The 57,671-nt window shown below is 60.7% G+C and carries 51 protein-coding genes and 1 tRNA gene (2 of these 52 running past the window's edge); 38 read left to right on the forward strand and 14 right to left on the reverse strand.

The window, feature by feature from the left end; all coding sequences use genetic code 11:
* The 11 genes from CJ178_RS27925 to CJ178_RS27975 all read left to right on the forward strand — a co-directional run.
* Positions 1-565: the 3' portion of a TetR/AcrR family transcriptional regulator gene (locus tag CJ178_RS27925; RefSeq protein WP_033234408.1), read on the forward strand. The gene continues 68 nt to the left of window position 1, outside the view; 565 of the gene's 633 nt are visible here — the last part of the coding sequence; the start codon falls outside the window, past its left edge; the stop codon is at positions 563-565.
* A gap of 188 nt (positions 566-753) precedes the next feature.
* Positions 754-1,395 (forward strand): ScbR family autoregulator-binding transcription factor, encoded by a 642-nt coding sequence (locus CJ178_RS27930; RefSeq protein ID WP_033234297.1) that lies wholly within the window; start codon positions 754-756, stop codon positions 1,393-1,395.
* A 335-nt stretch (positions 1,396-1,730) separates the two neighbouring features.
* On the forward strand, positions 1,731-2,204 hold the full coding sequence (locus tag CJ178_RS27935; RefSeq protein WP_095888469.1) for a holo-ACP synthase: 474 nt from the start codon (positions 1,731-1,733) through the stop codon (positions 2,202-2,204).
* A complete protein-coding gene (locus tag CJ178_RS27940; RefSeq protein WP_095888470.1) occupies positions 2,201-2,443 on the forward strand; it encodes an acyl carrier protein in 243 nt (80 codons plus the stop codon). Before CJ178_RS27935 ends, CJ178_RS27940 begins: the two co-directional genes overlap by 4 nt.
* Positions 2,440-3,630: an acyl-CoA dehydrogenase family protein gene (locus CJ178_RS27945; RefSeq protein ID WP_045069307.1), complete on the forward strand. Its 1,191-nt coding sequence runs from the start codon at positions 2,440-2,442 to the stop codon at positions 3,628-3,630. The genes CJ178_RS27940 and CJ178_RS27945 overlap by 4 nt, the downstream gene beginning before the upstream one ends.
* Entirely contained in the window at positions 3,627-4,583 is a 957-nt protein-coding gene (locus CJ178_RS27950; RefSeq protein WP_045069309.1) for an amino acid--[acyl-carrier-protein] ligase, read from the forward strand. The genes CJ178_RS27945 and CJ178_RS27950 overlap by 4 nt, the downstream gene beginning before the upstream one ends.
* A complete protein-coding gene (locus tag CJ178_RS27955; RefSeq protein WP_095888471.1) occupies positions 4,583-5,569 on the forward strand; it encodes a DUF1839 family protein in 987 nt (328 codons plus the stop codon). Before CJ178_RS27950 ends, CJ178_RS27955 begins: the two co-directional genes overlap by 1 nt.
* A complete protein-coding gene (locus CJ178_RS27960; protein WP_095888472.1) occupies positions 5,569-8,112 on the forward strand; it encodes a glycosyl hydrolase 2 galactose-binding domain-containing protein in 2,544 nt (847 codons plus the stop codon). Before CJ178_RS27955 ends, CJ178_RS27960 begins: the two co-directional genes overlap by 1 nt.
* Before the next feature lie 103 nt (positions 8,113-8,215).
* Complete coding sequence (gene mfd, locus CJ178_RS27965) at positions 8,216-11,842, forward strand: transcription-repair coupling factor (protein WP_095888473.1); 3,627 nt, start codon at positions 8,216-8,218, stop codon at positions 11,840-11,842.
* Positions 11,839-12,768, forward strand: coding sequence for a MazG family protein (locus tag CJ178_RS27970; RefSeq protein ID WP_095888474.1), 930 nt, complete (start codon positions 11,839-11,841; stop codon positions 12,766-12,768). The genes mfd and CJ178_RS27970 overlap by 4 nt, the downstream gene beginning before the upstream one ends.
* Positions 12,769-13,044: 276 nt before the next feature.
* Positions 13,045-13,827, forward strand: coding sequence for a glycosyltransferase family 2 protein (locus CJ178_RS27975; protein WP_095888475.1), 783 nt, complete (start codon positions 13,045-13,047; stop codon positions 13,825-13,827).
* 271 nt (positions 13,828-14,098) lie between these two features.
* On the opposite strand, the gene CJ178_RS27980 is transcribed toward CJ178_RS27975, so the two are convergent.
* The gene (locus CJ178_RS27980) at positions 14,099-15,892 is read right to left on the reverse strand and encodes an alpha/beta hydrolase (protein ID WP_143547543.1); all 1,794 of its coding nucleotides are present in this window, start codon (positions 15,890-15,892) and stop codon (positions 14,099-14,101) included.
* Between the two features lie 234 nt (positions 15,893-16,126).
* Entirely contained in the window at positions 16,127-17,062 is a 936-nt protein-coding gene (locus tag CJ178_RS27985; RefSeq protein WP_143547544.1) for an endonuclease/exonuclease/phosphatase family protein, read from the reverse strand.
* Between the two features lie 230 nt (positions 17,063-17,292).
* Here CJ178_RS27985 and CJ178_RS27990 point away from each other — a divergent pair, with 230 nt between their 5' ends.
* From CJ178_RS27990 to CJ178_RS28015, 6 genes are read left to right on the forward strand one after another with little or no spacing between them, the layout of a single operon-like run.
* Positions 17,293-18,288, forward strand: coding sequence for a glycosyltransferase family 2 protein (locus CJ178_RS27990; protein ID WP_143547545.1), 996 nt, complete (start codon positions 17,293-17,295; stop codon positions 18,286-18,288).
* Between the two features lie 38 nt (positions 18,289-18,326).
* On the forward strand, positions 18,327-19,559 hold the full coding sequence (locus CJ178_RS27995; RefSeq protein WP_143547546.1) for a lipopolysaccharide biosynthesis protein: 1,233 nt from the start codon (positions 18,327-18,329) through the stop codon (positions 19,557-19,559).
* A gap of 4 nt (positions 19,560-19,563) precedes the next feature.
* Positions 19,564-21,351 (forward strand): glycosyltransferase family 2 protein, encoded by a 1,788-nt coding sequence (locus CJ178_RS28000; protein WP_179300854.1) that lies wholly within the window; start codon positions 19,564-19,566, stop codon positions 21,349-21,351.
* Positions 21,348-23,123: a hypothetical protein gene (locus CJ178_RS28005; protein WP_141486311.1), complete on the forward strand. Its 1,776-nt coding sequence runs from the start codon at positions 21,348-21,350 to the stop codon at positions 23,121-23,123. The genes CJ178_RS28000 and CJ178_RS28005 overlap by 4 nt, the downstream gene beginning before the upstream one ends.
* Positions 23,116-24,273 carry a glycosyltransferase family 4 protein gene (locus CJ178_RS28010; RefSeq protein WP_179300855.1) on the forward strand — a complete coding sequence of 386 codons (1,158 nt, stop codon included), beginning with the start codon at positions 23,116-23,118 and terminating at the stop codon, positions 24,271-24,273. Before CJ178_RS28005 ends, CJ178_RS28010 begins: the two co-directional genes overlap by 8 nt.
* Positions 24,270-25,109, forward strand: coding sequence for a glycoside hydrolase family 16 protein (locus CJ178_RS28015; RefSeq protein WP_257013482.1), 840 nt, complete (start codon positions 24,270-24,272; stop codon positions 25,107-25,109). The genes CJ178_RS28010 and CJ178_RS28015 overlap by 4 nt, the downstream gene beginning before the upstream one ends.
* 166 nt (positions 25,110-25,275) lie before the next feature.
* Here the strand turns inward: CJ178_RS28015 and CJ178_RS28020 are convergent, their stop codons facing one another.
* From CJ178_RS28020 to efeU, 4 genes are all read right to left on the reverse strand, one after another.
* Positions 25,276-26,103: a glycoside hydrolase family 16 protein gene (locus tag CJ178_RS28020; RefSeq protein ID WP_233363443.1), complete on the reverse strand. Its 828-nt coding sequence runs from the start codon at positions 26,101-26,103 to the stop codon at positions 25,276-25,278.
* Between the two features lie 117 nt (positions 26,104-26,220).
* Complete coding sequence (gene efeB / locus CJ178_RS28025) at positions 26,221-27,507, reverse strand: iron uptake transporter deferrochelatase/peroxidase subunit (protein WP_095888484.1); 1,287 nt, start codon at positions 27,505-27,507, stop codon at positions 26,221-26,223.
* Entirely contained in the window at positions 27,507-28,637 is a 1,131-nt protein-coding gene (gene efeO / locus CJ178_RS28030; RefSeq protein ID WP_095888485.1) for an iron uptake system protein EfeO, read from the reverse strand. The genes efeB and efeO overlap by 1 nt, the downstream gene beginning before the upstream one ends.
* A 15-nt stretch (positions 28,638-28,652) precedes the next feature.
* Entirely contained in the window at positions 28,653-29,552 is a 900-nt protein-coding gene (gene efeU / locus CJ178_RS28035) for an iron uptake transporter permease EfeU (protein WP_045069322.1), read from the reverse strand.
* 244 nt (positions 29,553-29,796) lie between these two features.
* On the opposite strand from efeU, the gene CJ178_RS28040 reads away from it, so the two are divergent.
* The 7 genes from CJ178_RS28040 (at position 29,797) to CJ178_RS28070 (ending at position 34,840) form a co-directional block, all read left to right on the forward strand.
* On the forward strand, positions 29,797-30,507 hold the full coding sequence (locus tag CJ178_RS28040; protein WP_371851326.1) for a lytic transglycosylase domain-containing protein: 711 nt from the start codon (positions 29,797-29,799) through the stop codon (positions 30,505-30,507).
* Positions 30,508-30,703: 196 nt separating this feature from the next.
* On the forward strand, positions 30,704-31,990 hold the full coding sequence (gene eno / locus CJ178_RS28045; protein WP_033234550.1) for a phosphopyruvate hydratase: 1,287 nt from the start codon (positions 30,704-30,706) through the stop codon (positions 31,988-31,990).
* Positions 31,991-32,012: 22 nt separating this feature from the next.
* On the forward strand, positions 32,013-32,681 hold the full coding sequence (locus CJ178_RS28050; RefSeq protein WP_033234549.1) for an FtsB family cell division protein: 669 nt from the start codon (positions 32,013-32,015) through the stop codon (positions 32,679-32,681).
* The gene (locus CJ178_RS28055; protein WP_045069327.1) at positions 32,678-33,223 is read left to right on the forward strand and encodes a DUF501 domain-containing protein; all 546 of its coding nucleotides are present in this window, start codon (positions 32,678-32,680) and stop codon (positions 33,221-33,223) included. Before CJ178_RS28050 ends, CJ178_RS28055 begins: the two co-directional genes overlap by 4 nt.
* Complete coding sequence (locus CJ178_RS28060; protein WP_045069330.1) at positions 33,220-34,182, forward strand: Ppx/GppA phosphatase family protein; 963 nt, start codon at positions 33,220-33,222, stop codon at positions 34,180-34,182. Before CJ178_RS28055 ends, CJ178_RS28060 begins: the two co-directional genes overlap by 4 nt.
* 100 nt (positions 34,183-34,282) lie before the next feature.
* A tRNA-Leu gene (locus CJ178_RS28065) sits at positions 34,283-34,359 on the forward strand.
* Between the two features lie 136 nt (positions 34,360-34,495).
* Entirely contained in the window at positions 34,496-34,840 is a 345-nt protein-coding gene (locus CJ178_RS28070) for a TraR/DksA family transcriptional regulator (protein ID WP_092807355.1), read from the forward strand.
* A 154-nt stretch (positions 34,841-34,994) separates the two neighbouring features.
* On the opposite strand, the gene CJ178_RS28075 is transcribed toward CJ178_RS28070, so the two are convergent.
* Entirely contained in the window at positions 34,995-35,342 is a 348-nt protein-coding gene (locus CJ178_RS28075; RefSeq protein ID WP_045069332.1) for a DUF3703 domain-containing protein, read from the reverse strand.
* Between the two features lie 62 nt (positions 35,343-35,404).
* Positions 35,405-35,923: a hypothetical protein gene (locus tag CJ178_RS28080; protein ID WP_095888486.1), complete on the reverse strand. Its 519-nt coding sequence runs from the start codon at positions 35,921-35,923 to the stop codon at positions 35,405-35,407.
* A 137-nt stretch (positions 35,924-36,060) separates the two neighbouring features.
* Here CJ178_RS28080 and CJ178_RS28085 point away from each other — a divergent pair, with 137 nt between their 5' ends.
* Positions 36,061-37,467 (forward strand): sensor histidine kinase, encoded by a 1,407-nt coding sequence (locus tag CJ178_RS28085; protein ID WP_257013483.1) that lies wholly within the window; start codon positions 36,061-36,063, stop codon positions 37,465-37,467.
* Positions 37,468-37,523: 56 nt separating this feature from the next.
* On the opposite strand, the gene CJ178_RS28090 is transcribed toward CJ178_RS28085, so the two are convergent.
* On the reverse strand, positions 37,524-38,204 hold the full coding sequence (locus tag CJ178_RS28090) for a response regulator transcription factor (protein WP_045069336.1): 681 nt from the start codon (positions 38,202-38,204) through the stop codon (positions 37,524-37,526).
* A 104-nt stretch (positions 38,205-38,308) separates the two neighbouring features.
* Here CJ178_RS28090 and CJ178_RS28095 point away from each other — a divergent pair, with 104 nt between their 5' ends.
* Positions 38,309-39,016, forward strand: a complete 708-nt coding sequence (locus CJ178_RS28095; RefSeq protein ID WP_095888487.1) for a metal-dependent transcriptional regulator — start codon at positions 38,309-38,311, stop codon at positions 39,014-39,016.
* A 52-nt stretch (positions 39,017-39,068) separates the two neighbouring features.
* Here the strand turns inward: CJ178_RS28095 and CJ178_RS28100 are convergent, their stop codons facing one another.
* A complete protein-coding gene (locus CJ178_RS28100; protein WP_133637969.1) occupies positions 39,069-39,251 on the reverse strand; it encodes a hypothetical protein in 183 nt (60 codons plus the stop codon).
* Positions 39,252-39,557: 306 nt separating this feature from the next.
* Positions 39,558-40,235 carry a TerD family protein gene (locus tag CJ178_RS28105; RefSeq protein ID WP_033234542.1) on the reverse strand — a complete coding sequence of 226 codons (678 nt, stop codon included), beginning with the start codon at positions 40,233-40,235 and terminating at the stop codon, positions 39,558-39,560.
* Between the two features lie 393 nt (positions 40,236-40,628).
* Between CJ178_RS28105 and CJ178_RS28115 the strand changes: the two genes are divergently transcribed.
* From CJ178_RS28115 to CJ178_RS28145, 7 genes are all read left to right on the forward strand, one after another.
* Positions 40,629-42,935 carry a putative bifunctional diguanylate cyclase/phosphodiesterase gene (locus CJ178_RS28115; protein ID WP_245005950.1) on the forward strand — a complete coding sequence of 769 codons (2,307 nt, stop codon included), beginning with the start codon at positions 40,629-40,631 and terminating at the stop codon, positions 42,933-42,935.
* Between the two features lie 187 nt (positions 42,936-43,122).
* Complete coding sequence (locus CJ178_RS28120) at positions 43,123-45,291, forward strand: putative bifunctional diguanylate cyclase/phosphodiesterase (RefSeq protein ID WP_257013484.1); 2,169 nt, start codon at positions 43,123-43,125, stop codon at positions 45,289-45,291.
* 128 nt (positions 45,292-45,419) lie between these two features.
* The gene (locus tag CJ178_RS28125) at positions 45,420-46,211 is read left to right on the forward strand and encodes an SDR family NAD(P)-dependent oxidoreductase (RefSeq protein WP_045069865.1); all 792 of its coding nucleotides are present in this window, start codon (positions 45,420-45,422) and stop codon (positions 46,209-46,211) included.
* A 3-nt stretch (positions 46,212-46,214) separates the two neighbouring features.
* Positions 46,215-47,120, forward strand: a complete 906-nt coding sequence (locus tag CJ178_RS28130) for a TIGR03619 family F420-dependent LLM class oxidoreductase (protein ID WP_095888490.1) — start codon at positions 46,215-46,217, stop codon at positions 47,118-47,120.
* 52 nt (positions 47,121-47,172) lie between these two features.
* Positions 47,173-47,859: a nitroreductase gene (locus CJ178_RS28135; RefSeq protein ID WP_095888491.1), complete on the forward strand. Its 687-nt coding sequence runs from the start codon at positions 47,173-47,175 to the stop codon at positions 47,857-47,859.
* Positions 47,860-47,916: 57 nt separating this feature from the next.
* Entirely contained in the window at positions 47,917-49,050 is a 1,134-nt protein-coding gene (locus tag CJ178_RS28140) for a class I SAM-dependent methyltransferase (RefSeq protein ID WP_095888492.1), read from the forward strand.
* A gap of 175 nt (positions 49,051-49,225) precedes the next feature.
* Entirely contained in the window at positions 49,226-50,083 is an 858-nt protein-coding gene (locus CJ178_RS28145; RefSeq protein WP_172937472.1) for a Bax inhibitor-1/YccA family protein, read from the forward strand.
* 51 nt (positions 50,084-50,134) lie between these two features.
* Here CJ178_RS28145 and CJ178_RS32935 read toward each other — a convergent pair whose 3' ends face one another.
* Positions 50,135-50,362 (reverse strand): PLD nuclease N-terminal domain-containing protein, encoded by a 228-nt coding sequence (locus tag CJ178_RS32935; protein ID WP_204368998.1) that lies wholly within the window; start codon positions 50,360-50,362, stop codon positions 50,135-50,137.
* A 115-nt stretch (positions 50,363-50,477) separates the two neighbouring features.
* Here CJ178_RS32935 and CJ178_RS28155 point away from each other — a divergent pair, with 115 nt between their 5' ends.
* Together CJ178_RS28155 and CJ178_RS28160 are read left to right on the forward strand one after the other, a co-directional pair.
* Positions 50,478-51,320, forward strand: a complete 843-nt coding sequence (locus CJ178_RS28155; protein WP_095888494.1) for an SDR family oxidoreductase — start codon at positions 50,478-50,480, stop codon at positions 51,318-51,320.
* A gap of 89 nt (positions 51,321-51,409) precedes the next feature.
* On the forward strand, positions 51,410-52,153 hold the full coding sequence (locus tag CJ178_RS28160) for an enoyl-CoA hydratase/isomerase family protein (RefSeq protein WP_257013485.1): 744 nt from the start codon (positions 51,410-51,412) through the stop codon (positions 52,151-52,153).
* A 51-nt stretch (positions 52,154-52,204) separates the two neighbouring features.
* Here the strand turns inward: CJ178_RS28160 and CJ178_RS28165 are convergent, their stop codons facing one another.
* Together CJ178_RS28165 and CJ178_RS28170 are read right to left on the reverse strand one after the other, a co-directional pair.
* On the reverse strand, positions 52,205-53,422 hold the full coding sequence (locus CJ178_RS28165) for an acetyl-CoA C-acetyltransferase (protein WP_033234533.1): 1,218 nt from the start codon (positions 53,420-53,422) through the stop codon (positions 52,205-52,207).
* A gap of 123 nt (positions 53,423-53,545) precedes the next feature.
* Entirely contained in the window at positions 53,546-54,514 is a 969-nt protein-coding gene (locus CJ178_RS28170) for an SGNH/GDSL hydrolase family protein (protein WP_045069350.1), read from the reverse strand.
* 71 nt (positions 54,515-54,585) lie between these two features.
* Here CJ178_RS28170 and CJ178_RS28175 point away from each other — a divergent pair, with 71 nt between their 5' ends.
* The 3 genes in view from CJ178_RS28175 to CJ178_RS28185 are tightly spaced (at most 44 nt apart) and all read left to right on the forward strand, a layout consistent with a single transcriptional unit that may run on beyond the window.
* Positions 54,586-55,971, forward strand: coding sequence for a cystathionine beta-synthase (locus CJ178_RS28175; protein ID WP_033234532.1), 1,386 nt, complete (start codon positions 54,586-54,588; stop codon positions 55,969-55,971).
* A gap of 40 nt (positions 55,972-56,011) precedes the next feature.
* The gene (locus CJ178_RS32540) at positions 56,012-56,566 is read left to right on the forward strand and encodes a hypothetical protein (RefSeq protein ID WP_143547547.1); all 555 of its coding nucleotides are present in this window, start codon (positions 56,012-56,014) and stop codon (positions 56,564-56,566) included.
* A gap of 44 nt (positions 56,567-56,610) precedes the next feature.
* Positions 56,611-57,671, forward strand: the 5' portion of a protein-coding gene (locus CJ178_RS28185) for a cystathionine gamma-synthase (protein ID WP_045069354.1). It continues 112 nt past the right edge of the window; the window shows 1,061 of its 1,173 coding nt (coding positions 1-1,061); it begins with the start codon at positions 56,611-56,613; its stop codon lies off the right edge, out of view.

Below are 57,671 nucleotides of genomic sequence, written 5' to 3' on the forward strand. Positions count from 1 at the left end.
GTTGATCGAGATCGCCAGGGCACTTTTTGCCGAACGTGGATACGAAGCAACTTCGGTCGAGGAAATCGCGCAGCGGGCGAATGTCTCGAAGCCTGTCGTCTACGAGCACTTCGGCGGTAAAGAGGGCTTGTACGCCGTGGTCGTGGATCGCGAGATGTCGCGACTGTTGGAGATGATCACGTCATCGTTGTCGCAAAACCGCTCGAGAGTTCGAGTCGAGCGAGTAGCGCTGGCGTTGCTCACATACGTCGAGGAACACACAGACGGCTTCAGGATCTTGGTTCGTGATTCGTCCGTCGTGGCGCCGAGCGGCACCTATTCCAGTCTCCTCAACGACGCCATCAGTCAGGTGGGATACCTGTTGGCCGGAGACTTCTCGCGGCGCGGATTCGACCCGGGACTTGCAACGATGTACGCGCAGGCACTGGTTGGGATGGTGTCGACCACAGCCACGTGGTGGCTCGACGAGCGCACTCCGTCCAAGGAAGTTGTGGCCGCGCACCTCGTGAATCTGTGTTGGAACGGCCTCACCAATCTCGAGGCCGATCCGCAATTAGAGGGTTAACGCAGGCGTGCCTGTCGCCGAAGTATGGAGCGCAGTCTAAGCTGTGTTGGCTGTATCACGATCGTTCGATGGGCAAATGTGGTTTGTTTGCGTGGGGTGTTCTTTGTTGCAAAGCGCCTTCCATTTTGACGCTGTGAACGGGTAATGGTGAGGATTCGTTCGATGTGTGGTGACTGGAGGCCGGATCGATGGTGAGGCAGGAGCGGGCGGAAGCCACTCGTGATTCGGTACTGCGCGGTGCAGCGGGGGTTTTCCTGCGTCTGGGATATGCAAACGCCAGTCTGAGCGAGATCATCGCCGAATCGCAGGTGACCAAAGGGGCGCTGTACTTCCACTTCGGTTCCAAGGAAGAGCTCGCCCGCGCGGTAATCGACGAAGGGTCTGCTCGTTTCGACGCCAAGTCGGAATTGTGGCTGGACCGCCGAACACCAGCACTGGAATCGCTGATCGGTGTCTCGTCGGTGGCAGTCGATACTGCCGCACATGACGTACTTGTTCGTGCCACGTTCCGTTTGCTGGTCGAAATCGGTGACTACCGTGGATCGGGTCCGGCAACGTTCGACGTCTGGCTCGATATTTTCCGGGAACTCGCCACCAGAGCTGCCGATGAAGGTGACCTCAAATCCGACGTCGACTCTTCGGACATTGCGCGCTTCTTGTTGCAAATGGTGACGGGTGTCCGATTGATAGCTTCGGCTACGGGAACAATGCGTGATTTGTCTGAGTCGATGAAGACGTCCTGGAACATCATTCTTCCGGTCGTCGTTCCGGAATCGAAGGTCGAATACTTCCGCCAGTTTGCTGCTCGGCGTCTAAGTAGTGACCACTGAGTTAATCCGGTTTCGACGGTCCGAATGGCGTTCGGGTCGGTGACCTGGACAGTTGGTGGGATGTATCTCCCATTTGTGTGGATCTAATCGTGTCACGGAAGTGGTGTTGGCCTATATTGGGCTTTTGAAACAAACTCAGAGTATGTTTATCCCGTAACTAAATGTCCGATGGTCCGATCTTGCCGACCTGCTCGACGTTGCGGTATGTTCTTCCAGTAGCTGAACAATTGCTGCAACCTGTCGATCGGTCAGGGAAGCTCGATTGTTCGAGACGAAGTCGGTGTACCGGGCGGGGTAGGGGGTCGCCCGGTCCATCGATGAAAGGGGTATCGAAGATGGGTGAATCTGTACCGTCGGGGACTTCGGCAGTTTCGGCTGTTTCGTCAGCAACATTCGATGCGACCCCCCGGATCGGCTGCGACGTCGTCAATGTCGTGGATGTCAGTCGAAGTATCGATCTGTTCGGGAGCCGATACCTCGAGCGGACGTTCACCGCACGCGAGTTGGAGATCTGCAGCGGGGCTGCCAGGGATCAGCGACTCGCGGCGCGCTTTGCCGCGAAGGAAGCAGTGGTCAAGGTTCTCCGGCCCGCGGACACAGCAATTCCATGGAATTCCATCGAGATTACGCGTGAGCTGTGGGGGGGATGTGGGGTAGAGCTTTTCGGCGAAGCAGCAAAACTTGCTGTGGCACAGGATCTTCAGGATTTTCAAGTGTCTATTTCGCATGAGGCCGACGTCGCTATCGCCATGGTGATTGCCATGCATCGCGGCGGTTCGCAACAAACAGAAGGACTAAGTCACCGATGAGTGATCAGGCAATTCGCAAAGTGCTCATGGAGCATGGTCGGCTTGCAGTCGACGTCGGCACAATCGACATCGACGCCGATCTGTACGCGTTGGGTTTGACCTCCCATGCGAGTGTCAATGTGATGCTGGCGCTGGAAGATTCGTTCGATATCGAATTCCCGGACGAGTTGCTCCGGAAGAGCACTTTTGCCAGCGTCAGGGCGATCAAGAGTGCGTTGATCGGCCTGGGTGAAGCGTGAGCATTCCGCATCCCGACGTTATTGTCGAGCCCGCCCTCGATCGGGCACGCCGTGTCGCAGACGAAGTTGCTGCCGTGTGGGCGGCCGAGGTGGACGAAGACTCTCGATTCCCCGTCGAGGCGGTTGCTGCGATGCGCGAGCAGCGTCTGCTCTCTGTCGCCGTTCCTGCCGAGCTCGGTGGCGACGGCTTGTCCTTGCGTGAGGTTGCCACCATCGCGCGGATCATCGGATCACGCTGTGCGTCCAGCGGAATGATCTTTGCGATGCATCAGACGCAGATTTACTCCCTGGTCAAGCACGGCAACACCGAGGCGCTGCGGGCGTTCGTGGTCGAATCCGTCGAAAAGCAGTTGCTGCTCGCATCGGCAACAACGGAGTTGGGAATCGGCGGCGACGTCAGCCGAAGTTACTGCGCTGTAGAGGATCTCGGTGGCCATCTGCTGCTGATCAAGAACGCGCCGGTGATCTCGTACGGCGAGCATGCAGACGCGATTCTGGTCACCGCCCGACGTTCGCCGGAAAGTCAGCCGAACGATCAGGTTCTTGTTGTCTGTCGCAGCGGGGATCTCACACTGGAAAAGACTGCCGAATGGAACGCATTCGGGTTGCGGGGAACATGCAGCCTCGGGTACATCCTGCGGGCGACGTCCACGCCGGACATGATGATCGATACTCCGTACGCCGACATTTCCACCAACACGATGTTGCCCGTCTCGCACGTCGTGTGGAGTTCGGTGTGGCTCGGCATCGCTGACGCGGCACTCGACAAGGCGCGTAAGTACGTGCGCGCCGCGGCGCGCAAGCAGCCGGGAGTCTCGTCGCCGGCAGCGCTGCGACTGGCTGAAACAGCTTCCACTGCGCAACAATTCGCGGACCTGGTTGATGCATCCGCCAGTCGCTACGACCGCGCCGTCTGCGCTCGCGGCGAACTGGATGGGGCGACGACAACCGACAGTGTCGGGTTCTCGCTGTCGATGAACAACCTGAAGGTCGCCACATCGAGATCTGTGGTGGAGATTGTCGGTCAGACGATGTTGATCTGCGGTATCTCCGGATACCGAGAAGACAGTGAGTTCTCGCTCGGGCGGCATCTCCGTGATGCCCACGGGGCTGCCGTGATGGTGAACAACGATCGCATCATGGCTGGGTCCGCTCAAATGGCCATCGGATACCAAGGAACAATGTGACTACCGACTTCGTGAACGCCGAGACCGATTCCACCCCTTCCGAACTCGATCTTGCCAGGGCCGAGTTTCAGCGTGAATTGCTGAGTGCCGGAATTCTCATCGAGACAGATGTTCTAGGTCTTTACGGTCGTTCCGGGTTGTTCGAGGACATCATCGACGGAATCGACCGCGTGGTCGTTGCTGCGGGTCCCGGATCCGCAGCAACGCGTCTGCGCTTTCCGCCGGTGTTTCCTCGCACGAGTTTCGAGCGCACCGATTACATCGCGTCGTTCCCCAACTTGACCGGTGCCATCAACACTTTCAACGGAAGCAATCGTGATCACTCACAGTTGCTCGCAGATCGCGCCAACGGTGAATCGTGGGATCGCTATCTCGAACCGACCGAGACGATGTTGGTGTCGGCCGCGTGCCACCCCGCCTACGCTCAGTACACGGGTGAGTTGCCCGAAGGCGGAGTGCTTCTTGATATCTACGGATTCTGCTTTCGGCACGAACCGGCCATCGATCCAGCCCGTATGCAGGCGTTCCGCATGCACGAGTTCGTGACGATCGGCGACGCCGACGCCGCTGCAGCTCACCGCAAAAAGTGGATCGAACGCGGAATGGGAGTCTTGGGCGACCTCGGCCTCGATGCCACGCCGGTCATTGCCAACGATCCGTTCTTCGGAAGGGCCGGCCGGATGTTGGCGGCCAACCAACGCGATGAAAACCTGAAGACGGAGCTGACAGTTCGGTTGTACGGCGATCTCGACGAGGGTACGGCAATCGTGTCATCCAACAACCACCTCGATCACTTCGGCAAGACATTCGACATCACTACCGCCAACGGGGAGGTTGCGCACAGTTCCTGCGTCGGTTTCGGAATGGAGCGAATCGCTCTGTCTCTCTTGCGAACACACGGTCTTGACATTGCTGCCTGGCCAGGCGGCGTCCGTGGACATATGGGTTTGTGATGGCCAGACTCCTCGATATCACCCCCGATCGCTACAACTCACATGCCGTGCATCACGAGGACCGGGTGTGGGCGCAGACCAACTGTTACCTGGATCTCTGGATCGAGGTTCTGCATTCGCTCGGCCTCGACCCGGTTCCCGCCATGGCATGTGCGTTTGCGTCAAGGTTCGACGGTGCTCAGTGGACGTTCCTCAAGTTCAAGGCCGAGGATATCTTTGCGCTCTACGGGATCGACGTTGCCGAGATGAACGTCTGGCGCGCGCCACTGATACACGTCGAGGACAACCTCGAGGCAGGAATGCTGTCTACGGTGGAGGTCGACGGTTACTGGCTGCCGGACACATTGGGTACGAGTTACCATGAGACGCATACCAAGACAACAATTGTCCCCAACCGGATCGATCGAGTAGCGGGAGAACTCGAGTACTTCCACAACAGTGGATATTATGTGCTTCGGGGCGACGATTTTTCCGGGGTGTTCGATCTCGATCGTTCGAGCATCCCGCCTTTCGTTCCTTACGTCGAGCAGGTCCGTCTTTCGCCCGTTCACGAGATGAACGCGGGAAACATCGCAGAAGTAGCTCGTCGGAACGCGGCAGTTCGGCCTCCGGGAAATCCGGTACGCGAGCTGGGGCGCAGGGTCGTCGAGGATTCGGAGTGGATCCGCACAGCCGGCATGGAGGCATTCCATCTGTGGTCGTTCGGGTTGCTGAGGCAGTGCGGCGCCAGCGCTGAACTTGCCGGCGATGTCAGCGAATTTCTCGATGCGTCAGGGTTTTCCGGTACAGCGCAGGCGGCGGCGGGGTTCCGCAGTGTCGCTGCGGGCGCCAAGAGTGTGCAATTTCAGATGGCGCGTGCGGCGAGGGGGCGCGTTGTGGATCCCCGTGATCAACTCGACGAGATGGCGGTGACCTGGACACAGTCCATGGACATCATCACCTCCATTGTCGGAGTTGATTCCCAGCGACATCTCAGGTTGGTGTGATGCCGCGGAAATACGCTACAGATCTTCTCGAGGAAGCGCAGTGGCGCTGTATCGCAACGCAACCCGGCGAAATCGTGAATCCCGCGCAGCTGTCGGGAATGACGGGATGGCTACCGGCTACGGTGCCGGGCACGGTGGCCGGGGCGGTCCGCGAAGCCGACGGCTCCGCTGCGGCTCGTCGGGTGGCTGCCGACGCCAGTGATTGGTGGTTCGTCACGAGGGTTGCCACGGCCGGTGAGGGGTCGTGGCTGCTCCACCTCCAGGGGCTGACGGCGGGCGCGGACGTCTGGGTCGATGACACTGTCGTCTTGTCTTCTGAGTCCATGTTCGTTCCCGGTGAGGTAGTCGTAACCCGTGAGGCGGCCAAGAGTCGTGAATTCACACTCTCGATCCACTTTCATTCTCTGGCAACAGTTCTGAGTACGCGTCGGCCTCGTGGCCGATGGCGTTCGTCGTTGGTGCGTGAGCAGGGCCTGCGATGGATACGTACAACACTGCTGGGGAGTGCACCCGTATTCGCCGGTGTGCCGGTGCCGGTGGGGCCGTGGCGGGGTATTCGATTGTTGGACGTCGGCAAGGCAAGCGTCGTTTCCCGGACTCTTCACGCTACCGTCGATGGAACGTCCGGGGCCGTCGAGATCTCGGCGCGTCTCACGGGTCTGCCCCGCACGGTCACGGCAGTGCCGGTGACCGTCGGAAACGTTCGTGGTTCCCTCACCGTGACATCGCGAGACGGTGGACTTGCCGTCGTATCCGGCGTCGTCGAAATTCCTGATGTGGATCTCTGGTGGCCGCACACGCACGGTCGGCCGCATCGATACTCTGTGTCGATCGACGTGGGCAGAGATGTGCTCCACCTGGGGCACATCGGTTTTCGTAGTCTCGAGGTAGATCGAACCGGCGGTGGATTTCGAGTATCGGTCAATGGGGTCGACGTGTATTGCCGGGGATCGGTGTGGGTGCCCACCGATCCCGTCTCCTTCCAAGGCGAGGCGCAAACAACGTCGGTGCTCGAGCGTTGTGCAGCGTCCGGCGTGAACATGCTGCGTATTCCCGGAACCATGGTCTACGAGAGTGATCACTTCTGGAACGAATGCTCGAGGTTGGGCATTCTCGTCTGGCAGGACGCGATGCTCGCGACGCTCGATCCGCCAGACACGGACGAGTTCTTTGCACTCTTTGCCGCCGAGGTACGTGCGTTCCTGCAACAGGTCGGTGGCAACCCGGCGCTCGCAGTTTTCTGCGGAGGAAGTGAAACCGAACAGCAACCGACCATGCTCGGTCTGGTCGATCAGCACATCTCGATCATTCATTCCCGCTTGCCTGCGATGCTCGAGGAACTCGCACCGGGACTCGAGTACGTCACTTCGTCTCCGTCCGCACCGCCCGACCGTGAAACACTGGCCACTCACGTAGGCACCGGTATCGCCCACTACTTCGGAATAGGCGGGTACCGGCGTCCACTCGACGACGTGTTGAGCGCGCGGGTGCGCTTCGCAACGGAGTGCCTGGCGTTCTCCATTCCGCCGTCGAACACTGCCGTCGAGAACGAGTTCGGCTCTGTGTCCGTAGCGGGCCACCACCCGTCGTGGAAGGCTGCTGTGCCACGGGACAACGGGTCGTCCTGGGACTTCGAGGACGTTCGTGATCACTACGTCAGAACGTTGTTCGGCGAGGATCCGAGTGAGGTTCGCTGGTCCGATCCGGAACGCTATCTCGACTTGGGGCGTGCGGCGATCTGCGAGGCCTTCGGCGCAGCACTCGGTTACTGGCGTCGAGCAGATTCCGGTTGTGACGGTGCGTTGACCTTGGCTTTGATGGATCTCGAACCTGGGCCAGGGTGGGGAGTCCTCGACTGGCATGGCACACCGAAGGCTCCGTGGTACGTGCTCCGGCGGTACTCGAAACCCGTGGCCCTTATTGTCACCGACGACGGTCTGGACGGACTCCGGCTCGACGTGATCAACGAGACCGGTGACCCGGTGGTTGCCGAAATCCGTATCCGAGCGCACAACAGGTCTGGTGTGGTCCCGGTGGATGTGGTCGCGCCCGTCAAGGTCGACGCCCACGGGAAACGGAGTCTGACGGTCGACGAGGTGGTGGGGCGATTCACCGATCTCACGCACGTCTTCAAGTTCGGGCCGCGCAACTACGACGCAGTCACCATCACTCTCGAGAACGAGGAAGGCGTGGTTATCGACGAAGTTGTGCATCTGTTGGGAAGCCCGGCCAGACCCCTGGAACGCACCGTCGGCCTCGCCGCCATTGCCCGCAGTGTCGGCGACGACTGGTTTGTCGACGTCACCTCGGAAGGTACGGCGCAATACGTGTCGCTGGACCTGCAGGGGTTCGAGCCCGAAGATTCCTGGTTTCATCTCGGACCAGGCGGTGCACGGACGGTGAGGTTGCGTCGCACCGGTCAGGCGAAGATGGTGATCGGTCGCGTTCGAGCACTCAATTCCCATTCCAGCGCCCCGGTCAGCCCGCCGTTGGTTGCCGATCCACCTCGGCAACCGTCGACCAAGCGGGTTCCGCGGAGGTAGGGCACGCTCGCGGATAGAATCGACTCGGCGTCACGCCACCGCTGGTGGGTGACGCTCGGGTTGTTCGTCCGCAGCTCGCCGTCACCGCCGAGGAGCGCATTCGTTGACTGCCTTGCCCGCTGCCCAGACTTCGCTTGCCGGCCTTGCCGAGGCCGCGCTCGCAGACGCGGCCTTCGCCTCGGTGACCGAGGCGATCGGTAGAGCCACCCTCGACATCGTTGCGCCGAAACCGGCGAGGCCGTTCATCGCGGCCGCGCTTGCATCGCGAACGCCAGTGCTGTTGGTGACCGCAACAGGTCGTGAAGCCGACGATCTGACGGCCGAACTCACCGAGATGATCGGCGGATCGGTTGCACAGTTCCCGTCGTGGGAAACGTTGCCTCACGAGCGGCTCTCGCCCAGCGCGGATACCGTCGGGCGGCGTATCGAGGTTCTCCGACGCCTTGCTCGTCCTGACGATTCCTCGTACGGTGCGCCGCTGCGGGTTGTGGTCACGACCGTGCGCTCTCTGGTTCAGCCGATGGCCCCCGGGCTGGGTGAGATCGAGCCGATCACACTGCGCGTCGGCACCGAGATCGACTTCGAGTCGGTTCTGGTCCGGCTGGTGGAAATGGCGTACACCCGCGTCGACATGGTCGGCAAGCGCGGCGAGTTCGCAGTGCGGGGCGGCATTCTCGACCTTTTCTCACCCACCGCGGATCACCCTGTTCGCATCGAGTTCTGGGGCGACGAAGTTTCGGAGCTGCGCTACTTCTCCGTTGCCGACCAGCGTTCGCTACCGGATATCGACGTCGACCTCGTCATCGCGCCGCCGTGCCGTGAATTGTTGTTGACCCCCGACGTTCGGGATCGGGCTGCCGCGATTGCCGCAGAGAACCAGGCCGACGCCTCGCTGGTGGAGATGCTGGACAAAATCTCGGCGGGTATTCCGGTGGAGGGCATGGAGGCGTTGCTTCCGGTGCTGAAACCTGGTGAATTGCAATTACTTTCCGATGTTCTTCCCGCCGGAACCCACATTCTGCTCTGTGACCCGGAGAAAGTGCGCACCCGCGCAACGGATTTGGTTCGCACCGGGCAGGAGTTCCTGGAAGCGTCGTGGACTGCGGCGTCCATCGGCGGCGCGGCACCCCTCGACACCTCCATCCTCGCCGGCGGCGACTCGGGGCTCGGCGCGTCTGCCTACCGGTCGCTGCGTCAGGTGCGCGAATCCGCAGAAGCGGGTGGGCGTCCGTGGTGGACCGTCAGCCCGCTGGCATCGGGGAGTGGTGAAGAACTCGAACTCCCGATTCAGCCTGCCCCACAGGTGCGTGGGTCGGACGATCTTCTTGCCGAGCTGTTCGTCAGCCTCCGTGCGCACGTGACCACGGGTGGACGCGCGGCCGTGGTTGTTGCCGGTTCCGGCACGGCAAAACGAGTCCTCGAACGACTCGGTGAGGCCGAGGTTCCGGCCACAATGGCTGAGCCAGGTGCGGTCCCGGCACGCGGTCAGGTCTCGGTATTGCGTGGATCGTTGCACGACGGTCTGGTTCTGCACGGCGACGGCGACGTTCCCGGAATGGTTGTCGTCACCGAGGCCGACCTCACCGGCAATCGAGTTGCGGCAGTGGGCGACGGTAAGCGGTTGCCGGCCAAGCGTCGCAACCAAGTGGATCCGCTTGCACTTGCCGCAGGCGACATGGTCGTTCACGATCAGCACGGTATCGGCCGCTTTGTCGAGATGGTCGAACGCACCATCGGCGGGGCCAGGCGTGAGTACCTGGTCATCGAATACGCTGCGAGCAAGCGAGGCCATCCGGGGGACCGGTTGTTCGTGCCGATGGAATCGCTCGATCAGCTCTCCCGCTATGTCGGCGGTGAGCTGCCCGCGCTGAGCAAGCTCGGTGGATCCGATTGGGCGAACACAAAACGTAAGGCACGCAAAGCGGTTCGTGAAATCGCGGGCGAACTCGTGCAGCTCTATGCCGCGCGTCAGGCAGCACCCGGCCATGCATTCGGCCCCGACACTCCGTGGCAGAAGGAACTCGAGGACGCCTTTGCGTTCACCGAGACGGTCGATCAGCTGACCGTGATCAGTGAAGTCAAGGGCGACATGGAGAAAGCCGTCCCGATGGACCGCGTCGTGATCGGTGACGTCGGATACGGCAAGACCGAGATCGCTGTGCGAGCCGCCTTCAAGGCGGTACAGGACGGTAAGCAGGTGGCTGTCCTGGTTCCGACAACTCTGCTGGCACAGCAGCATCTTCAGACGTTTACCGAACGGATGGCGTCGTTCCCGGTGAAGGTACGCGGATTGTCGCGCTTCACCGATGCCAAGGACTCCAAGGAAATCATCACTTCCATGGCCGAGGGCGAGATCGACATCGTCATCGGCACACATCGCCTTCTGCAGACCGGGGTTCGGTGGAAGGACCTCGGTTTGGTGATCGTCGACGAGGAACAGAGATTCGGCGTCGAGCACAAGGAACACATCAAATCCTTGCGGACCCACGTCGATGTTCTGACCATGTCTGCAACGCCGATCCCTCGTACGCTGGAAATGAGCATGGCCGGCATCCGCGAGATGTCTACCATTCTGACCCCGCCGGAAGAGCGTCATCCGATTCTGACGTACGTCGGGGCGTATGCAGACAAGCAGGTCGCGGCCGCCATCAGGCGTGAGCTCCTGCGCGACGGTCAGGTGTTCTACGTTCACAACCGCGTCAGCTCGATCGACAAGGCTGCCAAGCGAATCCGTGAACTGGTACCGGAAGCGCGGGTTGTGGTCGCCCACGGTCAGATGAACGAGGACACTCTCGAGAAAACGGTTCAAGGATTCTGGGAGAGAGATTTCGACGTCCTGGTGTGTACCACGATCATCGAGACGGGTCTCGATATCTCCAACGCGAATACGTTGATCGTCGAGCGCGCTGATTCACTCGGCCTCTCACAGCTCCACCAGTTGCGAGGTCGCGTCGGACGCAGCCGGGAACGCGGATACGCATACTTCCTGTATCCGCCGGAGAAGCCGTTGACCGAAACGGCATACGATCGCCTTGCCACCATTTCGCAGAACTCCGATCTCGGCGCCGGTATGGCCGTTGCCATGAAGGACCTCGAAATCCGCGGCGCCGGTAACGTCCTCGGCGCCGAGCAGTCCGGACACGTTGCCGGCGTCGGGTTCGACCTGTACGTCCGCCTGGTCGGCGAGGCGGTCGAGGCCTACCGCGCCGCCGCTGACGGGCTCCCGATCACGACCGACGAGGGCCCGAAAGAGGTTCGCATCGATCTACCCGTCGACGCACATATTCCGCCGGACTATGTCACCAGCGATCGGCTTCGTCTCGAAGGTTATCGAAAGATTGCTGCCGCAACAGATTCCGAGGGCATCGCTGCCGTCGTAGAAGAACTTGTTGACCGGTACGGCCCGATACCGGAAGAAGTGCGTCGACTGGTATCGGTGGCGAAGCTGCGGCTGCTGTGCCGCGAGTACCAACTCGAGGAAGTGGCGGTAACCGGTACTCAACTCAAGATCTCGCCCATGTCGCTGCCCGATTCCAAGCAGATCAGGCTCAAGCGGATCTATCCGAGCGCGCAGTATCGGGCGACGACAGGCTTGGTGCAGCTGCCACTGCCGCGAACCGGGGGAGTGGGTTCCGATCGCCTGCGCGATGTGGAATTGCTGCAGTACATTGCCGATTTCATCCTGGCGATCGACGGTCGCGCCGCGAGTGCCGTGGTGATGGAGGCATGAGTTACGAGTCGGTTGTCGTCGTACTGGACGCGACACGTCCGGATTCAATACCAGTGAACGCGTTGACCGTGCTACGCGATCCGATCGAAATAGCTGACGATGTGCCACATTCGACTCGTCGTGCACTTCCGACGTCCGTTCCGGGAGCCGCTGTCTATGTGACGTCGAATCCAAACGGTGAGGGCGCCGTCGAAAGAGTTGCGCGAGGTGCACGGCTGATCGCAGCTGAAGCACTCAAAGGTGATGAACTTGTCGCGGCAAGTCGCCTGATGGATCGTTTGTGGAGCTATGAGGGCTGGGAAGTTGCTCAGACGCATGAATCGTTGGTTCGCTACCTTCTCGAAGAGACATACGAGGTGCTCGACGCGATCGTGGACGGTGACCGCCAGACATTGCGGGAAGAATTAGGCGACCTACTGTTGCAGGTTCTGTTTCATTCACGAATTGCCGAGGCTGTACCAGGTGAGGAAGCTTTCGATATCGACGACGTCGCTCGCGGACTGATTGTAAAACTGACTCATCGAACTCCCCATCTGGCGACCGATCCGTCGGGTGATATCGACGTCGCTGCGCAGGAGCGTGCGTGGGACGAGATGAAAGCCATAGAGAAGAGACGCGCCTCCGAATTGGACGGTGTCGCAGTGAGTCAACCTGCATTCAGGCTGGTCGAGCAGTATGTGTCCAGAGTGTCTCGTGCCGGGTTCCCGGAGGAACTGATACCAGTCGAGTTGATTGCGATGGCAACACAGATGCGCGACCTCGACGGGTTGCTGCGGATGAAAGCGCTCAGCTTCGCGGACCGCTTTCGAGTGGCGGAGCAGTACGTCAAGAACCACGTCGACGAGGTCGATCGTGCCCCGGTGGATTGCTTGACCCCACCTCTCGATCGTTGGAGCGCGGCATGGCGACTGTCAGCCACTGAATGATTTGGATTGCCATTTCGTAACTGGGTGCCGGATCACGTTGATTCTAGGCTGCAAATAAAACAAACCTGAGGTATGTTTACGTTCGAAACGCAAACCGGTGCACGCCTATTTGGGGATTTTGGGTACCGGACGTTGAGTTCGTTAGAGGTGGGGCGAGCTGTCGAGTGTCACCATCGGGCAGTCAAAACCAGGCTGGCCATCAAGGTGATTGCTTGAGAATTACTACGTTATCCGCGGTCTAAGCCGTCGGGGGTCGAAACGGGGAGATGAGTACCAATGAGCGTGGACACCAGTGAGAGCATCCGAGCAAGCCGGCAGGCACATGGCACGAGCCCTCGACGTCCGAGTGTGACGGTTGTAGTTCCAGCTATGAACGAGGCCAAGAACCTTCCACACGTTGCAGCGCGGATGCCCGACAACATCGACGAGATCGTATTCGTGGACGGACATTCGGTGGACGATTCGATAGAGGTTGCCAGGAAGCTGTGGCCGACGGCCACGATCGTCACGCAGACTCGGCGAGGAAAAGGCAACGCACTCGCGTGCGGATTCTTGGCCGCAACATCGGACATCGTCGTGATGATAGATGCGGACGGGTCTACGGATCCGGCTGAAATCCCTCTGTTCGTATCGGCGCTCATTGCCGGTGCTGACTTCGCGAAGGGGACGAGGTTCGCACTGGGTGGAGGTAGTGACGACATCACGTTCTCACGAAAGCTTGGCAACAAGGCGTTGAACGGAATCGTCAACATCAAGTTCGGCGCAGCCTTCAGCGATCTCTGCTACGGCTACAATGCTTTCTGGCGTCATCACATCCCCGTCATGGACCTCCCAGAAACCGCTGCTCCCGATGCTCAATGGGGGGATGGCTTCGAGATCGAAACGTTGATCAACGTTCGTGTTTCCAACGCAGGTCTGAAAATCACAGAAGTCCCGAGCTACGAGCGGGACCGCATTCACGGTGAGAGCAATCTGAATGCTGTTCGCGACGGGTTCAGAGTGCTTCGGACTATTCGTAGCGAGCGACGTGTCACAGGCAGAAAGTCCACCAAACGTTAACAAGTATTTGCGTCGTCTCGCCCCGCCCATCGTTCGATCGAGGGCGGGGCATCCGTCTCATTTATGCTTTGAAACACCCTCTTGGATCGTTTCACGGGAACGCAGCTATTAATGTGTGAATATTGTCCCATGCCACTGTTTCGTGCATTTGATCCCGACCGCCGATGCCGCTGCGGCCATCCGCAATCTGCTCACCAACATCTTCGCTCCGGCAGAGACTGTGGTCTGTGCCCATGCCAACAGTTCCGTGGTGTTGGACTTCTGTCCGGAATCAGCGGGCGATTCCGACGGCGTTAGCGAAGTCTTGAGGTTCATTGGGCAGGGTGGTTTCGCGGATGCCAAATGCGTCAAGAATTGCAGATGTCATTTCGGCTCGCGCAGATTCCCGGATCGGGTAACCGATGAGTGGGTGATCGCCTGCGGGGAGTAATCGTGTGTCTACCGATCCCGGAAGTTGTTGCAGTCGGGAGAGTCCGGTGGGTCCGCGGTTCTCCAAGAACCATCGGTGATCACCAGGTGACAACAGCACAGTGGCATTCACGCCGGCGATGCTCAGTGGGCGCAGGAGCACCTCTGGCACTTGGACCAGACCGATTTGTCCCAACTGAAGCCATAGGCGATAGGGGAGTCGATCTCGTATGACGTTCTTGAAGCGGACAGCAGCATCATGCGCGCGGAGTGCCAGAGATCGCTTTCCTGGGACATCGCCTGCGAGCTCGTGACTTCGAGTGAACTCAATCTGGCGTGTAGTCCATCGCAGGGGGTTAACGAGTATTGCGTGACGAGCGCCGACTTCGGCCGCAGCGATCGCTGCGCTCCAGGATCCCGAGCAGAGTCCGGCGACAATAAGATTCCCGGCTGGTGCGCCAGCAAGCTCGACCACATCAACCGCGTCTGTTCGTTGTTCGGGTGTGTAGATTGTACTGATCTCGTGATCGTCAGCAGGCCAGGTTTCGCCGGTTGACGCGCGATCGAAGCGAATGGTACTGACGCCGTGAGCAGCCAACGCGCGGGCGAGTTCTACCCACAGGCGACTGGGGCCAACTCGATGTTCCGATGCTGTTCCATAAACGACCAGCGTCGGTCCACCAGGCGCGCTTCCTGCCGGTGTCGTTTGGATTGTGAACATGTTGTGGGTTCCGCGGTGTGAAAGCTGTTCTGTCACAGTTCTTCCGGACCGGGGGTCGACAAGATTGGCCGAGTCTCGAAGCTGCACTGCCACGGATGAACGTTTGCGGGTGGTTGCCGCGTCGATCCAGTCGGCGATCGACGTGATTGTCTTCGCCGGTACTCGTACGGCGAAATCGGCTGGCTCGATGAACTCGATCTGCTCGTCCACGACGAAGTGCTCGGCGTCGGTCCGCTCGACCAAACGTGTAATTCCGCGGTTGTCCGCGTGTTCTGGACGGGTGGCGATCAGGACGCGCACCGACGAATCGATCGGCGTTGATGTGAGGTCCATATTTGAAAGTTGTTGTGCGGCGGATCGGTGGAGAGCCATCCCGATGAGTGAAACATACTGCTGCTCGGCGTCTGTCCTGCTCGTGAGGCTCACAAGAGCTTTCTGTCGGTGCAGGAACTTGCGGCCGGAGACCACCGGATCCCACAGGACAAGTGCATTGACCCCGTCGATGTCAGCTGCCGCTCGCGCACCTACCAGCGCACCGACGCGAAGTCCGAGAACGGTCACCGTGTCGGTTCCGCACCGGCGAAGATATCCGGCCGCCTCGCGAACGCTGGACTCCCAGAGTTCGACCGCGTTTGCCTGGGTTTGCTCCCCCGAAGAATCGCCGGTGCAGTAGTAGTCGAAGCGGAGCACGAGATGGCCCTGCGCGCATAGTTTTTGTGCCAGTAAGACGAGGCCACGGTAGGAATCGACGTGTTCTTTCCCGACAGGGGGGCACAGCACGACCCCTCCGCGCGCTGTACCCCCCGCAGGAACATGAAGAGTGCCGAGTAGTGGAGCGGTCTCGGGACCGAACCACGTGGTGAACTTTCCACCGCCGACAACCGGGTGAATCTTGTACGTCACCCGACCGGTGGGACCAGGCTGATTCTGCGCCATCGATCGGGATTCCATCGCGCGGGATGGTGAACCGGATCGATCGTCTGCTCGAGCTGACAGCATGTGAGTCCTCTGTGCCTCGTCATGTCGCCATCGACAGCGAACCCGCACTCGATACTGGAGATGTCGATGCCGTAATCGCCCGTAAACTCGATGACTTTTTACCTACGGAAAAACAATATACAGGTTTGTTTTAACATTGCTGAATGATTGCCTCGGTTGCGCAGCGGTGTGTCAGCGGGACCCCCGCGATGCCAAGGTGGAGACGATTCCGAGATGGTCGGATCCCGTCACGCGCACCGTTCGGAAATCGGTAGCGCGAAGGGGCTTCGGTACCAGGATGTGGTCGAGTGCGGTGAACGGAGGAAGTGACCAGTCGGCCGGAAATGTTGTTGCATACGAGCGTCCGGCTTGTCGAGCAGCATCCGCGGTTTCCAGGTGAAGTACATCGCGGAACTGTTTGTGGTCCAACGTCGAGTTGAAGTCGCCGGCGATGATTGTGGGGTACGGATTCGATTGGATCACATTGCTGATTTCCGCGAGGTCCGAGACCCATGCGGAGGAATCTTGATCCTGGACGGGCGCGGTGATGTGGGTCGCGACGATGTCGAACATGGCACCGTCGAATTCGAAGGTAGCGGCGACACACGCGAATCCGAAGTTATCCAACTCTCGGGTGTGAGCGAGGGGAATCCTGCTCCAAAGTCCGGTGCCGGTGGCTCCCTGGCCAGCTCGAACAATGGAATAAGGGAAAGCGTCGTTGATCCCACCCTCGGTCAGCCTTTGTTGGAAGGCTGGTGTCAACTCTTGAATGGCGACGATGTCCGCATTCTGTTCGCGTGCCGTGGTCAGTGTCGATTGTGACTCGGCAGTTCCCTTGGCGACATTAATCGACAGGACTCGTAGCTGGTCCCCTGTGGGAGGGGGTGATCCGGGGATTGTGAGTTGAGTGCCGAGGGTGAGTGTGATCAGGGTGATGCCGATGGCCGAACCGATCCACTCGCGGCTTGCCAGCAGCCCGACCGTCGCCGGCAGCATCACGAACGGCAAGTAGGGCACGGCGACGACGAGCGAGATCAGACCGGGGTGGCGGAGTGGAAGGTATCGAAGTAGGAGCAGCCCGCCGGTTACAGCCAACATGGCCCAGCCTATCCATCTGAGAAAGGTCACCAGTCGGTTGTACCCGACTTTGCAAAGATGATCGCTGGAACATTACTGGGGTATGTTGTGGTGACACCTTAAACGGGGAGATTGAGGGTGTTAAACCAGACAAACAAACCAATAGTTTGCTTATTGAGGTGTTGAGGGCGTTGTGCCCGACCCGATTCCGGGCAGAAATTGGGTGATTTGCCTGTGAAGAGCCTCGAAGTTCAGTCGGCAAAGAGTCCAGAGGGGTGATCGTGCTCACACAAAATGACAGTGCTCGACAAGGCTGCGCGTCGACGGCTGGCGTGGATCCGGTGTCCACAGCTGTCAGTGTGGTGATCGCCTGCTACTCGATGGCGCGTTGGCATGGGATCACGAACGCAGTTCGATCGGTTGTCGCCCAGTCCGTACCAGTGGACCAGATCATCGTTGCCGTCGATCACAATCCCGAACTCGTGGAGCGGCTTCGACGTGAGTTGCCCGAAATCTCCGTTGTGTCATATGAGAATGGTCCAGGAGGAGCGTCGGGTGCGCGCAATGCCGGTGTCGAACTTGTGGCTACGCCGTATACGGCTTTCCTCGACGATGACGAGATCGCGGAGCGCGATTGGTTGGCGGCGTTAATGGCGCCGTTCGTCGACGGGGCGGTTGTGGGCACCGGCGGTCGGTACCGCGCGGTCTGGGCATCGGCCAAGCCGAACTGGTTCCCTGACGAGTTCGGTTGGGTTGTCGGAGAGTCGTTCCTCGGAATGCCGGTCGTTACCTCGAGGGTGCGAAACGTGTGGAGCGGCAACATGGCGGTCCGAACCGAGGTCTTCCGCGCGGTCGGTGGCTTTCGAGTGGGGTTTGGCAAGCAAGGAAATCGGTCTCAACCAGAAGACACCGATCTATGCATCAGAATGTCGGAGCACGGTCAGGATTTTCACTGGATCTACGTGCCCACTGCCGTGATCGATCACGAAATTCCGCAACACAGGAGCACCTTCCGGTTTTTTCTGAGGCGCTGTTACTCGGAAGGAAAGGGAAAGGTCGAACTTCGTCACGACGAGAACAATTCCGACGAACTCTCCGACGAGCGTAGTTACGTTCGAACCGTCTTGACCCAGGGCGTCAGAAGGTATGCCGGTGGCCGAAATGCGTCGGCGTCCAAGGCTGCCGCGCTGATGGCGGGAATTGGTTCCGCGGGACTGGGTGCTGCATCAGCAACTGCAATCGGCCTTCGGCGCTCACGGTTTCCAGGGCCGTCGTGATGGCGGACGGACCACGAATCTATTCCGATGCAGCGTCGATGGCATCCGCGCAAGTCATCAATGCTGCTCTGGGAATGGGATTTTGGGCTATTGCCGCGCTGATCCTGCCGCCCGCGCAACTTGGCGTTATGACCGCATTGTTGGCATTGGTAACCGCACCTGCCATGGTGATCGGGACGGGTGTTGGCGACGTGTTCAACTCGATGATGCCGGCAGCTGGCCCTGAATTACCGTCAGTGTTTCGACGCGGTCTGCGGGTTTTCTACCTATTGTCCGTTCCTGCAGGCATTATCGCAGCGGGCGCAGCCGTGGTGTTCATTTCCGAGGTCAGATTTTCGATCCCCGTTGCTGCGATGGTATTCGCGGGAGTAATCGTCTGGGGACTGTTCGTTCTGCAGAACAGCACATTGACCAGCCTGGACGAAGCACGGAGACAACCACTGGTCAACGGCGCCGTCAGTTTGGGCCGAATCGCAGTCCTTCTGCTGCTCGTGTGGTTGGCGAACTGGCAACCGATTGTCATGGCGACAGTGTTGGTAGGCGGGGTCGCAGTGGTGGCGATGCGCGTGTTCATCGGGCGCATCGTGTCGGAGCGCACCGCGAGTGCACGCCAAGGAACGTGGACGGCAGAGGCAGCGGCAACCGAGGTTGTCCGAATGTGCAAGCAGGCGGTGCCCACGCAGGCGATGGGAATCGGTGTCATTCTGCTGATGCCCTTCCTGGTGACGGCATACGCGGGGCCTGTGCAGGGTGCGGTCTTCTCTCTGTCGATGAGCATCGCTCAAACACTGGAGTTCGTAGGTTCTGCGATGGGAACGTCGCTCGTGGTTCACGCGTCGAAGAACCCCCGTGAAGGTTCGAAGATGGCGCTGGTGTTGTTCGTTCGTGTTTCGGTCCTGGTAGCGGTGGGAGGCATTCTCCTGTCGCTGGCGGCGCCCGTGATCTTTGGAATTCTCAATCCCGAGTATCTCGATCTGAACGCGGAACTCGTAGTTGTGCTGCTCGCACTCGGATCGTTGTTGCGGACGATGTTCGTCGTGTGGTCGGCGTTGCAGCGTGCACGACGCGAGATCGGCCCGCTTGTGGTGATCAACGGTCTGTTCGCCGCTGTTGTGATGGCAATTTTGCCCTTCGCCTGCCATTTGTGGGGAGCTGTGGGTGCTGCGCTCACGGTTGGTATCGCGCAGGCAGCGGCAAGTATCGCGGCGGTATTCGGCGTAGCGCGGCGTCGGGATTCGATAAGAAAACGGGTATTTCAGTATGAGGTTTGATGGCATGAATCGCGATGACAACTCCGGCAATGCAAGTGCCGCTGATATGACGAAAGAGATTGTGGTGCAGAATCATCGATCCGACGGGATCACGATCCTACAACCTGTCATGGCGCCCACACCGAACATCGAACTATGGGCTGGTGCGATCTGGATTGGACAGGTCGACGAATGGGAGCTACTCGCTGCGCCCTTCGTAGCACTCGCAGGCGGGCACCGCTACATCCGGGCTCGACTCCTGGTGTCTCGTCTGAATGGATCGTCGGCTTTTGTCGAAGTGCACGTGGCGGACGGAGTGATCAGGTCCCGAGAGGCGTTGGATCTGTTGCCACAAACCGGCGCCGTAGCTTCCCCGCCCCTTCCTGAAGTGCTGGTGACGCTGATTATCTGCACCATGAATCGACCGGAACTGCTTCGGGAAGTACTCAATTCGCTTGCGGACCTCGACTACAGCAGCTACGAAGTCCTGGTGGTGGATAACGATCCGTCGTCGGGTCTGACACCGCCTGTGGTTGCAGAATTCGAAGGAATCCGGTTGGTGGGCGCGCCCGAACGAGGGTTGTCGAAGGCACGCAATATCGGATTGACAGCCGCCACCCATGACATCGTCGCGTTCACCGACGACGATGTCGTGATCGACCGTAATTGGCTCCGCGGGATAGTCGGTGGATTTGCTGTGGCCGACGACGTCCAGTTGGTTACCGGGCTCGTGCCAACAGGTGAAGTTTCGACGGCTGCGCAAGCGTACTTCGACCGACGCGTCAGTTGGTCGAAGAACTTGGTGCAGAAGACGTATCGGATGGCGGCGCCACCACCAGCTGATCCGTTGTTCCCCTTCGAAGTGGGAAACTTCGGAACAGGCGCGAACTTCGCAGTACGTCGCTCCGCGGTACTTGCACTCGGCGGATTCGACGAGGGACTCGGAGTGGGTTCGCCCTGTGGCGGCGGCGAGGACATCGACATGTTCGTGCGCATACTTCTCAGTGGCGGAGCGTTGGTTTACGAACCTGCTGCGCGTGTGTGGCACAGGCACCGGATCGACAACGCAGGCCTCGACAAGCAGATGGCGGACTACGGACTCGGATTGGGGGCATGGATCACGAAACTGATGCTGAACCCGCGCACGGCCTTGATGTTGGCGAGTCGCTCTGTCAAAGGGCTTAGACATTTTGGCGCAGTGTCCAAACCGGTTGCAGGCCGAGTACCTCTGACTCCGGATCTCGACAGACTGCCCAAGCTCGAGCGGTGGGCAGTTCTGCGAGGACCCGCCGCATTGATTCGTTCTCGCCGCGCAGGCCTGAAGAGTAAACCCCTCGCATCCGCCGGCGAAGATGTCCGCTCGAGCCCGATAATCCGAGGTCCGCACCTATCCGGTCCATTTACGCACCTGGTCAAGAAGATTGAAAATCGTTTCCCTACCGGTGAACACAAGCTTGCCGCCCTCGGAGTGGTTGGCGGTGTCAGTGGCCTGCTGGCCGCGATAATGGGCGCGACTGGAACTCTCAGCGGAATGCTGGTTCTCTTCTTTGTCATAGTGGGACCAGGCGCTGCCATCATGTCCTTCTATCCGAATCAACCCGGGTACGTGCGGACTGCAGCTGTTCCTGCGCTGGGTATTTCGATCATCGTTCTGATGACGCTGTTCATGACAACGATCGAGGAGTATTACCCCTTCTCGCAGTTAGTGATTCCCAGCCTTGTAACAGTAGTTCTGGCGTCACTACGCGTGTACCTTCTCGTCGCACGTCCGCAGATGACGGTGTCTATTCCTACGCTGCGCAGACGGTCATGACTATCTTGGAGAAACCTGTAGGTGCCGCACCAGTCGATTCATCCGGTGACCCGACTGATGTGCTTTCTGTCATCGAAAAACCGGCAGTCCAAAGCCGTGACCGGATCTCGTGGTCGATTCTTGCTGCGGCCGTGACGAGTTGGTGGATTTCGACCCCATCGCTATCCACTGCGGAACCCTCCGATTTCGGGTTGCTATTCGCGGCCTCTCCCTTCTTCGTGGTATCGATCGTCCTGTCCGTGATCGGGTTTGTCGTCGCAATGTACCGACGGAACAACCGGTCGTCCTTCGCAGCCGTGATTGTGATTGCGCTGATACAACGGACAGCCACACTCATTGCATCGGATGTTCCGCTCTACACATGGACCTACAAACACCTCGGTGTGACCGACCTGATCCAACGCAGTCACTTTCTCGCTCGTGGGGTTGACGTGTACAACGGTTGGCCCGGGCTTTTTACTGCGACAGCGTGGTTTTCGCGGGTGACAGGAGTCCCCGACATCACGATCGCGAACTGGTTCGCAATCTGTGCGCATTTGCTCATGGTCGTGTTCTTCTACTGTATGGGGCGGGCGTGGCGACTCGATGTACCGACGGCGATCTCCGCGACGTTCCTGTTCGAGGTCCTCAATTGGGTTGCACAGGACTACTTTGCGCCGCAATCGCTCGCGATGATACTCGTTCTTGCCTTCCTGACGCTCGTCGGAGCATCCAGAGATCGCCCAAACCTGGTCCTCGTGATGGTCGTCATCTTCTGCGCAATCGTCGTCACGCATCAACTGACTCCGTACTGGATGGGGTTGATCATCGGAGCGCTGACGATCTCTCGGATGTTCCGGCCTTGGTGGCTTATGTTCGTGTTTGGCAGCGTCGCAGTCGGTTTCCTCGTATACAACTGGGACAGCGCAGGAGATTTCGCCAAGTTCTCGTTTGATCTGGCGTCGAATGCGAAGTCCAATCTGGCCGGGGCGAGTCTCACTCCTACCCCCGGACAGTCCTTTGCGAGTTTGACGATGCGCCTACTGACCGTCGGTTTGCTGGCGGCATCGGCTGTCACCGCGATCATCATGTGGCGCAGAAAGCTACCCGTATTCGCCTTGGTGATCATCGCTTTTGCGCCGTTGGCGATTCTGGCTGGGCAAGGCTACGGCGGGGAAGCGATATTCCGGGTATACCTCTACTGCCTGGTGGGGTGCTGCCTGCTATTGGCATTTCCGCTCACTTGGATGCTCCGCGCAAGGCGAGTGCCGCGCACAAAGATGATAGTTGTCGCCATCATGCTTCTGGGCGCGACCTTGTCGTCGTCAGAGGCATACTTCGGCGCGTGGTTTGCCTATCTGACCAAGCCTGTAGTTGTGAAAGCAGCGTCGGAAGTCCTGGAAACCGCCGATCCGAACGGTGTGCTGAGGGCTCTGTCGCCTGCGTGGCCCGACCGGCCGACACAAGCCTATTTGAGGCTTGCTGGCGTCGACCCGAAATTCGATATTCAGCCTGAGGCTTCGACGCTGTTCTACGGGGTGGACTTCAATACCGATGAAGAGTATTCGACATTCAACGAGCACTTCGTGGCCGAAAGCCGGGCGACGTACTTTGCGATCTCCGATCAAATGGTTTTCTACAACTGGTATTTCGGCTTGTCCCCGGAGGATGCACTGCCGAATCTCGAGACCCGGATGAGGGCGGATCCCGCATGGCATGTCTTTCTCGAGGGCAACGGATTTGTAGTATTCGAGCGCGCGCCAAGCCTGCAGAAAGGTGGGGACGGTGGCTGACGGAACCCTCCGGGTCGTGACATCTACCCTGACTCGTGACGTCACTGGTATCGAGCACAGCGTCATTCGACTCCTTCCGCACCTCCGCGAACGCGGTGTGAACGTCGTGATGGCAGCTCCTGCCGGGGGCGGACTCGAACGGGCGTGGACGGCCATGGGCCTCGAGTTTGTGGGCATGCCAGATGAACAACGCGTGGGTTTGCGTGATTCGTCGGGTGGATCCGCGCCGGCCTCTGCGTTGTTGTCTCAGATTCCGCGATCCGCATCGTGGATTTCGGCGTTTCGAAGACAGGCGCTGCGCGCGGATATAATTCACTCGAATTCTCTTCTGTCCCATCTGGATTGTGTTGCGGCGGGTCGATTGACACGAACGCCGGTGGTGCTCGAAATTCATGACATCCTCAACGAGGGGAGAGGGCGCTCGTTGCTCAGTGCAGCGGTGCGGGGTGCCTCCGCGTCGATTGCCGTGAGCAATGCCGCACTGGAACAACTGTCGGTTCGGGCACAGCGGAAGGCGAGTGTCGTCCCACAGGCGGTCGACACGGCGATCTTTACTCCCGGTCGCGGATCGGTGCGAGCAGAATTGACCAACTCGCCGGACTCTGTGCTGGTTGCGGTGGTCGGTCGAATGGATCCGGTGAAGGGCATCGAAACGCTGATCGAGGCAGTGTCCGAGATCCGTTCTGTCGGAGGAGACGTGCATTTAGTTGTCGTTGGTGGACCAACAGACGGGAATGCCGACTACGCCACAGGACTTCGGCGGCTGGCTGAGGCGTTGCTACCAGGTGCTGTCCGGTTTGTCGGTCAGCGTGACGACGTTGCCGAGATCCTACGGTCAGTCGACATCTTGTGTGTACCTTCGATGCGAGAACCGTTCGGGATGATCGCGATTGAAGCCATGTCGGTCGGAACTCCTGTGGTGGCCAGTCGGACCGGCGGTTTTCTCGACTACGTGGTCGACGGTCAAAACGGTCTGTTGACTACGCCGGGTGACGCGTCCGATATTGCTAGAAAGGTTCTCTCGCTGGTATCGGACGGTAATCTCCGAACACAATTGGTAGAACGCGCACACGACACGGTGTCACAGAATCACGAGGCTTCGGCACGAGCTGAGCGGGTGATCGAGATATATCGAAAGGCTATGAAATGAGTAGGAATTCGGCGGTCGCCGTGCGTTCGGGTGTCGTACTCTCGCTCACGTCACTGCTCCTTGTCACCTCCTGCGTAAACGACGTCACGCGAAGTCCGGAGATGCGAATGATGGTGGGGGCACTCGGTTCCGACGAATTCGATGGAGCGGCAGGACAACCGCCGAATCCGGCGTTGTGGGGCTTCGATGTCGGGGGTGGTGGTTGGGGAAACCAGGAGAAGCAGGTCTATACCGATTCCGTCGATAACGCCTCGCTGGATGGCAACGGCAATCTTTTACTGCAAGCGCGTCGTACGGACAAAGGATTCACGTCGGCGCGAATCGTGACCAGGGACAAGTTCACGTTTACCGAGGGGACACTCGCGGCACGCATCAAGTTTCCTATGTCCCCGGGGATTCATCCCGCCTTCTGGTTGCTTGGTGAGGATCTTGAAACGGTTGGATATCCAGAAAGTGGCGAGATTGACATCATGGAGTTGGTCCATGACGGCGCAGAGTTTCACAATGCCGTGCACGGGCCGTGGGTTGATCCGGCCGCACATTCCGAGGGCAAATGGAAGATGTCGTCCGACGGACCACTGGGCAGTGATGCCTCCGAAGACTTTCACATCTACGAGGTGATGAGAACTGTTGACTCGATTTCCATCGTCATCGACGGGGTCGTTGTTGGTGACTACTTGCGTAGTGAGGCACCTGAGGGCGCCAAATGGGTATTCGACAAGCCTTTTTACGTGTTGATGAATATCGCTGTCGGCGGTGAATGGCCAGGTCCGACAGACATCACCACATCGGATGTGTCGACGATGACTGTCGATTGGATCCGCTACTTTCGCTGAGTTCGGTAGTTGGAACTCGTGCTTATCCTTTGCAGCATAGTGGTATTCGCATGGAGAGGATGTGCGCGTGAGAGCAGTCGATCCCTACTGATTCCGGGAATGTTGTGTTTCTCCGCGAAGGGATCGACTGCAATTCGTCCGCTTACCACGTAGGTGTGGGCGCCAGTCAGTTTTCGTGGAACCATCGGACATAGTCCACGGTCATGGTAGCTGGCCATGGGGTCGTGGAATTCACTGCGCCAGGCCAGTCTCCGCCAATCGCGATGTTGAGCAAGGTATATGCGGGGGCGTCGAATACCCATGCCTCGGCTCCGGAGACTTGGGACTTGTCGAGATACAGCATTCGGACACCGTCGATGTACGTTTCGATCCGACCAGGTCGTTTCAGAATGCCATAGGTGTGAAATGCCGTGAAGTCGGTGCCAGGGCGGGTTCCACCGACGCTCCGATCCCACACGCCGGTTACTCTCGTGCCTGATTTTTTCGGACCATGGACCGCGCTCGTGTATGTCGTTGCGTCGTTGATGGTTTCGATGGCATCGATTTCACCACAGCCGGGCCAGCCTGCTGAGTACAGGTTCGTTCCGAGCGTCCAAAACGCCGGATGTAAGCCCTTCCCCGCGGGCAGTTTGATTCTTGCTTCGAGTAGCCCGTAGGTGAAGTCGACCTTGCCGTAAGTCCCCAGCCTTGCGGAAGTCATCGTATTGCCAACTTTTTGGGTCTGAATCAGGAGATTGCCTTGTCCGTCCAAACGGGAGTTCGCGCGAGAATCGGTATATACCTGTTTCTCGTTGTTTCCCCAGCCTCCGCCGGTTTCGTAACGCCAGATGTTTGGATTCGGAGCTGAATTTGCAGGACCGTTGAACTCGTCGTAGGCGTAGACCGTGAAGCGGTCCGCCGCAGCTGTCGGTGATACCAAGGGCGACAGCGTAATCGCCGCCACTGCCAGAGTTGTTGAAACTATGGAAGTGCGAAGGATCGATGAAATTGTCATGCGCAGATCGTAAGTTCGAGTTGTCGGTTTAATCCCGATCGTTCGGAATTGTTATAATTTCGATATAGTAATAACGTGCAGTTTGGTTCCAAGTATGGTATCGGGATTTTTCCCGGTCTATTCGCTCGAAAACAGTGTTTCGCCCCAATAACTTCCTGTTGAAAGTCCGCCGGGGCAGGCGAAGACGGCAGAACCGACGTGCTGGATGTATTCGTTCAGCGCGTCGTGCCGGGAGAGGTTTTGCTGCATCGGAACAAACTGCTCGACAGGGTTCCGGCAGTACGCAACAAAGAACAAGCCGGCGTCGAGGTGACCGAGCCCGTCGGAACCATCGGTGAAGTTGTATCCGCGCCGCAGGATTTGGATTCCGCCCAGTTCTTCGGAAGACGCCAGACGGACGTGCGCGTCCTCGGAAATGACAAAGTCGTGGCCTTCCTTCGAGTCCAGATCGAGTTCGTCGAACTCGTCCTTTCCGCCGAGCGGAGCGCCACTGCGCTTCGACCTGCCGATGACGGCTTCCTGTTCCTTGAGGACTGTGCGATCCCATTGCTCGATCAGCATCCGGATGCGGCGGGCGACCAGAAATGATCCCCCCGCCATCCATTCCTGATCGTCGGCGCCGTCGACCCAGACGTGTTCGCTCAGTAGCGCTGGATCCTCCGCCTTGATGTTGGCGGTTCCGTCCTTGAACCCGAACAGGTTTCGCGGAGTTTGTTGTGTCGTGGACGTCGAGGATGTTCGCCCGAATCCTAGTTGCGACCATTTGACCGACGCCGTTCCGAAGGCCACGCGCGCGAGGTTGCGGATGGCATGAACCGCGACCTGGGGATCGTTGGCGCACGCCTGGATTGCGATGTCGCCGCCACTGCGCGCCGGATCGAGGTTGTCGGCCCGGAAATGCGGAAGGTCCAGTAGCGCAGCAGGCTTCTTGTCAGCCAGTCCGAAACGGTCGTCGAACAGTGACGGTCCGAAACCGATAGTGAGCGTCAGTTGTGAGGCAACAAGGTCGAGGGCCTCGCCGGTATCACTCGGCGGTGCATACGGGCCGTCACCGGTTGCACCGTCCTCGGTTGCTTCCTCACCCTTTGTCATTCGCTCGGCCATAGTGGTCCAGGTCTGCAACAAAGCGATCAGTTCGTCGCGGGACGTCGTCGTCACGTCGAACGCGACGAAGTGCATACGATCCTGGGCGGGCGTTGTGATGCCGGCCTGATGGTCACCACGAAAAGCCACCACGTCTGAGTTGTCGGTGCTGGAACTGTTGTCAGCGGTGACCCGTCCGACAACAGCACCGGCACCAGCGAGGGCAACACCGGCTCCCACGGCGCCGAACAGTTTGCGCCGTGAGAGTCCTTGCGGTGTCGGATTTTCCGGGCTAGGTGTGCCCTGTCGTGCATCAGTCATTACTGCCCCGCAACTACTTCCTGAACCTGGCTGACCTCTGCGGACAGAGCGTCGATCTTACGTGAAAGTTCCTGGCGCTGAGCTTCGGTGACGGTGTCGTAGAAGACAAATCCGTCGCCGACGCGGAACTGCGCGAGCGCTGCGTCGAGGTCGGCAAATCGATCCGAGATACGCTGGGCAAGTTCGGGATTGCGTTCCTGCAGAATCGGGTTCAGAGCGGCGATCGCAGCCTGGGAGCCGTCGACGTTGGCTTGGAAGTCCCACAGGTCGGTGTGCGAGAAGATGTCTTCTTCGCCGGTGATCTTGGATGTCGAGATCTCGTCGAGCAGTCCCTGTGCATCGCCGGCGATCTTGGTGGGATCGACCGAGTAGTCTTCGGCGTTTACCTGATCAGCCAGATACTGGATATCGACGAGCAGCTGATCTGCGACGGCATTGGTGTCGGGCTGCAGGCCGGTGACCCACAGATCCTTCTCGAGGCGGTGGAAGCCGGTCCAGACCTGGCCGGGCTCCAGGTCTGCCTCACGCAAGTCGAGCTTGGGATCGAGCTCACCGAAGCTCTCGGCCTCGGGCTCGATGCGTTCGTAGTACGTGCGAGTGACCGGGAACAGCGCCTTGGCCTGCTCGATGTCCCCCGCCTGAACGGCTGCGACGAACTGAGCGGCGGTGTCCTGTAGTGCCACGATCTGGCTGCGGATGTATCGGCGGTACCCGTCTGCTGCTTCTGCGAGCTGGCCACTCTCGTCGGTGGCTGCCTGCGAATCGCCGGTGACGACAAAGTCCTGTCGGATACCGGTTCCGACCATTCCGGGCTTGCACGCAAGCTGATACGTCGCTGCCTCGGGGAGTGAGACGATGAGCTGACGCGTCAGACCGGGCCCGATGTTCTCGACCTCGCCCATCGCGCGGTCACCCTCGGCGAAGACGTAGAACTCGGTGACCTTCGTGCCGTTGTTGGTGACCTGGAACGTCGACTTGCCCGTCGTACCCGTGGTGGCACTGACGTCGCACGAATCATCGGTGGCAGTGACGATGACGTCGCCGTCGCTTGCCGTCGACTTCTCGGTGCACGCGGCAAGTGAGAAGGGGAGTACCGCGGCTGTCGCGAGCACGAGAGTGGATTTGCGCATCGTTGGAAGTGCCTTTCAGGATTCTGTCGGTTCGGACGAAGTGGTCGGCGATGCAGCGATGGCAGGTGCCGGTGACGATTGCGGACGCAGGAAGAGCGCCAGCACGACGACGAGATACACGACCCACGCGGTCGCTTGCAGAACCGTCGGGTCAGGGCGGAAGTTGAAGATGCCGGCCAGGACAGTGCCGTACCACGTGGACGGGTCGTAGCCCGGGGTGAGGTTGAAGGCGATGTTTTCGGCTCCTGGCAGGACGTTCCCGATCTGCAGGGCGCGGATGCCGTACGAGAGGATTCCGGCGGCCACGACGATGAGGAAAATCGCGGTGTAGCGGAAGAACGTCGTGAGATTCAGACGTAGCGCCCCGAAGTACATGGCGACGGTCAGGATGGCGGCCAGGAGAATGCCGAGCAGCAATCCGATGAGTGGCCAGGAACTGCCTGCCGTGTTCTCGGCGTACCCGACCATCAGCAGTGCCGTCTCGACGCCTTCGCGGCCGACAGCAAAGAATGCGAGCGTCAGGATTGCGATCGGTCCGGCGACGAGGGCCTTTTCCATTCCGGCCTTGAGGTCGCCGGAGATGGTCTTGGCCGCGGTTCGCATCCACAACACCATCGCAGTCACGATCACCACGGCGATCAGTGACGCAATTCCGGCGATGACTTCCGCGGTAAGGCCGTCGACGGTGGATGTGCCGTAGTGGATGACAAGGAAAATGATCGCGACCATCGCCACGGCGGCAAAAACGCCGAGCCACACCCACTTCAGTGCGTCCCGCCGCTGTGCCTTGACGAGGTACGCGGCCAGGATCATGACAACGATGCCGGCTTCGAGGCCTTCGCGGAGACCGATCAGGCCACTGCCGAATAGCTGCGTGGCAACTGACGGACTGCTCGACGCTGCGAGTACCGACACGGGCACGGATGCTCCTTAACTGGAGGAAGCTCGGCAGCTTCACGGAATCGGCCAAAAGTAGGACAGCCTTAACTCCGATGAAGATACTCCACCTTGCGGCTGCTATCCACACCCTGACCAGGCCTTTTGATTCTCTTTACTATCAAATTCGGGTGTTCAGTCGACTCGTGTGGATGATGGAGGGGTGTACCGAACCACTGCCAAGACCTCGAGACCCCGGCGCGTCGTGCGCGTCGTCGCCGCGATAGCTGCCGGAACGGTGCTTGCCGGAGTGGGTATTGCAGCGTGTGGATCCGACGAACCGAAGATCGCGATTCCCGAAGGAATCCCGCCGGGCGTTGGCTTGCCGACACCGCCGATCGACATCAATGCACCGGGCCGCAGCGCAGATCAACTCGGTGATTGGGCCGCCGGACTGAGCAGTGACGTCGGAATCGGTACGACTGCGCTCACGGCCTACGGGTACGCCGCCGCCGTGATGGCTGAGACGTTGCCCGGTTGCGGGATCGGGTGGACGACCCTCGCGGGGATCGGGAGCGTCGAAAGCCGTCACGGAACGTACGACGGCTCAGCGGTAGACGCCGTGGGTCAAGTCAGTCCGATCATTCGCGGCATACCACTCGACGGTGGGCCGGGCGTAGCCGAGATTCCCGACACCGACGGCGGCACCATGGACGGAGATTCCGTCCACGATCGAGCGATGGGACCGATGCAGTTCATCCCGGAAACCTGGTTGAAGTGGGGCGTCGACGCCAACGGTGACGGTCGTATCGATCCCGACAATATCGATGACGCCGCCCTCACCGCGGCGCGGTATCTGTGTGCCCGCGGGGGAGACCTGACCACAGCCGCAGGGTGGCAGCAGGCTCTGATGGCGTACAACCTCTCCGGGGACTACCTCGCGCTCGTGCGTGATCGGGCTTCGGCATACTCGGTGGGAACGCGGCCGGCATGAGTGCTCATGACCGCAGTTCAGGCCGGTGTGTGCGCGTCGATAAAGAAGCCTTCGCGCGCTGCGGTTAGGCTGTGTGCTGGCACTACGGGGGCCCCGGCACGATCGTGGTCCAATGCCCATGCACGCAGTGTGTGTCCCAATGTCCACGCACGCGGAGTGCGCCCCAATGCGAAGCCCATCGAAGGAGAACCACACAGTGGCCAGTATTGAGCAGGTCGGAGCTCGCGAGATCCTTGATTCCCGTGGCAACCCCACGGTTGAAGTTGAGGTTTTGCTCGACGACGGAAGTTTCGCCCGGGCCGCAGTGCCCTCCGGCGCATCCACCGGTGAGCACGAAGCCGTCGAGTTGCGCGATGGTGGCGCTCGCTACGGCGGAAAGGGTGTCGAGAAGGCAGTCGAGGCAGTTCTCGGCGAGATCGCGCCCGCAATCATCGGCATCGACGCCACCGAACAGCGCACCGTCGACCAGGCGCTGCTCGACGCAGACGGCACCCCGGACAAGTCTCGCCTCGGCGCCAACGCACTCCTCGGCGCTTCGCTGGCAGTTGCCCGCGCCGCAGCGGAGTCCTCGGGCCTCGAACTGTTCCGCTACGTCGGTGGCCCCAACGCCCACGTCCTGCCCGTCCCGATGATGAACATCCTCAACGGTGGCGCTCACGCCGACACCGGCGTCGACGTCCAGGAGTTCATGGTTGCTCCGATCGGTGCACCGAGCTTCAAGGAATCCCTGCGCTGGGGTGCCGAGGTTTACCACTCCCTCAAGTCCGTCCTGAAGGAAAAGGGTCTGTCCACGGGCCTCGGAGACGAAGGCGGCTTCGCGCCTGACGTTGCCGGCACCAAGGAAGCTCTCGACCTCATCACGATCGCCGTGAACAAGACAGGCCTCAAGCTGGGTACCGATGTCGCGCTCGCGCTCGACGTTGCAGCCACCGAGTTCTACACCGACGGCACCGGCTACAAGTTCGAGGGCAAGAACCGTACCGCGGCCGAGATGGCAGCGTTCTACGCTGAGCTCATCGACGCTTACCCGCTCGTCTCCATCGAGGATCCGCTCGACGAAGACGACTGGGACGGCTGGGTTGCACTCACCGACCAGATCGGCAACAAGGTTCAGCTCGTCGGCGACGATCTGTTCGTCACCAACCCCGAGCGCCTCGAAGAGGGCATCGTCAAGGGCGCGGCAAACGCACTGCTGGTCAAGGTCAACCAGATCGGCACGCTGACCGAGACCCTCGACGCAGTCGACCTCGCTCACCGCAACGGCTACAAGACGATGATGAGCCACCGGTCCGGCGAGACCGAGGACACCACCATCGCGGACCTCGCAGTTGCCGTCGGCAGCGGCCAGATCAAGACGGGTGCGCCGGCTCGTAGCGAGCGCGTCGCCAAGTACAACCAGTTGCTGCGCATCGAGGAGAACCTCGGTGATGCCGCTCGTTACGCCGGCGAGGTTGCATTCCCGCGCTTCGCATTCGAGGCCTGAGCAACACATTTAGGTATCAGCAGTGTCTGCACAACGCGGTAAACCACGATCCCCCGGCGGAAGTCCGGGGGGTCGTGGTTCCGGGCGCGCGGACACTGCTCGTCGCACCAAACCCGGCAGCACCCGCCGGGCACGCGGCACGGAAGCCGAGTCGGCGGAAGCAGCGTCGACCGGGGCAAAGGCAACGTCGGCCTCGACGCGTAAGTTCTGGTCGAGACTGCCCAGTTCCGACAACACGGTCTTCGGGCTCTCGACCAGCCGGGCTGTCATTCTCGCGATGGTTGTTCTGATGCTCGCGTTGACGTTGGCGGTGCCGTTGCGCACGTACATTTCTCAGCGTTCCGATGCCGCTCAGATCGCTGCCGAACGACGGGTACTCCAGGAGGAAGTTGACGCGCTCCGGCAGCAGAATGCGCGTTTCGATGATCCCGCATATGTCGAAGCGCTTGCGCGGGAACGCCTTCGGTACGTCAAGCCTGGCGAGACGCCGTTCCAGGTACAACTTCCCGGTGACTATCAAGAACCCGAGAAGAAGCAAGTTGAAGAAGCCCCGCTGACAGGTCCGTGGTATCGCGATCTGTGGCAAACGATTTCGGAGCCACCAGTGGTTCCCGAGACGAAGGCAACGCCGGCGCCGATGCCGGTGATGCCGACAGAGCAGTCAGAAGAACAAGGAGTACCCACCGGGTGAGCAATCCGTCCGAAAATTCCCCTCACGTCGCGCAGGCAGATCTTGACGCCGTCGCAGCTCAGTTGGGCCGTGAGCCGCGCGGAGTGCTCGAGATTGCATACCGCAGTCCCGACGGCACACCAGGCGTGGTCAAGACAGCTCCCAAACTTCCTGACGGAACACCTTTTCCGACGCTCTACTACTTGACAGACCCCAGGCTGACCGCAGAGGCCAGCCGTCAGGAATCTGCCGGTGTGATGCGTGAGATGACCGAGCGCCTGACGCAGGATCCCGAGTTGGCTGCCGCGTACCGCCGCGCCTACGAGTCGTATCTTGCCGAGCGCGACGCCATCGAATCCCTCGGTACCGACTTCGCCGGTGGCGGGATGCCGGATCGCGTCAAGTGCCTGCACGTTCTGATGGCGCATTCACTGGCCAAGGGGCCTGGCGTCAACCCGCTCGGTGACGAGTCGGTGGCTCTGGCAGGGAAGGGCAAGCTGCGCGGCACCGCCATCCCCGCTGATTGGCCGGGCATCGACGACGCGGTAGATCCCGAGAAGTGAAGGGTCGCGTTGCCGCCGTCGATTGCGGCACCAATTCGATCCGCCTACTGATCGCGGACGTCGGTGCAGACGGGCGATTGGTTGACGTCCGCCGCGAAATGCGGGTTGTCCGTCTAGGTCAAGGTGTTGACGCAACAGGAACTTTGGCTCCCGAAGCCATCGAACGCACCCGTGTCGCATTGGTCGAGTACGCGGGCATGATCGCGGAAGCCGGAGCAAGCGCCGTTCGGATGGTTGCCACATCTGCGACGCGCGATGCTGCCAACCGCGACGACTTCTTCGCGATGACGCAGGAAGTTCTGGGCGGCGTGATTCCCGGTGCGGGAGCCGAGGTGATCTCCGGCGACGAGGAAGCGCGACTCTCGTTCAGTGGTGCTGTGGGAGAGCTTGATCCGTCCGAAGGCCCCTTTGTTGTGGTCGATCTCGGCGGCGGTTCCACCGAGTTGGTTCTCGGCGACTCTGCTGGTGTTCAGGCTGCGTATTCCACCGATATCGGCTGTGTGCGGGTGACCGAGCGGTGCCTGCATTCCGATCCTCCGACCACTGAACAGGTCTCCGATGCAACAGAATTCGCGTCCGCGAAGCTTGCGGAAGCATTTGCGGTTGTTCCCATCGAGAAGGCTCGGACTTTTGTGGGTGTCGCGGGAACCATGACGACGCTCTCGGCAATCGCGCAGGATCTGCCGGACTACGACGCAGACAAGGTGCACCTGTCCCGAATCTCGTTCGGCCAGTTGATCGACGTGTGCGAGCGCCTCACCGCGATGCCGCGCGCCGAACGAGCGAAATTCGGGCCCATGCATCCCGGACGCGTCGACGTGATCGGCGGGGGAGCGATCGTCACCACCATCCTCGCGCGGGCATTCGAGGACAAAGCGGGAATTACCGAGTTGGTCGTCAGCGAGCACGACATCCTCGACGGTATTGCCATGTCGATTCCGCTGCCCGCATCCCAATAGTGCTGATGGGCATCACGATCGGTGGGTCTGATTACGATGCCTGAGAGCGCACGATAGTGTGATCCCTGTTGTTGTCGGGAAACCGGCAACAGCAGGGAAGGCCCCCATAGCCCAATTGGCAGAGGCAACGGACTTAAAATCCGTCAAGTGTCGGTTCAAGTCCGACTGGGGGCACCAAAAAGACCAGCTCACCGCACAATTCGAAGCCTCGGATGTTCATCCGACTTCGCTTCGGTACGCAGAGGGTACGCAGCTCTCCGACCAGCCGATCGCACGCATTGTGCGCGGTGCTCGGGCAGCGTTGAATACAATGATGCAGGATTTCCACGCGACCATCGGCCTGGAACGGCGGCGGGCAGAGCACCGCTTGGCATCACTCCGCGAAGGACTCGAATCCATAATCGAAGGTTCCCGCTGGACTACCGACGACGATGAACACGATCCCGAAGGGTCGACCATCGCGTTCGAGCGGGCCAAAATCGCGTCTCTCATTGCCGATACCGAAGCCGAATTGCGGGATTTGGAAGCGGCGACAACCCGCCTCCGGTCAGGTGAATACGGAATTTGTGAGGTCTGCCAGGAGCCGATTGCAGACGCCAGACTGGAGGCGCTACCCACTGCGCGGCAGTGCATCGAGTGTGTGCGACGGAGTCGATGACAGTTCTGTGCGTGTATCCGGCATCGAGAAGACTGTCCTGCGCCCCTGTAGCACGGATCGATGTCGAGCAGTCGCGATGGTCCGCACAGTTTCCGCCCGCATCGTGGGTTGGCCATTCCAGTTCGAGTCGCCACCGAATCCGGTGGTGGGTCGGCTAAGCCGAATTGGTGAGAAGGTTCGCCAGCTGATCCGGTATCGGCATCGGTGTCGTGAGCCCAGCAGCAGTGCGTCCGGTGTTGCCGGAGGGGTAGCGGCCCAGGACCGAACCGGGTGCCGCAACCACGATCCGCACGAGCTGTCCGCGCGCTTCGCGCCAATCGCGTTGCCGCAGTGCCAGTGTGAGCATTGCAACGTGATTACGCGTATGCGGCCAGGGGTACGGCTGAGCCAGGATGTGCGCCTGTTCGAGGTGAATCCATTTCTGCGCGTCCTCGCTGGTAGTTCCGACGTCGTACATTTCGGCGTTATACGCGGCGCGAATACGCTCGGGCATCCTTGTCATAGCGGGTTCCTTCGTTCGGATTCGACTGTGTGGTGTTCGCGCCGCGTATGCAATCAGATGCTCTAGCTGCCGAACTGGCTCAAGACGCCGTTGAGCAGGCCCTGCAGCAGGGCCGCCGGGTCAAGCGAACCGGTGGCCGGCGGAGTGGTGCTGGTGACCGTGACGCGGACCGATGCGATCGGATCCTGGTAGTCGGTGTCGCCGTCTTCCTTGCACTTGGTGCGGACCTGGTACTCGCCGTCGGGGAAGACTGCAGAGGTGCCGATGCCGGAGGCGTTGGTCAGTACCTGACCGGCGACCATGGTGTCGCCCACGACGAGGTAGCTCGAGCCGACCTTGGTGGTCGAGTCGAGGATGGTGGCGTCGGCGCGGTAAACGGTGCCCTCACATTTGACGAAAGCCTTGGTGGTGTTGAGGCCGGTGATCGAGGTCGTGATGGTGCCTGCGCCGGCGTTGGCATGCACGGATGCGCCGCCGGTAATCGCTGCGGAGCCGATTGCCGGGTTGACGACGAGGGTGAGTGCCGACAGGCCGGCAATGGTGCCGGCAACGGCCAGGCGGTGCCCGGTACGAGTAGCCATGAATGGTGTCCCTTCGGTTCGTGTGGTGACGACAGCATTTACGGCAAGTCGCACAGAATGCATCCTGGACCAGCAATACTTAGGGGACGCTGAGTTGCGCTACGGATCGAGCGCATGGCGCGTCTACTGTCTTACTCGTGCACTCATCACTCACTGCGTGGACCGGCGGAATTCGTCGGCGGCTCAGGCCTGTGCGTACCCGTCTGACGGTGCTGGCGACGTTGTTGGTTGCGCTTACGTTGACTGTTGCGGCAGGGGCAGTGCTCTACGCTCTGCACCAGTCGTCGCGCCAGTCAGCCGACGTGGCAACTACAGCCCGTGCGAGGCAGATCGCGGCGGTCATTGAATCGAAGGGGCTTGCGGGCCTCGACGAGTCGTTGCTGACTGACAGTCGGTACGTCGACATCATTCAGGTGGTGGACGACGCGGGGCACGTGGTGTTCAGTGGGGAGCGCTATCCCGTTGGTCCGCTGGGCTCGGGGCTGCGGCCTGGCGAGGAACGACGGGAAAGCGGTTTGCAGACAACCCCGGACGGTCCCGCGTATCGCGGGGCACTTGTCGGTGCACTCGCCCCGGGTGGCGAAGCGGTCACGGTGGAGGTCGGGGCGGCCGAGAGTCGCCTCGATTCGCTTTTTCGCTTTGTTGCTGTGCTGGCCGCCGTGGTGATCCCGATCATCGTGATCGGGACAGCTGTCTTGACCCATTACTTTGTCGCCCGGACCCTGAAACCGGTTGACGACATTCGTAGACAGGTTGACGACATTACCGGTGGAGACCTCGATCAGCGGGTGCCTGTACCGGATACCGGCGACGAGATCGCCACTCTGGCAACCACAATGAATGCAATGCTCGAACGCATCGGCACTGCCCGGGCCGAGCAGATGCGCTTCGTGAACGACGCGTCGCACGAGCTCAACAGTCCGTTGACCACATTGGTGGGTCTGCTTGATCTGTCCCGGACAACGAAGCAGCCCATCGACCCGGAGACCGTCGCGACAGTCATGATGCCTGAGGCACTTCGGCTGCAAGGGATGGTTTCCGACCTGTTGTTCCTCGCACGCGCCGACGAACGCGGTGTGCCGCTGCGGCTGGCCGACGTTGACATCGACGAGGTGGTCAGCGCCGAGGTTGCACGGCTCGAAGCGCTTGGTCGGCATACGATTACCGCGAAGATCAGCGCGGTGCGGGTGCAAGGTGACGGCGAGAAACTGGCTCGTGCCTTGCGTAACATCGCGGACAACGCATCCCATCACACTCATGACCGTCTGGACTTCGCGATAACCGTCGACACCGATCGGCGTCATGTGAGTGTGACCGTGTCCGACAATGGGCCCGGGATTGCCGATGCCGATAAATCGCGAGTACTGCAACGCTTTGTCCGTCTCGACACTGTCCGTGAACGTAGCAGTGGGGGTTCAGGTCTCGGTTTGGCGATTGTCGACGAAATCGTGCGGGCCCACCACGGAAACGTCACTGTTGCAGATGCTCCCGACGGCGGCGCCACAGTCGGATTCACGCTCCCGGTGCCACCGTGGAGCGAATAGCCTCCACGATCGGTGCCGTGGAGCGAATAGCCTCCACGATCGGTACCGTGGAGCGACTAGCCTCCGCCGTCGGCTGCCAACCGGTAGCCGACTCCACGAATCGTTTCGATCGACTTGCACCCGAACGGGGTATCGATCCGTCGCCGCAGGTAGCTGACGTACACCTCCACGACGTTCTCGTCGCCTCGGTAGTTGATATCCCACACGGACTGGAGGATTTCGGTTTTGGTCACGACTTCGCCCTTGTGGCGCATCAAGAACTCGAGCATTCCGAATTCCCTTGGTGCCAAGGTCAACTCGGTATCTCCTCGTTTGGCAACGTGAGACGTGGGATCGACGCTCAGCGAACCCGCAGTCAGCACCACCGGCCGCTCCGGTGCGCCGCGGCGCACCAGAGCTCGCAAGCGCGCGATCAACACGACAAACGAGAAAGGCTTTGTCAGATAGTCGTCAGCGCCGAAATCGAAGGCATCGGCCTGGTCGTACTCTCCGTCCTTGGCGGTCAGCATCAATACTGGTGTCCACACACCGTCGCGGCGCAGCTGGCGCACCACCTCGTACCCGTTGAGTGCAGGCATCATGATGTCGAGTATCACGACGTCGAAATGCTCTGTAGTCGCCTTCTCCAGCCCAGCGCGGCCGTCATGTTCCACGTCCACGACCCAGCCTTCGGTCACCAGCATCCGGCGCACAGTTTCCGCGACATTACGGTCGTCGTCCACCACAAGAATTCGCACGGCTCTACTATCCCTGCTCCGGTCCGGCACCACCAAAGTCCGGTATCGGAACCACCACTGCGTTCGAGCAAGCACGACTTCTGTTTGGAAAGGCATCTGGCCGCGTGAAGGAAATCGTCAACACCACTGAGATGTATCTGCGCACCATCTACGACCTCAACGAGGATCGTGTCCCGGTGCGGCAATCTCGCTTGATCGAACGAATGCACCAAGCCGCTGCGACGGTATTTCACACTGTGACACGGATGAAACGAGCCGGTCTGGTCTCGATTGCCGACGATAACCTCATTGAACTTACCGATCCGGGAAGCATCCGTGCGATCGAGGTGACCCGCAAACATCGACTTGCCGAGCGACTGCTCACCGACGTCGTCAACATGCCAACGACACTTGTGCATGGGGAAGCCAGCCGCCTGCAACACGTCATGAGCGAGGAGGCTGAGCGGCGCATTGTCGACCTCCTCGGTGGTCCGACCACTTCGCCGTGGGGAAACCCCATCCCGGGGCTGGAGCACTTCGGAATTACAGTTGAATCAACGGGTGCAGCAACAAAACTGGCCGACATTCCGGAATCGACACTGCCTGTGGCCGGCGTCGTCAGGTCCATTTCCGAACATGCGCAGTCCGATCCCGAACTCATCAGGTTCCTGGTCAACGCCGGCGTCATTCCCGGTGCCCGCGTGACGATCAAGCCGAGTGGAAAGTCCTACGCTGTCAGAGGTCTTGATGAGATCGAAATCCCGAAGAAGCTGGCCCACATCATTGATGTCGACTGCACGTCCACTTCTTCGAATATATCGGCATTCAACTGACAGGTCAGAATTATTGCGGTACTTGACTATTCGTTTACGGCAGGGATGAAGGTCATTTCGGGGAATGGAATCCGTGGATGAATCCGCAGGCGATCCAGAAGGTTGCGGCAGCGGCGACGGTGACCCCGATCGACGCGGCGAGGTGAGAACTCGAGATCCACACCATGATCCCGAGGATGACGGCAACGATGACGATCAGCACTGTGTCGGTTCGCTTCACCCACATTCGGATCACCAGTTCAGTCTTGAGAAGCTCGAGGAGAACTTCCTCTCTGGTACCCGTGCCGGTGAGCCGCGAAACCGCGTGTGAAATGGCGAAATTGCGGCGCATTACGTGGCGACGGAGCTAGGTGATGCCCCGATCTCGAGGGAATCGGGGCACCACCGCCGACCAGGCTAAGCACATAGCACGGCCGACCCACTATCGGTGTCGAGTTGACCCCTCATGTCTGACCCCACAGAAATCGAGCCTAGCCAATTCCACAGTCAAATATGGACAAATTGCGCAATAGTGGCAGACCCTGATTGGTCTCGTCGCTGCCTATTTACGGCCCGCAGACCACTGCATGCCCCAACTGTAGGCGCGGTCGAGGTCGGACTGACTGCCGTTGATGTACTGCACTTCCCGGGTAACACTCACGCCTTGTCCAGAACTCTGGATGAAGGCGATTGCGCAGATGCGAGCCTGATTGCTCGCAGAGTCCAGTCGAACTTCCACTTGGGGTCCTGTGGTCGGCTCCAGGGTGACAACGCCGTCGACGGCAGCCCAGTTGGGTGCGCCGTCGTAGATCATCGCGAAGATCAGAATCCGTCGGAAGACGCTCGGGTCGGCGAGATTGACGTGCATGTTCTCGCCGCCGGTGTTCGAACCGCTGCGATCGTCGCCGTCCAACATGATGAACGGCGCGGTATTCAATGCTCCGAAGCTGTTGCCCAGTGCCTGGACAACCCCTTTGGAACCGTCTGCGAGTTCGTAGAGACAGCCGAGGTCGAGATCGACGGCACCAGATCCTGCGCCGGCGAGTTTGGCCAGGAAACCCGTTTTCTTCGGCGCGGCACCTTGTGACCAGTTGAGATTCACACGCATGTTTCCCTGGCGTTCGCCGGCCTTGGCGAGATTGACCGTCGGTGCGGCTTTGGTCAGTGTGATCTTGCTCAGATTGACCGAGCCTGTGGAGGGTGTGGATTCCGAGGGGCGCCGGGTGTAGTCGATTGCCATCGTAGTTGTCCTTCTCTGAACCCGAAGAGTTCGATCGTGGAACCTGGTGCGCGATCAGTTGCGAATTTTGTCCGTTGTGATGGTCGATCAGATCCCATTGTTCCTGATGTCCGATTTTGGTGACGGTGTGGACATCAACCGAGCCTCCTCGACCAGTGCGGAACCCTGCCGGTGTCACGGCCGGTGTCCGGCCGATGTCACGGTCGATTCACATGATGTTGCCATGACGGCGCTCGTGGTTTGCTGACTTTGGGGCAATCGTGTGGTTTCCTACCGTAGTGCCACTTGGACGTCCGTATCGATGGGTGAATTCTTGTTACGGCATAATTGCCCGATTGGTGCAAGGCTGCATGTAGGTCGGTCCGCACAGAGTCCGACGGGCGAGGGGGCTCGATGGGTTTCGAACCACGTTCGGCACTGCTCGCCGAGCAGCGCGCACTGACAGCGGCGCAGCGGCGTGACCTCAGGAACCGGCAGATCACCGTCAGCTTCACGATGTTGCCCTGGGCAGCAGCGGTACACCTTCTGGTTGTACTCGGATTGTCGATGTACGTCATTCCCGAGGACGGCGGCCTTTTGCTCAGGGCCTGGCCGATTGCTGCAGGAGTAGTCGGCCTTGTCGGCGCGTATGTAGGGGTTGCCGTCAGACGAGGGGCGATCGTGCAGTCCGAGCACCTTGCCTATATTTTCCTGGCATTCGAGTTTGCCGCCGCGGGTGTCCTCTACTCAGCGCTCGCGATTGTGTTGTACCCGATCCTCGACGACGCCGGCGACCTGGTGATGACGGGCACGATGGCGGCGATTATCGGTGCGGGTGCGCTGACTACGGCGGTGCTGCGTTCTCTAGGTGTCATCTGGATTCTGTCGAGTACGGTGATTCTCGGCATCGCGTTCTGGCAGCAACCAGGCCCGGAGTTCGGACGGCTTCTGATCAGTCTCCTGGTATACGGAACCGCGCTGATCGCCGGCACGATCGTGGTATCGGGGCATATCGAAGGGCGCTACAAAGCGGAACTCAGCGCCGCGGCAGAGCGGACTGTTGCGCAAATGCTGCTCGACGATTTCGAAGGCAATGCCGCGGATTTTGTGTGGGAGACCGATAGCAAAGGTCGGTTCTTGCGGATTCCCAGCAGGCTCGCGTTCGACGCCGGGATCGATCCGGCTGCGGTGCGAGGTGTGTCATGGCAGCAACTCTTTGCCGAGCTGGGGTCATACGAGCTACCTGGTGGACGTGACGCGTTGTTGGAACTGGAGAAGGCTCGCAGCGCAAAGGACGCGTTTGTCGACGTCATGCTTCCGGTGCGGGTACGCGACGCCATTCGGTGGTGGAAACTGTCCGGTCGGCCTACCCCCGGACTGGCACCTGACGATTTTGTCTGGCGAGGCGTCGGCTCGGACGTCACCGATGTGAAGATTCAGAGCGACGAAATCGTTCGCATGGGTCTGATCGACGCGCTGACCGGGATGCCGAATCGACACAATTTCTGGTTGGAACTCGAACGCAGCGTGCGTAACTCGGAGCAAGGGAAACCTCGGATCGCGCTTGCGATGCTCGACCTCGACAACTTCAAATCGGTGAACGACACGCTGGGACATTCGATAGGCGACGAAGTGTTGAAAGAGGTGGGAGCACGCCTGGTGGAGGTAGGCGGAGCAGCACACCTGTGTGCGCGTCTCGGCGGTGACGAGTTCGCAATCTTGTTCCGAACGGTTGACGATCACGACAGCGTGCACACGGATCTGCTGAGTTACGTCGATATTCTCCGAGAACCGGTTTTGGTGTCCGGTAACCGGTTGGATATCGGATGCAGCATAGGGTTCCACGTTCCGGCTGATCGGGGACAAACCGCTGATGCGCTACTGGTGGCGGCGGACCTTGCGCTCTACGCAGCCAAAGAATCGGGGCGAGGAACAATCCTCCAGTATCAGCATTCGATGCAACTGACCGCGACCAGACGCGCACATCTGTTGGAAGACATCGGAAATGGCGTATCGCCCGACGATATCGAGCTCCGCTTTCTGCCGCAGCTCGACGTGGCTTCGCGCTCGATAGTCGCGGTCGAGGTCAAAGCGACGTGGAACAACGCGAGGCTGGGAATGGTGCCGGCAACCGAATTCATGGTTGTTGTCGACGACGCCGGACTGTCGTCGACCGTCGGCTCGATGCTGTTCGAGAAGGCATGCAGCGCTGCGTCGAAAATGCCGGGTGATATCCGGTTGGCAATCAGCGTCTCTGGGCGCGAACTCGAATCGGATGGGCTTGTCGACCATGTTGCGGACGCGCTCGACAGATGGGGTGTTCTTGCTCGTCGAATCGAGTTGCAGCTCACCGAATCATCGGCGATCTCGGATCGAGCGAAGGCTGGGATGCGTGGGGTGGCTGGGCTTGGTGTTTCGTTGACCGTCGACGAGTTCGGAACCGGATTCTCGTCCCTTGCATCGCTGTCGGATCTCCCTTTTACTCGCGTCCGCGTCGATCGGTCGTTCTCGGGAACCGTTCCGGGGCAGTGGCCGATTCTTGCCGCCGTTGTGACCTTGGTCGAGTCGTTGGGTTTGGAGGCGGTGATGCTGGGGGTCGACAGCGAGGAGCAACTCGCAGGTGCGGCCGACATGAAAGTGCGGACGGTGCAGGGTCGTGTCGCGGGTGAGGCGATGACGCTCGAGAATCTGATGCGGATCTTGTCGGTGCACCATGAGTGAGAGCAGAGGGATGAGGCAGCAGGCATTCCACACGGTGCTTCATCTCATCGATCCGTCGTGGACGGGCGACCCCGCGTCGTACTACGAAGATCGAAGACTCCTCGTCCGCCGATTGCACTACTCCGCGCGTGTCATGCCCTTGTCATTCCTCATCGCAGCTTGTTCGTTGAGCATTATCGTTGCTTTCATGCCAGTCGAAACCGGTTGGTTCAGATGGACGTGGATGGCATTAATACTTGCAACCAATGTCGTGCTTACCGTTTTCTGGTTGACGCGGCTCAAGACGCGCGAGCCCGCGTGGGAGATCACGGGCCTTTTCGTCATGGCGGTTCAGGTACTCGTGTGGGGGGCGCTGCTGGCGTGGGCGGCGGTAGTTCTCTTCCCGCTTCTCGAAGCCGCCGAAGAATTGACGCTGACGGCAATCTTGTTGGGAGGCATAGTAGTAGGGATCATTCCGGTAGTCATGTTCCGGGGTTTGACGACAGTGTGGATCTTATTTGTCGGCGGTGGTCTGGCGTGGGGATTCTGGACTGAACCAGGTTCGGAGCGTTGGGTACTACTAGGATTGCTCGGTCTCTATCTCGTGTCGCTCCAATGCGGAACATTGGTGTTGGCAAACGTTTTCGAGCGTCGCCTCCGCGCAGAACTCAACGCGGAGGATCAGCGCGATCTTGTCGAACTGCTACTCAACGATCTCGAAGACGGTGCGCAGGACTGGCTGTGGGAAACCGACGACAAGGGTATCGCGGTGGCTGTGTCCCATCGTTTTGCGGAGAGTCTGGGATTGCCGGCCGCCGAGATCAGTGGACGGGCTATGAGCGAGATTCTGAAGGGCGTCGGGGCCGACAGAACAGCGACCGGACGCATTGCGCTCGACACACTTGTCGAGCGCCTCGACAACGGTGACGCATTCCGTGACATCGAATTGGACGTGTGGATCGGCGGTCGACCTCGACGGTGGTCGATGTCCGGGCATCGTAGGAGTGACAGCCTTTCCGACGGCGGTTGGCGCGGCGTCGGCTCCGACATCACGCGCGTTCATCAGCAGCGGGAGTACATTCGCGAACTTGCCGAGGTGGATTCGCTCACCGGACTTCAGAATCGGTACACGTTCACGGCGCGGTTGTCGAAGATGATCGCCGACGGAGACGATGTCTGGCTGGCCATGCTCGACCTCGACAATTTCAAGTCGATCAACGACCGCTGGGGGCACCGCGTCGGCGATAACGTGCTGGTCGATGTGGCGGCGCGGCTGAACGCCGTGCTGCGCCTGACGGAAATCTGTGCTCGACTCGGTGGGGACGAATTTGCCGTGGCTTTCAGCGGGATCGACGACGAGCAGGAAGTCAAGGAGCGGTTCCAGTCGATCGTCGATGCGATCGATGTTCCATTCGACCTCGCCGGCAACTCGATTCGGGTTCGGGGAAGTCTTGGATACGGTTCACTTCCGAATGATGCGGCAAACCTCGACGATTTGGTCGTTGTCGCGGACCTCGCGCTTTATCACGCGAAGGTGAGTGGTCGGAATCAGATTCGACGGTTCGACTCGACTCTGCGTGAGCGCGCTACCGGTAGGGCCAGGGCACTCCTGGATCTTCGAATGGCGGTGCAGAACGGCGAGTTCGAACTTGCCTACCAACCGCAGGTGTCGGCAGCCACTGGAGCGGTCGTGGGATTCGAGGCGTTACTGAGGTGGAACCACCCCGTCTCGGGTGTGGTTTCACCGGCTGACTTCATCTCGGTCGCGGAGGAAACAGGGCTTATCGTTCCTATCGGGGCAGAGGTCTTGCGCACCGCATCCGCACTGGCGACGACGTGGCCCGATCACGTGCGTATTGCAGTGAATGTTTCTCAGGTGCAGTTGCGTTCCGTGGGGTACGTCGAATCCGTTCGCGACGTTCTCCGCGAAACAGGCTTGGCTGCGGAGCGACTGGAGATCGAGGTGACGGAGTCGCTGGTCATCGACGACTCGGATCGAGAAGTCCTGCTACGGATCGCGGAGTTAGGTGTTGCCATCGCCATGGACGATTTCGGCACCGGGTACTCCTCGGTCGCGAGCCTGTCCTTGCTGCCGGTGGACAGATTGAAGATCGACCGAGCTTTCGTGAGTCAACTGGACGCGGATCCGACGGAGTCGAGAACCGCGGTATTTCGCGCCATTGTCGACATTGCCGAGTCGATGGGCTTGGAAACGGTTGCCGAGGGCGTCGAAACCGATCGTCAGAGAGCCGTGGTGACCGAGTGTGGCTGCCGCGTCGTTCAGGGCTATCTGGAAGGTCGCCCGATGCCGGCGGCGGACGTCGACGCGTTCATCGAGTCTCGCCGGAATTACAGATTGCCTTCTGCCGCTGAGTGAGAACGCGCGCCGCGTTTGGTTTCTCTTTGTGTGATGGTGCATTGCGGAGCGGCCTCATCTCGAGTTGCCGAGCGAGAACAGTGACGGAGTGATGTGTGGTGAGCGATTCGGCGTTTGTCCCGGGGCCGATGTTGGTGGGCAAGAAGGCGGTGGTGACGGGTGGCGCGCACGCCATCGGCGCCGCAATCGCACGGGCCTATGCGAGTCATGGCGCCCAGGTGCTTGTTGTCGACGTCGACACCGAGCCTGTCGCGGACATCGAATTCGATTCCACAGCAGGTGGTTCGGTTGCAAGTTTGTCCTACGACGTCCGCAAGGCCGAAATTCCGCAGGAGCTGATCGACTTCGCACCGGACATTCTGGTGAACAACGTCGGCCACTTTCTGGCACCGCCGCAAACCTTTTCAGCCACGACGCCGGCGTTCTGGTCGGACATGGGCAATATCAACTTCGACCAGGTTCTGCGCCTGACACATGCGCTGCTTCCCGGCATGATCGAACGCGGCGCAGGCGGATCGATCCTGAATCTGACCACGGTGGAAGCGCATCGGGCAATCCCGGGACACACCGTGTACTCGGCGTACAAGGCCGCGCTGACGCAGTTCACCAGAAGCCTCGGCGTCGAGATCGGTAGAACAGGCGTGCGCGTCAACGCAATTGCGCCCGATCTCATCGAGTCCGTGCAGGTGCCGTACCGGTCGATCGTGGCCGCCGACGACTGGGCCAAGTGGCCGCAGTGGGCACCGTTGGGTGGTCCGGGGCAACCAGTGGATATCGCCGGGCCGGCACTGTTTCTTGCATCAGACCTGGCGCGGTACATCACCGGCACCGTCATCCATGTCGACGGTGGCTCCCACGCCGCGGGCGGTTGGTTCCCCACCGAAGAGGGTGGTTGGACCAACCGCCCCCGAAAGGCTTGACCCATGACAACTTTGAGTCTCAACGTTCCGAACTTCGGCACTACGTTGGCAGCGGATTCCTACGGGAAACTGGTTCAGGTCTGTCAAAGCGCGGAGTCAGCCGGGTTCGATCGAGTCCTGGTCACCGATCACGTCGTGATGGGTTCGGACAACTCCGCATACACATGGTCGGCGTTTCCCACCGAGCCGGACGCGGATTGGCTCGAACCCTTGAGCGTGCTGGCTTTTGTTGCCGGACAGACCACAACGATTCGACTGGGCACTGGCATCGTGATCGCGGCGTTGCGCGGGGGAGCCGTGCTGGCCAAGACCGCGGCGACCATCGACCTTCTCTCGCGGGGACGCTTGGATCTCGGAGTCGGAACCGGTTGGCAGGAACGTGAATACGATGCTGCGGGAATCGATTTCGGCAAGCGCGGCCCGCTTCTCGACGACGCATTGGCGATCTGCCGGGCACTGTGGACTTCGGCACCGGCGAGCATCGACACACCCCGCCTGAAGTTCGACGACGTGTACTGCGCGCCTCGGCCAGCCACTGGAATCCCGATCTGGGTGTCAGGTTCGTTGTCGAAGGCCGTCGTGCGACGTGTCGCAACCTGGGGCGACGGGTGGATTCCGATCATGGGTGCCACCAATGACGACCTGCGAGAGGGTGGGGCCGTCATCCGTAAGGCGATGGCGGATCTCGGACGGGATGCGTCGACCCTGGACATTCGCGGACGTTTGACGATTGCCAGGGCGACGGACGGATCGATCGATCTACGTGCAACGATGCTCGGGGCCGAAGAACTTGTCGACGCCGGCGCGACCGATGTATTGGTGGCTCTCGGAGCTCTCGATCCGAACCCGGACGAGGCAATGGCTGTCTTCGGGGAACTGGCGTCGGCCTTCAAAACCGCAACCGGTTAGGGTCTAACGAACGCTAGAAAGACACGCTGGTCAAGACCGAGGAGACGCATACATGACCGAGAACACCGCCACCCTGTCGAGCCTCGAATCGCTCCTCGACTCCCGAATCAGTTGCCGGGCCTATGAGGATCGTCAGGTTCCTCGTGATGTCATCAACGAGATCCTGCGGCTCGCGCAGAAGACACCGTCGTGGTGCAACACCCAACCGTGGCAGGTGGCAATCACCGAAGGCGAGGGCACCGAAAAGTTCCGGGCCGGTCTAGGCGCTTATGTCATGGCCAATCCGCAGGAATCCGATTTCGAGTTCCCGCGCGAGTATCAAGGTGTCTACAAGTCGCGCCGGTTCGATTGCGCGATGGCACTGTACTCGAGCGTCGGAATCGAACACGGTGACCGCGCCGGGTCCGGAGCTCAGACCATGAAGAACTTCGAGCTCTTCGGCGCTCCGCACGTCGCCATCATCACCACGGACGAGGCTTTGGGGACCTACGGGGCCGTCGACTGTGGGCTTTACGTCAACAGCTTTCTCCTCGCTGCTCAAAGCCTTGGCGTCGCGACTATCCCGCAGGCGGCACTTGCCGGTTGCTCCAAGTTCATCCACGAGCACTTCGGCATCGACGACACCCGCAACGTTGTGTGCGCGATCTCCTTCGGATACGCGGACACGGAACACCCCGTGAACGGGTTCCGCACTGCTCGCGAGGACGTCGACAACGTCGTGCAGTGGATGTCGAACTGATCACCTGCTCGGAGCGGGATTGAGTGTTGGGCAGGCGGACCTGAGAGACTGGTCCGCATGTCCGACACCCCCGAAATGTTCGATCGACTCCGCCGCTTTCCCGACATCGAGGCACCCAATCTATTTGCTGTCGATGCGGCTGATCGGCTGATCCTTGACGAGGCAGCTGACGCACTTGCGGCGGCGCCGTCGGGATCGGTAGTTGTTGTCGGCGATCACTACGGAGCGTTGACGGCCGGAGCGGTTCTCGAGCACGGCCGGTCCGAGGTGCGTGTCTACCAGGACCCGCTCACCGGCGAACTGGCGTTGGCGAACAATGCCCGCGAACTCGGATTCACCGAGCGCTATACGTCGCACGGACTGGGCGAAGCCCTGCTGCGCGGCGCTCGCGTTGTCCTCATGCAGTTGCCGCGCAGCCTCGCCGAGCTGGGGGAGATCAGCCAGCTGATCGCGCTCCACGCCGATCCGGAGGTACGCGTCTTTGCAGGCGGGCGCGACAAGCACATCACCCCGGCCATGAACAAGGTTCTCGCAGAGTCCTTTTCATCGGTCAGTGCGTCGCGCGGCCGGCAGAAGTCCCGTGTTCTGCGGGCCGCTGAGCCGAAGCCCGATGTCGCGGTCACGTTCCCGATGACCGAGTGGCTCGACGAATTCGGTCTCGACGTGGTTGCACACGGAGCGGTGTTTGCCGGTGCGAGCCTCGACATCGGAACCCGGTTGTTGCTCGAGAATCTGGGCAAGATCGACATCACGCCCCGGGACGTCGTCGACCTGGGCTGCGGCAGTGGCATTTTGGCGACAGCGATCGCGCTGAAGTTCGCAGACGCGCAGGTCGTTGCCACGGACCAGTCGTCGGCGGCGGTGGCGTCGGCGATCGCCACGGCGTCGGCCAACGGCGTCGGAGATCGAGTTCGCGGCCTGCGGGACGACGCCATGAGCACTCTGCCCGACGCCAGTGTCGACCTGGTCCTCCTGAACCCGCCGTTCCACGTCGGTGCCGCCGTTCATACCGGTGGTGCACTCAAGCTGTTCGAGGCAGCAGGTCGGGTACTGCGTCCGGGCGGGCAGCTATGGACCGTGCACAACGCCCACCTGGGATACCGGGAACCGTTGAAAGCAGCAGTCGGTGAGAGTCAAGCGATGGCGAAGAACGCGAAGTTCATCGTCATGCGATCGATCAAAGCGTCCTAGTATCGGGAACTGTTGACCCACCGGAAACCTGCCGGGAACTACGGCGAACGCTCCGACGTTGTAAATTACGAGTGCTTTACTTTTAGTGAGTACACGGACCGGTCGGAAACTCGGATCCGTTCGGCGAACCCGCGACGCACCCGTCGCAGGTCACCACGATGAAGGGATGATCACGGTGCGCACCACCAGCAACCCGGTGTTCCGCAATCTGCCCAAGCAAGAGGGCAACGGATACGCCTCGTTCGGATCTGCGACGGCGGGCGCCTCGCAGGTCACCCAGCAGTTCGGCCAGCCGCAGTACGCTCCGGCCGAGCCGTACCAGACCGGCCCCACCTCGCGGGCTATGACAATCGACGATGTTGTCACCAAGACGGGCATGACGCTCGGTGTGCTTGCGTTGACCGCGCTGGTCTCGTACTTCCTCGTGAACAACGACCCGAGTCTCGCATCGCCGTTTGTGATCGTCGGCGGTCTGGTCGGACTTGTCTTGGTTCTCGTTGCGACTTTCGGTCGCAAGATGGACAACCCGGCCATCGTGCTGGCTTATGCCGCGTTCGAGGGCCTCTTCCTGGGGGCTCTGTCATTCATGTTCACTGCCCCGATCGAAGCGGCTGGCGGTGTGTCGGCCTCGGTGCTGATCTCACAGGCAGTTCTCGGCACGTTCGGCGTGTTCTTCGGCATGCTTGTGGTCTACAAGACCGGCGCCATTCGTGTGACGCCGCGACTGACCCGCATGATCATCGGTGCCTTGATCGGCGTCGTGGTTCTGGCTCTGGGTAACCTCGTCGCCAGCTTCTTTATCGACGGCGGACTCGGCCTGCGTGACGGTGGACCAATCGCCATTATCTTCAGCCTGGTCTGCATCGGTCTCGCAGCCTTCAGCTTCCTGCTCGACTTCGATGCCGCTGATCAGCTGATCCGCGCTCAGGCTCCGGAGAAGGCAGCGTGGGGCGTCGCCCTCGGCCTCACCGTCACCTTGGTCTGGCTGTACGTCGAGATCCTGCGCCTGCTGAGCTACTTCAGTCGCGACTGACAACTCGCAGTAACAAGAATGGCCTCCGCGATGCGGGGGCCATTTCTTTTGTCATAGTGCGTTCTGTCGACGCCTGCTCGCGAAGAACCACGCCGCAGGCCCGACGATCGGCAGGATGACGGAGAGGGCAGACCATCCGATTTTTGCGACCGGATCGGCATCGGACCTCACGATGGACACCACCGCAGTCACCGTGAGAACGATCCACAACAGCATGAACACAGACCAAGCGATGTCGAAACCGATCGGCACCGTCGGATTGTGAGTCTCTTCATTCACGTCGTACTCCTCCATTCCCGCCCCCGTCCCCCGTAGACGAGTCCAGGGAGGCACTGGCATTAACCGTATAGACAGGGTCTCCCTCCTTCGGGCAAACCGAGTTTGACTGTGTGTCATGTCTGAAAAGAAGGTGTGGTTCATTACCGGCGCTGGTCGAGGAATGGGTGTCGACATCGCCCAAGCCGCGCTCGCCGCCGGACATTCGGTCGTCGCGACGGGACGAAACGCGGACCGGGTCGAGAAGGCTATCGGTGCACATGAGGAGCTACTCGCCGTTGCTCTCGATATCACCTCAACCGAAGCGGCGCAGGCGGCAGCTGCGACTGCAGTCGAACGATTCGGTCGAATCGACGTGTTGGTCAACAACGCCGGAAACTTCTACGCCGGTTACTTCGAGAACATCAGTCCTGAACAGTTCCGGGCGCAGATGGAAACCAATTTTTTCGGCCCGCTCAACGTGACTCGTGCTGTCCTCCCCGTCATGCGGCGCCAGCGCAGAGGTCAGGTCATCACCATCACGTCCACTGCCGGTCTGATCGGTCAGGAGTTCTGTGCCGCCTACGCCGCATCGAAGTTCGCTCTGGAAGGGTGGATGGAGTCTCTGCGCTTCGATCTCGAGCCGTACGGCATCAGCACGATGGCTGTGGAGCCCGGGTTCTTCCGGACGGAACTGTTGGTCGAAGGCTCGTCCACGATCTGGCCGGAGCTCGAGATCGAGGACTACGCGGAACGTACTGCTCAGACGATCGAGGCGTGGAAGATCATGAACGGACAGCAGGGAGGCGACCCCAAGAAGCTCGCCCGAGCTCTCGTTACTCTTTCCGACTCGGAGACATTGCCGCTGCGATTCGTCGCCGGCACTGACGCAATAAGCGGAGTCGAGCAGAATCTCGTCGTCATTTCGGGCCAGATCGATGCGAACCGCGACCTGTCGGAATCTCTGTCCTACGACTCCTGACACCTTCTTTTGTCGGTGCGACCGGGTTACGGTGCTTGGGATACCTAGCAGTTGCTTGGTTCCTATCGATGAAGGGCGTGCGTATATCCATGTCGACACCTGTACTCGTCTCGGACAACGGATCTGTGCGGACCGTGACGCTCAACAAGCCGGAGCGGCTCAACGCTTTTGATGCCGCTGGCTTTCGGGCTCTGACCGAAGCGCTCGACGACGCGGCCGCGGATTCAATGGTCGCGGTGGTGGTGATCGAAGGTGCTGGGAAGGCATTTTCGAGCGGAGTGGATCTGCGCGCGCTCTCCGAACCCGGGGCGGACACCGCTGATTTCGGACACGCATTTGCGCCGCTGATCGTCGCGTTGGTGGAGTTCCCGAAGCCGCTCGTCGCCGCCGTTCACGGCGCCGCTGTCGGTATCGGTCTGACGATGTTGCTCTTCTGTGACGTCGTCTACGTTGCCGACGACGCCCGGTTGCGTGCTCCGTTCACATCACTCGGAACAGCGCCCGAGGCCGCGAGCAGTTGGATGCTACCTAAAGTGGTTGGCACACAACGTGCATCCGAACTTCTGTTGACGGCCAGGTGGCTGAGCGGAAAAGAAGCAGCCGAGATCGGCATTGCGGTCGCGGCAGTTCCGGCTGATCAGCTACATCCCCGAGCGATGGAGGCTGCGTCGCAGATCGCGGGCAATGTCCGACCCGCAGTCCTGGCCGCGAAAAAGCTACTGCGCCAAGGATGGTCGGAGGAAGCCCGAGCGGCAGTACAGCGCGAGGATGATGCCGCGCGAGAGTTGATTCGCGAGTTGGGCAGTTTTGCTCAGAAATTCACGACTACATGAAAACGGCCGCCCGGCAGAAGCCGGGCGGCCGTTTTCGACGTGCTCAGGAGATCAGCTGAGGCGCTCGATCACCATTGCCATGCCCTGTCCGCCGCCGACACACATGGTCTCGACGCCGAAGGTCTTGTCCTGCTCGCGCAGGTTGTTGATCAGGGTGTTGGTGATACGTGCACCGGTCATACCGAAGGGGTGGCCGAGTGCCAGTGCACCGCCGGAGATGTTGAGCTTGTCCTCGTCGATGCCGAGCTCACGAGCAGATCCGATGACCTGGACCGCAAAAGCCTCGTTGATCTCGAACAGGTCGATGTCGGAAATCGACTTGCCCGCGAACTTCAGGGCGTTCTTGACGGCCTGGATCGGGCCGAGGCCCATGATCTCGGGGGACAGACCCGAGACGCCGGTGGAGACGATGCGGGCGAGGGGCGTCAGGCCCAGAGCCTTGGCCTTGGTGTCGGACATGATCACCAGAGCGGCAGCGCCGTCGTTGAGCGGGCAGGCGTTGCCTGCGGTGACGGTGCCGTCGGGACGGAAGACGGGCTTGAGGCCGCTGATGCCTTCGTAGGTGGTGCCGGCGCGCGGGCCGTCATCCTTGGAGACGACGGTGCCGTCCGCGAGGGTGACCGGGGTGATCTCACGCTCGAAGAAGCCACGGTTGATGGCTTCCTCTGCGCGGTTCTGGCTGCGAACAGCGAAGCGGTCCTGATCTTCGCGGCTGATGCCGGTAGCGGAGGCAACGTTCTCTGCCGTCTGGCCCATGCCCAGGTAGACGTCGGGGAGCAGGCCCTCTTCGCGAGGATCGGTCCAGGCGACTCCACCTTCGGCGAGCTTGGCGCTACGCGCCTGCGCTGCGTCGAAGAGCGGGTTCTTGGTGTTCGGCAGGCCGTCTGCGTTGCCCGTGACGAAGCTGGAGACGGACTCGACGCCGGCGGAGATGAAGACGTCACCCTCGCCTGCGCGGATGGCGTGCAGTGCCATACGTGTGGTCTGCAGCGACGAGGAGCAGTAACGGTTGACTGTCACGCCGGGGAGGAAGTCGTAGCCCAGCTGAACTGCGACGACGCGGGCGATGTTGAAGCCCGACTGTCCGGCAGGCTGACCGCAACCCATGATGAGGTCGTCGATCTCGGTGGGGTCGAGCTCGGGGATCTTCGCCAGCGCGGCTGCAACCATCTGGGTGGCGAGGTCATCGGGGCGGATGTCCTTGAGTGAACCCTTCATTGCGCGGCCGATGGGCGACCGTACTGCTGAGACGATTACTGCCTCGGGCATGAAAACTCCTTTTGTGTACTGCGTGGTCGGCGCAGACGACTGCGCGACGAGCAGGGCAAGATGAATGCAGCTTCGACTGCCAATTTACGTTGCCGACCCGAAAACAGGGGCACGGAGTCTCACTCAGTCGTCGCCAAGCTCCTGTACTGCGGGTTTCGGGTGGCCGATCCACCCAACGCGGTGCAGAGCAGTGGATACGCGGGCAGCCATCGTCTGTGCCTGTGCGGCGTCCGAGATCTGGGGGAGATCGGGGAGTGGTCCGCCGGTCCATTCGCCTAACGCCGCAGCGAGCACCGGCACGATCTGGCGGGCCGCGAGCTCGTAGCCGGCCGCCGACGGGTGGAACCGATCAGCCGAGAACATCGTGTCAGGCGAAGCGAGGAATTCTTTTGCGAGCAGATCGGCCAGCGGAACAGGATGCCCACCCGCAGCTCTTGTCGCCGACGCCTGCGCTGCCGCCAAACGATGTCCCCACTCGCGTACGACGGTTCGCAGCGGTTGTGGGATCGCGGTGACCACCCCCAGATCGGGACACGTGCCGACCACGACGACGGCGCCGCTCTCACGCAAGCGCCGTACTGCGTCACCGAGACGCCTGGCCGATGCTCGAATAGCGTTCTTGGCAGTCACGTCGTTTGCGCCGATCAGGATCACCGCCGCGTCCGGCGCCGCCCCGGCAATGAACATGGCGTCGACCTGGCCACTCAAACCGCGCGACGTGGCGCCGCCGATAGCCTTGGTGCTCAGGCGGATTCGCTTCCCGGTCTCCTCCGAGAGGAGTTTCGCGATCCGCACCCCCGGTACCTCGTCCGCGGTCACGGCGCCAACACCAGCGGCTGACGAATCGCCGAAAATCATCAGATGGAGGTCGAACGGAACGCCGCGCCACCACCGCTCCGGTGCGTCGATGCCCGGCGAATACACACCGTCCGCTTCGGGTGGTTTGGAGACATTGCGTCCGATCAAGCCGCGTGCGGCACCGGCCTGCGACATCAGGTACTGGTACGCCAACCACGTCGCCGTGCCGGCGCTCGACCCGGCCACCACTGTGGCCACCGACGCTTTCACTCCGGTCCGACTCACAGTGGTCAATCTAGCCGGATCGCCGCACCTTCGCCCGACGTCTACGCGCAGCGATTCGCCGGATCTGGGAACATGGAGCGATGCGCATCGCGGAACACGTCGTAGACCTCATCGGCAACACCCCACTCGTCAAACTCACGTCCGTCACGGGCGAGAACTACGGCACTGTGGCAGCCAAGGTCGAATACCTCAACCCGGGCGGTAGCTCCAAGGACCGTATCGCCGTCAAGATGATCGACGCGGCGGAGGCCTCCGGAGAATTGAAGCCGGGCGGCACCATCGTCGAACCGACGTCAGGCAACACCGGAATCGGTTTGGCGCTCGTCGCTCAGAAACGCGGATACAAGTGCGTGTTCGTCTGCCCCGACAAGGTCAGCGAAGACAAGCGAAACGTTCTGCGTGCTTACGGAGCCGAGGTAGTCGTCTGCCCCACAGCCGTCGCACCCGAGCACCCCAACAGTTACTACAGCGTCTCCGATCGGCTCACCCGTGAGATCCCGGGTGCCTGGAAGCCCAACCAGTACTCCAACCCGGGCGGACCGGCAAGCCACTACGAGACCACCGGCCCCGAGATCTGGGCAGACACCGACGGCAAGATCACGCACTTCGTCGCCGGCGTCGGCACCGGTGGAACCATCACCGGCACCGGCCGCTACCTCAAAGAGGTGTCGGGCGGCAAGGTCAAGGTTGTCGGCGTCGACCCCGAAGGTTCCGTCTACTCCGGCGGCACGGGTCGTCCGTACCTGGTCGAAGGTGTCGGCGAAGATTTCTGGCCCACGGCTTACGACCCGTCCATTCCGGACGAGATCATCGCCGTGTCGGATGCGGACTCCTTCGAGATGACGCGTCGTCTGGCCCGTGAAGAAGGCCTGCTGGTCGGTGGATCGTGCGGCATGGCTGTCGTCGCGGCACTCGAGGTCGCCAAGCGCGAAGGCCCCGACGCACTTGTTGTCGTACTCCTTCCCGACGGTGGCCGCGGCTACCTGTCCAAGATCTTCAACGATCAGTGGATGGCGTCGTACGGCTTCCTGCGGACTCCGCTCGACGGCAAGGCAAACGTCCCCACCGTGGGCGACGTGCTGCGCGGAAAGTCGGGAGAACTGCCCGATCTCGTGCACACGCACCCATCGGAAACCTTGCGTGACGCCATCGAGATCCTGCGTGAATACGGTGTGTCACAGATGCCGGTGGTTGGTGCCGAACCGCCCGTCATGGCAGGTGAGGTGGCCGGCAGTGTCACCGAACGTGATCTGCTCAGCGCAGTATTCGAAGGCCGTGCGCAACTTGCCGATTCGGTCGAAAAGCACATGAGTGCGCCGTTCCCGCTCATCGGATCGGGCGAGCCGGTCTCGGCCGCGACCAAGGCACTCGGCGATACTGACGCCCTCATGGTCGTCGACGACGGTAAGCCCGTCGGTGTCATCACCCGCCACGACCTTTTGGGATTCCTCAGCGCCGGATCCTGAGACATCCGAGTTTGTCCCCCGGAAGGTAGGGTCAGCGCCCATGGGGGACAAACTCGTCGGATATATCGGTGTTCTTGCGGCAGTGCTGGTGACAACGGCGTGTAGTTCGACGGTTGCCGGCACTCCGCAAGCAGCATCGGGGGCAAAGGTAGCGGTGTCGACTAGCGCCCCGTCTGGGAAGTCGACTACCACCAAAACGGCGCCGACGACGGTTAGGCCGACGGCATCGCTCGCTCCGGCCTTCTCAGGCTCGGTGAAATGCTCGACCCTCATGCCGGCAGTCCGTGACATCGTCGAACCGTACGGCGCCCCCAACGACATGCCGAACGGGTGCATCTGGATGGACGGCGGCAGGTCCATCGCCATCACGTCCTTTACGATGACCAACTCGCAGAGTACGCGCGACACGATGGCAAAAAGTGGATACGACCTGCAGGACCCGCGACTGAGAAGTTTGGGTGCGGTTGCCAAAGGTGGTCTGACGATCACTGTTCTCTCACCCGAACACATGACCATGGTGATGTACAGCCCCGACCTCACCGAGACCGCCGCGTTGGATGCGGCAATCAGAGTCGTGGAGTTGGTCGAGAACTGACACAGCCGCCCTGCATCGGCGAGGTGGCTACTAGTCTGGTGGGCATGAGCGAGCAACGCAGCAAGGCCGACAACATCAGCTGGCAGGGTTTCTCCACGAAAGCGGTACACGCGGGCTACGAGCCCGATCCGCTGACCGGTGCCGTCAACGTTCCGATCTACGCGAGTTCGACCTTCGCGCAAGACGGTGTGGGTGGGATGCGCAGTGGATTCGAGTACGCGCGCACGGGCAATCCCACTCGTCGACCGCTCGAAGCGAACCTGGCGGCACTCGAATCAGGTAGCTACGGTCGGGCTTTCAGCTCGGGCATGGCTGCCACTGACTGCCTCCTCCGATCCGTTCTGCGCCCGGGTGACCACCTCGTCATCCCCGACGACGCTTACGGCGGAACCTTCCGACTCATCGACAAGGTGTTCACACAGTGGGGCATCGAGTACACCCCGGCTCCGGTCTCGGACGTCGACGCGGTACGCGCAGCGATGCGACCCAACACCAAGCTGGTGTGGGTGGAAACACCCACGAACCCACTGCTCAACATCGGTGACATCGAACTCCTGGCCGAGGTTGCGCACGAGGGCAATGCAAAGATCGTGGTGGACAACACCTTTGCCTCGCCCTACTTGCAGCAGCCCCTGCAGTTGGGCGCCGACATCGCTCTGCACTCCACTACCAAGTACATCGGTGGACACTCCGATGTGGTCGGTGGCGCACTGGTCTGCGACGACGAAGAGCTCGACCACGCTTTCGCGTTCCTGCAGAACGGTTCCGGCGGCGTTCCCGGTCCGTTCGACGCCTTCCTCACGCTGCGCGGCATCAAGACATTGGCATTGCGGATGGAGCGTCACAGCGACAACGCCGAAAAGGTTGTCGAACTGCTCGACGGGCACCCCGCCGTCGCGAGCGTCATCTACCCGGGTCTCGCCTCGCATCCGTCGCACAAGGTTGCGGCCAAGCAGATGCGGCGATTCGGCGGCATGATCTCCGTGCGGCTCAAGGGTGGCAAGGCTGCTGCTCTCGACTTGTGCTCACGCACCGAAATCTTCACGCTCGCAGAATCTCTCGGCGGCGTCGAATCGCTCATCGAGTTCCCGGGCGCTATGACCCA

Source organism: Rhodococcus sp. ACPA4, from assembly GCF_002300185.1.
GTDB lineage: Bacteria > Actinomycetota > Actinomycetes > Mycobacteriales > Mycobacteriaceae > Rhodococcus_F > Rhodococcus_F globerula.

Bases quoted from the DNA above. Each gene is read 5' to 3' on its own strand.
- CJ178_RS27955 (WP_095888471.1), top strand. From the start codon at position 4,583: ATGGCCAGACTCCTCGATATCACCCCCGATCGCTACAACTCACATGCC.
- CJ178_RS27975 (WP_095888475.1), top strand. From the start codon at position 13,045: ATGAGCGTGGACACCAGTGAGAGCATCCGAGCAAGCCGGCAGGCACAT.
- CJ178_RS32540 (WP_143547547.1), top strand. From the start codon at position 56,012: ATGGGGGACAAACTCGTCGGATATATCGGTGTTCTTGCGGCAGTGCTG.
- CJ178_RS28125 (WP_045069865.1), top strand. From the start codon at position 45,420: ATGTTGGTGGGCAAGAAGGCGGTGGTGACGGGTGGCGCGCACGCCATC.
- CJ178_RS28160 (WP_257013485.1), top strand. From the start codon at position 51,410: ATGTCGACACCTGTACTCGTCTCGGACAACGGATCTGTGCGGACCGTG.
- CJ178_RS28175 (WP_033234532.1), top strand. From the start codon at position 54,586: ATGCGCATCGCGGAACACGTCGTAGACCTCATCGGCAACACCCCACTC.
- CJ178_RS28080 (WP_095888486.1), bottom strand. From the start codon at position 35,923: ATGGCTACTCGTACCGGGCACCGCCTGGCCGTTGCCGGCACCATTGCC.
- efeO (WP_095888485.1), bottom strand. From the start codon at position 28,637: ATGCGCAAATCCACTCTCGTGCTCGCGACAGCCGCGGTACTCCCCTTC.
- CJ178_RS27930 (WP_033234297.1), top strand. From the start codon at position 754: ATGGTGAGGCAGGAGCGGGCGGAAGCCACTCGTGATTCGGTACTGCGC.
- CJ178_RS28140 (WP_095888492.1), top strand. From the start codon at position 47,917: ATGTCCGACACCCCCGAAATGTTCGATCGACTCCGCCGCTTTCCCGAC.
- CJ178_RS28155 (WP_095888494.1), top strand. From the start codon at position 50,478: ATGTCTGAAAAGAAGGTGTGGTTCATTACCGGCGCTGGTCGAGGAATG.
- CJ178_RS28020 (WP_233363443.1), bottom strand. From the start codon at position 26,103: ATGACAATTTCATCGATCCTTCGCACTTCCATAGTTTCAACAACTCTG.
- CJ178_RS27980 (WP_143547543.1), bottom strand. From the start codon at position 15,892: ATGGCGCAGAATCAGCCTGGTCCCACCGGTCGGGTGACGTACAAGATT.
- CJ178_RS27995 (WP_143547546.1), top strand. From the start codon at position 18,327: ATGGCATCCGCGCAAGTCATCAATGCTGCTCTGGGAATGGGATTTTGG.
- efeB (WP_095888484.1), bottom strand. From the start codon at position 27,507: ATGACTGATGCACGACAGGGCACACCTAGCCCGGAAAATCCGACACCG.
- CJ178_RS28120 (WP_257013484.1), top strand. From the start codon at position 43,123: ATGCCAGTCGAAACCGGTTGGTTCAGATGGACGTGGATGGCATTAATA.
- CJ178_RS28135 (WP_095888491.1), top strand. From the start codon at position 47,173: ATGACCGAGAACACCGCCACCCTGTCGAGCCTCGAATCGCTCCTCGAC.
- CJ178_RS27935 (WP_095888469.1), top strand. From the start codon at position 1,731: ATGGGTGAATCTGTACCGTCGGGGACTTCGGCAGTTTCGGCTGTTTCG.
- CJ178_RS28005 (WP_141486311.1), top strand. From the start codon at position 21,348: ATGACTATCTTGGAGAAACCTGTAGGTGCCGCACCAGTCGATTCATCC.
- CJ178_RS28000 (WP_179300854.1), top strand. From the start codon at position 19,564: ATGAATCGCGATGACAACTCCGGCAATGCAAGTGCCGCTGATATGACG.
- CJ178_RS28105 (WP_033234542.1), bottom strand. From the start codon at position 40,235: ATGGCAATCGACTACACCCGGCGCCCCTCGGAATCCACACCCTCCACA.
- CJ178_RS27970 (WP_095888474.1), top strand. From the start codon at position 11,839: ATGAGTTACGAGTCGGTTGTCGTCGTACTGGACGCGACACGTCCGGAT.
- CJ178_RS28075 (WP_045069332.1), bottom strand. From the start codon at position 35,342: ATGACAAGGATGCCCGAGCGTATTCGCGCCGCGTATAACGCCGAAATG.
- CJ178_RS27960 (WP_095888472.1), top strand. From the start codon at position 5,569: ATGCCGCGGAAATACGCTACAGATCTTCTCGAGGAAGCGCAGTGGCGC.
- CJ178_RS28130 (WP_095888490.1), top strand. From the start codon at position 46,215: ATGACAACTTTGAGTCTCAACGTTCCGAACTTCGGCACTACGTTGGCA.
- CJ178_RS27940 (WP_095888470.1), top strand. From the start codon at position 2,201: ATGAGTGATCAGGCAATTCGCAAAGTGCTCATGGAGCATGGTCGGCTT.
- CJ178_RS28115 (WP_245005950.1), top strand. From the start codon at position 40,629: ATGGGTTTCGAACCACGTTCGGCACTGCTCGCCGAGCAGCGCGCACTG.
- CJ178_RS28015 (WP_257013482.1), top strand. From the start codon at position 24,270: ATGAGTAGGAATTCGGCGGTCGCCGTGCGTTCGGGTGTCGTACTCTCG.
- CJ178_RS28070 (WP_092807355.1), top strand. From the start codon at position 34,496: ATGCAGGATTTCCACGCGACCATCGGCCTGGAACGGCGGCGGGCAGAG.
- CJ178_RS28165 (WP_033234533.1), bottom strand. From the start codon at position 53,422: ATGCCCGAGGCAGTAATCGTCTCAGCAGTACGGTCGCCCATCGGCCGC.